This window comes from Corynebacterium sp. CCUG 69979, assembly GCF_024454095.1.
GTDB lineage: Bacteria > Actinomycetota > Actinomycetes > Mycobacteriales > Mycobacteriaceae > Corynebacterium > Corynebacterium genitalium.
On sequence record NZ_JAGPZA010000019.1, the window covers coordinates 1 to 41,420 of the forward strand.

Consider the following 41,420-nt stretch of genomic DNA (forward strand, 5'->3'; position numbering starts at 1 on the left):
AAAAGGGCCCCTCAAATAACAGAAAGTGTGCCCAACCCGCGACACGCCGACCAGACACACATTTTGCTACTTAACCCCTTTTGTACCCTGGGGCCCGTGAATATCTCCGCAGTGACTGTGTTCGCGGGGGCGCGCGAGGGTGTGGACCCAACAATGACGTCCCTCGCGCACGCCTTCGGTACCGCGTTGACGCGCCACGGAATGACCCTGGTGTACGGCGGCGGCCGGTTGGGCATGATGGGCGCCGTCGCCCAGGGGGTCATTGATGCCGGCGGCGCCAGCGTGGGGGTCATGCCAGAGCACCTCGCCGCCCAAGAGGTTGCGCACACAGGGTTGGGGGAACTGGTCATCGTGGATACGCTCGCGCAGCGCAAACGCATCATGAGTCAGCGGTGCGACGCGTTCGTCGCGCTCCCCGGCGGTGCGGGCACGCTCGACGAGCTTTTCGACGAATGGACCAACCAGCAACTCGGCCTGCACACCAAACCTATTGGCCTGCTCGGGGCTGATTTCTGGCGGCCGTTGACGGACATGATCGATCACATGGTGGCCCACGGGTTTGTGCGCCAGGAAGACCGCGACAGTCTCGTCGTGGCTGACGATCCGGACGAGCTCCTCGCCGCACTGACACAGTGGACACCCCAACCGCCCCGGTGGTGAGCACGGCGGTGAAAGCATCCGCGCGCCGGCCGCGCGGGCTAGGCTGGCACGCATGAACCGCGCACTCGTTGTCGTTGACGTACAGAATGACTTTTGCCCCGGCGGCACCCTCGGCACCGCACGCGGTGATGAGGTGGCTGCCACCATCGCCGAACACATCGCCGCCGCCGATAACTACTCCCACATCGTCGCTACCCAGGACTGGCACATTGATCCGGGCAGCCACTTCTCCGAAGATCCGGACTTCGTCGACACATGGCCGGTCCACTGCGTCGCGGACTCCGAGGGTGCTGCACTGCGCGCACCTATCGCAGACGTCCGCTTCGACGAGTACTTCCGCAAAGGCGAGTACGAGGCGGCGTACAGCGGCTTCGAGGGGGCGTCGGCAAGCGAGGGCGCGCTGCTCGCTGACTGGTTGAAAGCGCATGATGTCGCTGGCATCGATGTCGTTGGCATCGCCACCGACCACTGTGTGCGCGCCACCGTGCTCGACGGGCTGAAGGAAGGCTTCAACGTGCGCGTACTGCGCGAGATGTGCTCGCCTGTCGACGACGCACGCGGCGCCGCCGCCCTCGAGGAGATGCGCAGCGCCGGCGCCGAGCTGGCCTAAACCAGTCTAGAAACACGACCAGCGCACCCCGCAACGGATATTGCGCAGGGTGCGCTTGGGCGCGACGAAGGACTACTTGCGGTCTGCCAGCAGGCGCTGCAGGTCCTTGAGATCCTTCTTCTTCTTGCGCTTGTTGGACACGTTGATCACCACAATGGCGGCAATAGCGACACCGATGCCGGCGAGAACCTTCTGCACCTTGTCGTCTTTCATCTTGTTCTGCACCTGAGCCTTCGCGTTGTTGGCCAGGTTCTCCGGGCGGGTGCGGTCAGCGATCTCGTCGATCGTCTGGGCCAGGTTGCCGCGGGTGCGCTCGATGTCGCGCTGGATGTCGTTAATGTCGCGTGCCACGTCATACTCCTTTGTGGATAAATTTCTCTCGCCACCACAGTACTGCATCCCCGCTACAGTGGGGGGCATGACTGAAAACACACGCTTGACCCCCGGCGATAAGGCTCCCGACTTCACCCTCACCAACGACAAGGGCGACACCGTGTCCTTAAGCGACTATGCGGGTCAGCGCGTCATCGTCTACTTCTACCCGAAGGCGAACACGCCGGGCTGCACCACCGAGGCGTGCGATTTCTCCGAGAACTTGAGCCAGTTCAACGACGCTTCTGTCGCCGTTGTGGGCATCAGCCCTGACACCCCGGAGAAGCTGGCGAAGTTCCGCGCCGACCACGACCTGGGCTTCGAGCTGCTGTCCGACCCGGACAAGGAGGCAATGACCGCATACGGCGCCTTTGGGGAGAAGAAGAACTACGGCAAGATCGTCCAAGGCGTCATCCGCTCCACCTTCCTGGTCGATGCCGACGGCACCATCGAATCCGCCCAGTACAACGTCAAAGCAACCGGCCACGTTGGCCGTTTGCTGCGCGATCTGGACCTCTAGCTTTCGCCGTGAACTACGCGCCCTGTACACTGTGAACCGCTCCGCGCACCGGGCATCGGCTCATGCGCGAATAGGCGCCCGTGGCGGAATTGGCAGACGCGCTGGATTTAGGTTCCAGTGCCGTAAGGCGTGAGAGTTCAAGTCTCTCCGGGCGCACTACTCATTCCCGGCGCTTTTGGCGCACTTAGGCCGGTTGATAGACTTTCACTGTGACCGAACCAGCGCCGGGCTCCTCTTCCAGCCCCGAAGAACAGCCGCAACGCGACCATGTGCGCGTGAAGGCGTGGCACGTGCTGCTGCTCATCGCCGCTGTGATCGTCTCGCTGATGCTGGCTAACTGGCAGTGGTCGCGCTACACTTCCGGCACCGGTTCGCTACAAAACCTCGGGTACGCGCTGCAGTGGCCCATGTTCGGCCTTTTCCTCATTTTCATTTACCGCGCAGGCATGCGGATGGAAAACGAGAAGATTGACGCGGAGAACTCCGGCGACCGCATGCAGGCGCTTTACGACGCTGATGCCGCCACCTTCGGCGACCCCTCCCCCAGCCCAAACCAAACCGACGGCGTGCCCGAGTCCCGCCGCGCTGCCGACGAGGACCTCCTCGAGGACTTCCTGCCCTCGCGCCCGGAGCTCAACGTCGAGGAGTTCAACGCCCTGAACACGCCGCGACGCCGCCAGCACGACGAGTGACGCCCAGTACTACAAGGAGAAACCACACCCCATGACAACGCCTGATAGCCAGCCCGCCCCGCAGCCGGGCCAGCCCCGTGTTCACCCTGAGCGCCAGCGCCGCGTGAAGACCGCACTGAATCTTTTCTCCGTCGCTGCGTGGGTCACCGGTGTCATGCTGCTACTCCTGTGCGCACGCATGATCATGGAATACGGGCTGAACATGGATGTCAGCGCACTGAACTGGGTGGCGGTCGGCCACGGCTGGATGTACGCACTGTTCCTTCTGGCCACACTCAACCTGGGTATGAAGGCACGGTGGTCGGTGCAGACATGGCTGGTGACCGCACTGGCCGGCGTGGTGCCGTTTCTCTCCTTCTTCGTAGAGTACTGGCGCCGCAGGGAAGTCAAGGCAGAGTTCGATCTGGCGTAGTGCCAACGCTGGGCGGGCGCGTCCAGCCCCCTAGAAAACATGAAAGGACCGGTGTGAAAACCGGTCCTTTGTTGTTGCGCTAGTAGTCGTCGGCGCTATTCGCCGACCTTGGTCAGCACGAGAATGTCCTTGGCGTCGCCACCGTCCGGGGTCAGGGTGAGCGAGTTCTCGGTCTGCTCGGTCTTGTACTTCAGATCCTTGCCGGTAATAACGTCGGCAAGCTTCAGGTCGTCGCCATCGACCTCGCAGCGGGCGGTGTCAGACTCGTTAGTGTCCGGGTTGGTGACCATCCACTCGCAGTCACCGCCGTTGATCTTCAGAGTGACCTTGCCCGCTGCGACGCCGGTCTCTGCGTCCTGGCCGGTGCCCTCCCAGGTGCCGTCCAAGGAGTTACCACAGGCAACGAGCAGACCTGCAGACATCACGGTTGCACCTGCGAGTGCGATTGCCTTCTTTGCTGACTGAACAGTCATTTTTGCGATTCCTCCAATGAGTTTGATTAGCATTTAATATTTCGACTCTACCAGCGCGGTGCTCCCTCACTCCGAGACGCAGCGGCCCGAGCCGATTGCTACCGTAGTGCCGCGATATGCGTGGCGAGCTCGCGCAGTGCTTTTCCGCGGTGGGAGCGGGCGTTCTTCTCCTCCGCACTGAGCTCAGCAGACGAGCGCCCGTCAGCATCAGCGGGCTGGAACAGCGGGTCGTAACCGAAGCCGTTGGAGCCGCGAGGCGCGCGCAACAGCGCACCTTCCCAGCGCCCCTCAGCGGTGACCTCGGAACCGCCGGGCACGACGAGCGCGCAGCAGGACACGAACGCTGCACCGCGATGCTCGTCAGGAATGTCGCTGAGCTGTGCTAACAGCAATTCGTTGTTGGCAAGGTCGTCACCGTGGCCGCCCGACCACCGCGCAGAGAGAACACCAGGCATGCCGTTCAAGGCGTCGACGGCGATGCCGGAGTCATCCGCCACGCACGGCAGACCGGTAGCCGCTGCCCCGGCGCGGGCTTTGATGAGCGCATTTTCGGCGAATGTCAGCCCCGTCTCCGCAGGTTCAGGGTAGGCCTGCACGTCGCGCAAGGAAACGAGCTCGATCCCGTCGATGCCGAGCTCAGAGAGAACAGTTTCCAGTTCTCCGAGCTTCTTCGCGTTTCCGGAGGCGACGAGGACACGCACAGGATTGGGGGTTACCACCCGAGGGCCGCCTTTTGTGCGTCGATAAGCTCACGGCATCCCTTTTCCGCGGCGTCGAGCATCAAGCCGAGCTGCTCGCGGCCGAAGAGGCCGTGCTCACCGGTGCCCTGCACCTCGACGAAGTCACCGGAGTCCGTCATGACCACGTTGAGGTCGACCTCGGCGCGGGAGTCCTCTTCGTACGGCAGGTCGAGGCAGACGCGGCCATCGACAATGCCCACAGAGACCGCAGCAACAGGGGCGAGCAGCGGCTCGCCGGGGACGACTCCTTGCTCCTTGAGGTAACCGATCGCGTCCGCAAGCGCGACGTACGCGCCCGTGATCGAGGCCGTGCGAGTGCCGCCGTCAGCCTGCAGGACATCGCAGTCGAGCTGAATCGTGTTCTCCCCCAGCGCCGTGAGATCCACAGCGGCGCGCAGCGAGCGGCCCACCAGACGCGAGATTTCATGCGTGCGGCCCTTGACCTTGCCCTTCATCGACTCGCGCGGCATGCGGTCGTGGGTCGCAGCCGGCAGCATCGCGTACTCGGCGGTCAGCCAGCCTTCGCCAGAGTCCTTCTTGAAGCGCGGCACGCCCTCTTCGGCGGAGGCGGTGCACATCACGCGGGTGTTGCCGAACTCGACGAGCACGCTGCCCGCCGGGTTTGAGGTGAATCCGCGGGTGATGCGCACGGGGCGCATTTCGTCCAGAGCGCGGCCGTCGGCACGCAAGAAAGCTTCAGTCATGCCCACGAGCCTACAACTCGTAGACTGCCTTAGCCTCGCCGAGCACGATCTCGCCTTCGAACTCCGTGCGCGCAGCTTCCAGCGTGGCTTCCTTGTCCGACCACGGTTGGATGTGCACGAGCACAAGCTTGTCGACGCCTGCCTCACGCGCAATCACACCCGCTTCCTGCCCCGACATGTGCATGCCCTCAGGGGTGCCGTCACCCTTGTACGGGCCCCACGCGGCTTCGCAGAGGAAGAGGTTGGCGTTACGCGCGGCGTCGATAAGCGTGGGCGTGTAGCAAGAATCGCCGGAGAAGCAGATGACGTTGCCTGAATCGCGGTGCTCCACGCGCAGTGCGTGCGACTCAGCAGCCGGGTGGACAACAGGGAACGGGGTGACCGTCACCGAGTCGATGTCGACGGGCTTGCCGGATACCCATGCCTGGAAGTCGAACGTGTCGGACAAATCCGCGATGTCATCCGGCCCGTCGCCGCACATCCGGCCAATGTGTTCTGGGGTGTAGCTGGGCCCGCACAGCTTGTGGCGCTGCCTGGCAGGAGCCGTCGGGTGAAAGCGGCGCCACACGCACAGCGACGCGGTATCGGAGCAGTGATCCGCGTGCAGGTGGCTAAACAGCAGGTGCGCATCAGACGGGTCCGCGACTTCCTGCATGGCAGCCAGCGCACCGGGACCAAAATCCATGAGGATACCCGGCTCGTTCGCCCCCGTCTCAATCAGGTAGGAAGAGCCTGGGTTGCCCGGCGCTGCCAAGGACCCCGTGCACCCGAGAACTGTCAGCTTCATAACTTTACTGTTACACAAACCTGAGGGAAAGGTTAAGCCAGAGAGCGGAAGATCACGCATGGTTTTCCTCTGAGACACCCGCCACAGACGCGCCTGCAGCTGGGCCGAGGAAGCGCGGGCCGAGGCGGTGGAAGGGTTCCGGATCACCGGTCGATTCGAAAGTGCGGACTGGCTCATGGTCAACATCGGCGAACATATCGCGCTCCGTGAGAATGCGCAGAACGTCCTTGGCGGTCTCTTCCGCAGAGGAGACGAGGGTGACATCATCGCCGATAGCCAACTGAATCACGCCAGATAGCAGCGGGTAATGGGTGCACCCAAGCACAAGCGTATCCACGCCCGCCGCCTGCAGCGGCTCCACATAGCCTTGGGCTACGCCGAGCACTTGACGGCCGTGAGTGATGCCGGCCTCCACAAACTCGACAAAAGCGGGACATGCCGCCGCCGTCGCTTCAATCCCGGGAGCAAGGGAAAACAGATCTTGGTACACACCAGAACGAATGGTGGCTTGGGTACCAATGACGCCGACTTTGCCGTTCCGTGTCGTCGCAACAGCGCGGCGGACGGCGGGTTTGATCACCTCGATGACGGGGACGCTATAGCGCTCGCGCGCGTCATGCAGGAAGGCGGCGGAAGCCGTGTTGCACGCAATGACGATCATCTTGCAGCCACGCTCCACGAGATCGTCCGCAATTGCCATAGCGTGGCCGCGCACCTCAGCGAGCGGCTTCGGGCCATAGGGCCCGTTCGCGCCGTCGCCGATGTAGATAACTGATTCCCCCGGCAGCTGGTCCATGACAGAACGTGCGACTGTCAGACCGCCGAAACCGGAATCAAAAATGCCGATGGGGGCGTTATTGCCCCCACCGACGTTGTCATCGCTGAAGCTGTCACCACTGTCCATCATGATTGGCCAGTCTAGTGACAGCCGCAGCCGAACTGCATTAAGCGGCGTCCAGGCCGGAGGATTCGCCGACCAGCGGGGAGTCCGCGACGACCGGGCGAGCCGGCTCCGCCAGAGCAGCAGCCATCTTGGCCAGAGCGGAGGAGACGACCTCCATCTCGTAGTCCGACAGGTTGTCGAACATGATGCGGCGCATCTCGCCCACGTGGCCCGGGAGCCCTGCATCGACGGTCTTGGTGCCGGCCGGCGTCAGCGTAGCGAAGGTGGAGCGGCCGTCGTTCGGGTCCGGGGTACGGGAGACGAGGCCCTTCTTCTCCAGACGCGTGACAACGCGGGAGAGGTGAGACAGAGACATCATCGTTGCGTCAGCCAGTTCGGTCATGCGCAGAGACTTCTTCGGAGCCTTTGCCACGTTCAGGAGAGCCTGAAATTCGAAGTAGGTGACACCTGCATCACGCTTGAGCTGTGCGTCCAGAGTCGACGGCAGCTTCATGTGGCAGGCCCAAACGCGCGTCCAGGTCTCAGCCTCGTGCGCAGAAAGTCGTGTGTTCAAGTTCGCGTCCATGTTTCCCATAACGCTTAGTATAATCTAAGACCTTAGAAGTTCATGTGCTGACACAGAAAATATTTCTTTTGCATGTACCGAAAACGCAGTGAACAGGTCTTTTGCTCAGAAAATTTTCTGAAAATCTGAATTTAATCTGATTTCCTTGTCCATAACCGAACAATGAATGCGCGACAAAGAAGCCTTTGCCCATGTAGTTCACAGGTTCAGCGCGCTTGCCTCCGCGCCTGTTTCTCAGCCTTCCGGGATTGCTTCCTGGCCTGCAGTTCCGGCGGATCGTCCGAGGTGATCAGCACACCAGCGGCGACACCGCCAAGGCCGCCGAACAGGTGAGCCTGCCAGCTAATGCCGTCCTGCATAGGCAAGACACCCCAAATAAATCCTGAGTACATCAGGCCCAGAACACCCGCCAGCGCAATCTGGCTGCCGGAACGGTTGAAGAATCCGCGTACAAGCAAGTAGCCCAGCCAGCCGTACACGAGCATGGAGGCGCCGATGTGGTTTGTCCCCAACCCGCCAAGAATCCACGTGCCGATCCCGCCCACCAGCACCACGAAGGCCGTGACCTCCCAGAACACCCGATGCCCGGAGTAGCCGATCAAAAACGCGAAAATCGCGCCGGGGATCGTGTTGGACATCAGGTGCTCGAAGTTCGCGTGCAGGATCGGCGATGAGAGGATGTGCGGCAGCGAAGAAGGGTCCAGCGGGTGAATGCCGAAGTACGTCAACCGGCCGCCGAAGATGACCACATTGACTATGTGCACCGCCCAGATGAGCACCACATATCCGATGGCGTAGGTGAAGCCCGTTCGCGTTTGCTGGCCGCGGGAGCGGTACGGACTCCTTTGCTGAGAGGGCACAACGGGACCGCCGCCAACGCCGGGAGCACCGTGCTGACCGGGTTGACCACCGTAGGGGTTGAAACCGTATGTAGGTCCCTGGCCAGGATGCGGGGAGGAATATGGATAGCTCATGGTGCGGCCAAGCTTAGGTGATCTCGTTCCACGCGGCGACACCATAACCAGGTTCAGCGGCCGCGACGCCACGGACGATTGCAGCTTCGACGCACCGAGCGGACGCGTCGCACAAGGCGTAGTAGAGGTCCGGGTCCGCGGCGGCTGCGGACCCCGTGTATGCCTCCGGCTCGGCGGTGGAGACGGCGAACAGGGTATCGCCGTCGAGAGGCGAATGTGCGGGGCGCACGGCGCGAGCAATCCCGTCATGGCCGGTCATCGCGAGGCGCTCAAGCTTTTCGATGCCCACCGGGCAGTCCGTCGCCACCACCCCGATCGTGGTATTCAGTTTCGGTTGGGGTCGCACCAACGCGGCAAAGGCATCCAGGTCCACAGCGGGGCGGGCGGGGTCACCGAAGAAGCGGCCAGTATCCGGGTCAATGACACTGCCGATCGGATTGGCCACGACAGCGGCGGCAACGGTGAAATCGCCGACACGTGCTTGCGCGACGCCGAACCCGCCGCGGAGAACGCCGGCGGTCGCGCCACAGCCGGCACCGACTGAACCAACAGGCACGGCAGAGACCGCATCACCGCTGTGGCCGTCGAGAGCCGCACGCACTGCGGCGGCACCGTCCTCGGGGCTGGGCCGGTGGTTCGGGTCGCCGATGATGAGGTCGAAGATGACGGCAGCGGGGACAATCGGCACCCGGGGGCCCGGGTTGCTTTCACCGAATACTGCGAACCCGAGGCCGCGGGATTCCAGCTCGCGCATCGCGCCATCGGCTGCGGCCAAACCGAAGGCAGAACCCCCGGCCAGCACGATCGCGTTCACGCGCTCCACTGTGTTGTGGGGTTTGAGTAGGTCAGTTTCCCGGGTGCCGGGGCCGCCACCGCGCTGGTCGACGGCTGCCACCATGCCGGCGGCAGACGTGGAGACAAGCGCCGTCACTCCTGTGTCGCCTAGCGATTGGTGGCCGAGGGCTAAACCGGGGAGGGAGAAACCGCAGCTAAGATCCATCCGCTCATTCCCCCATGAGGGCCTGCAGCAGCGATTCCTGGCAGTACGCGAGCCACTCGACAAGGTTGTCGCGGTCCTGCTCAGCGGCCTCTGTCGGGGCGTCAGCAGAAGCGACATAGAGGCGCATGTCGTTCAACGCGGCGATGACCTGCTGCGCCTCGTGCTCCTCGACACTCACCGCGACCCCGCCAGTCGGACCAAGCGCAGTGTTGATCACCTGCAAGTTCGCCAGCTTCGCCTTGATGATGTCTGTTTCGTGCAGGCTGCGCAGCAGAGCGTTGTCGCCGTCGAATTCTTCGTCCCCGGCGCGCTCAAAATCCGGCAGGAGGCGGGCGAGCGACGGGTCCGCCGGCGCCTCGGTGTGGCCGGAGGGCATATCCATCATCTCCGCGAGCTCATCCTTCGGCGCGGACTGCGCGCGTTGGATCAACGCCTCCGACACCGTGGCCGTGAGATCCCCAATGACCTCGCGCTCCATCGGCTCGAACACAGTGCTAAAGCGTGTGGCCCGCATCAGGCCTTTCTTCCGCCGCCACGGCTGCATGCCTTATCTCCTTTCCAACCCCGGCCACATCACGCGGCCGGGCGGGAACTTTAACCAGCTTGCTGCATCGTGGCCCACAGACCCGCGGTGTGCAGCTTCTTCACGTCGCCCTCGACCTTGTCTTTCTCGCCGGAGGACACCACGGCTTTGCCTTCGGTGTGCACCTGCATCATCAGCTCCTGGGCGCGCTTACGGCCGTAACCCAGCACTGTCTGGAACACGTAGGTGACGTAGCTTTGCAGGTTCACCGGGTCATCCCACACAATGCACATCCACGGCAGGTTCTCCGCCGTGTCGACGTTGACCTCAATCTGCTCGTCGAGGTCAGGCGTGGCCATGGGGGATCCCATCCGGACACCGGGCCGAATCTCAGGGTTGACACCAGTCATGGCTTCAAGCGTACTAAAGAGTGCTCTGCGCGTACGCCCCACGCCGCCACGGCCACTGCCACTGCTACTGGCACGGCACTGACACAACACCGACACAGCTCTGTCCTTGTCGTACGGAGACGAGGACAGACTAGGCTTGACTGCATGAACCAACAGCCGTCAACCGCCTTTCTTACCGACATGTACGAGCTCACCATGCTCGATGCATCCATGAAGGACGGCACCCACTCGCGCCAATGCGTTTTCGAAGTCTTCGCCCGCAAGCTGCCCAATGAACGCCGTTACGGCGTTGTCGCTGGCACCGGTCGCCTGATTGAAGCCGTGGAGAAATTCCGCTTCACCGAAGACCAGTTGTCCACGGCCGACTTCCTTAGCGAGGAAACCCGTGAGTACCTGCGCAACTACCGCTTCACCGGGCACATTGACGGCTACAGGGAAGGTGAGCTGTACTTCCCCTACTCCCCCATCCTCACCGTGCGCGGCACATTCGCAGAATGCTGCATCCTGGAGACGGTCATCCTGTCGATCCTCAACTCCGACTCCGCGATCGCCTCCGCCGCCTCGCGCATGGTCACGGCTGCCGACGGCCGCCCGATCATGGAGATGGGCTCGCGCCGCACCAACGAGCAGGCCGCGGTGACAGGGGCGCGTGCCGCCTACATCGCCGGGTTCGGCTCCACCTCCAACATGGAAGCCTCCCTGCGCTACGGCATCCCGGCCTCCGGCACCGCCGCCCACGCCTGGACGCTGCTGCACACCAACCCTGACGGCACCCCGAACGAGAAGGCCGCTTTCAAGGCGCAGATCGACTCCCTCGGTGTGGACACGACCCTGCTGGTGGACACCTATGACATCACCCAGGGCGTGGCCAACGCGGTGGAGGTCGCGGGCCCGGAACTCGGGGGCGTACGCCTCGACTCCGGCGACCTGGGCATCATGTCGCGGCGCGTGCGGGCGCAGCTCGACGAGCTCGGTGCGTACAACACGAAGATCATCGTTTCCTCCGACCTGGACGAATTCGCTATCGCCGGCCTGCGGTCGGACCCGGTCGACGGCTACGGTGTGGGCACGTCGGTAGCCACGGGTTCCGGAGCTCCCACGGCAGGAATGGTGTACAAGCTTGTGGAGGTAGACGGTGTGCCCGTCGCTAAGCGCAGCTCCGGCAAGCAAATGAAAGGCGGCGCGAAGGGAGCACTGCGCACGTACCGCGGCTCCGGTGTCGCGGTCGACGAGATCGTTTACCCGCTCGATAAGCACCCCGGAACCCCGACGACGCTGGATTACCGCGAGCTTGTCGTCCCGCTCATCCGCAACGGTGAAATCGTCGAGGGGCTAGATGACCTTGAAGCGACCCGCACCCACCTTGCGAAACAACGCGAAACGCTGCCCTGGGAAGGTCTGTCGTTGTCCCGCGATGAACCGGCGATCCGCACACGCTTCGTCGGATTCCCGGAAGAGTGATGGAACGGTTGTCGCTGTCTGCGCGCGAGCTTCTCGACGCTGCCGTCGAATCCCTCGGCGGCACGCAACGCCCGGGGCAAATCGCCATGGCTGAGGCGGTTTCTCAAGCGCTTGCCGACGAACGTCACCTCGCCGTCCAAGCGGGCACCGGCACCGGCAAATCTTTGGCCTACTTGGTACCTGCCATCCGGCACGCGCAGGCGAACGACACGACCGTGATCGTCTCCACGGCAACGCTCGCTCTGCAGCGCCAGCTGGTCGAGCGCGACCTGCCGCGCCTGGTGGAAGCCCTTGACCCGCTGTTGCCGCGCACCCCGACCTTCGCCATTTTGAAGGGCCGCTCCAACTACGTGTGCCTGAACAAGATCGGTGTTTTGGACGGAACCGTGGACGGCCAGGAAGCGCTGGTCGACGAAGAAGACGTCTCCTGGCTCGGCCGCCACGTCAAACGCGTCCACGAATGGGCCGAAGAAACCGAGACCGGTGACCGCGATGACCTTGAACCCGGTGTGCCCGACAAAGCGTGGCGGCATGTCTCCGTCACCGCCAACGAGTGCTTAGGTGCCACACGGTGCCCGCACGGTGCCGAATGCTTCGCCGAAGCCGCTCGCGTGCGCGCCGGTGAGGCCGACATCGTGGTGACCAACCATGCGCTTTTGGCTATCGACGCGCTTTCTGGCGCCTCCATCCTGCCCGAGCACTCTGCTGTCATCATCGACGAGGCCCACGAGCTCGACGACCGCGTCACCTCCGTGGCCACCAATGAGATCTCCCCGCACGCGCTGCGGCTCGCGGCCCGCCGCGCCGGGAAGCTGGGAGAAAACAGGCGCAAAGACACGCTCGAGGAGCTTATCGACGACTTCGCCGCCGTCCTCGACACCGAATCCCCTGGCCGCTGGGAAACGATCTCGGATCCCGCCCGCGCCGCCTTCGTCGCAGTGCAGGATGAACTGCGCCGCACCGGAGAGGCCATCGCCCGCGCCCCAGAAGGCGAAGCGACCAAAGACCCGGAGACCGCAGCCGAGCGAGAGAACCTGCGCAATCACCTTGGTGAGCTGTACACCTCCTTCGATCGCATTTTGAGCGTCTTTGACGAAGACGATCCCGCCAAGCATTTCGACGTTGTCTGGCTCGCCCGCAGCGCCTCCTCCAGCCCGGAGTCCGCCTCCGTTTCAGTAGCGCCGCTGTCCGTGTCGGCTTTGCTGCGCGACAACTTGTTTGGCGAGAAGACGGTCGTGCTCACCTCCGCCACCCTTGCTGTAGGCGGCAACTTCCGCGCGATGGCCGCGGCCTGGGGGCTTCCCGACGGCACCTGGGACAGCCTCGACGCCGGCACCCCCTTTGACCCGCGTCGCTCTGGAATTCTCTACACCGCCAAGCACTTGCCGCCGCCGGGCCGCGACGGCATCAGCGATGGCACCCTCGACGAGATGGCTGAGCTCATCACCGCGGCCGGCGGACGGACGCTGGGATTGTTCTCCTCTCGCCGTGCCGCACAAGAAGCCGCCGACGCGCTGCGCACCCGGTTGCCCTTCGACATTCTGGTCCAAGGCGACGACACCATCGGCGCACTGGTGAACAAGTTCGCCGCCGGGGAGAACGTGTGTCTGTTCGGCACCTTGAGCCTGTGGCAGGGTGTCGATGTCCCCGGCCGCTCCCTCTCCCACGTCATGATCGACCGGATCCCCTTCCCCCGCCCCGATGACCCGCTGCTCCAGGCCCGCTCACGCGCCGCCGACGCCGCCGGCCGCTCCGGGTTCATGGACGTCTCCGCCACCCACGCCGCACTCCTGCTCGCCCAGGGTGCTGGCCGGTTGCTGCGCAGCACCACCGACCGCGGCGTCGTCTCCGTCCTGGACAGCCGTTTGGTGACGAAGCGCTACGGATCCTTCCTCCGCGCCTCCCTCCCCGACTTTTGGGAGACGACAGACCCCGGGGTGGTGCGCGGCGCGCTGCGCCGACTCGTGGCTCAGCCTGCTGAGAAGTCCTCGGCCGAGTCCTCCGCCGAATAGGCACCAGGATGCGCCACCACCGTCACTGACCCTGGAGCGACCTCCGTGAACCCGCTATCGCGGACGGGGACAGACGCGGGAAGCGCCGCGGTGGCGCGGATAAGCTCCCGTGGCACCTCGCGGACCGCAAGGGGAAAGCCGTCGAGGGCCCAGCGCACCGCCCACGCTTCACTCATCTGCGCGGCGAGCAGCATCGACCCGTGACCGACCTGGGCGGCGGCCTTACCCGCGGTCATTGCGAGCGAGTCGTCGACAAGAATCACTGGCACCGATGACATCTCGATGTCACCGACATTGGGCGCCGGAAGGTCATCGTGCGGGAGGTCGGTGCCTTTGATCTGCAGTTTGCTGATCGCGTGCGGAACCTCCCCAACGGCGGACGGAATGAACGCGCGGGCTTCGGCGACCGGACCCGTTGCGCTGGATCGGAACGTGCAGCCGGGCAGCGTCTGCACGTTCTCCCACGCGGCGCCGCGGGCACGCCGGGCGATCTTGCGGATCCGGTGGCCGTACCACTGTGCCAGCGCGTCGCGCCAGGCGGACTCCTGCCCCGCGCGCGGGTCGAGACACACAGCGGCGACGGCTCGGGCAGCGGCCACAAGAGCGTCGTTACGCTGCGGCGGGTCCGCTTTCGGAATATGCAGCGCGATCTGCATCGCCTGAACGGTGGCGGGATCGTCTGGGTCTTCCCCGCCACGGCGGTTGTCGGCAAGGCTCGCGGCTAAGAACCGGTGCGCTGTCGTGATGAGCGCGGCTGTGTCAGCTGTTTCCGGCATTAATCGAGTGCGACTTTGCCGTCGATACCCTGCTCCTCGTTGAGCGTATCGATCTCATGGCGCGGCACACCCATGATGTACAGCACCGAATCCAGGAACGGGTGGGTGACTGAGGTGTCCGCGACCTCGCGCAGCGCTGGCTTCGCGTTGAAGGCAATACCCAGGCCGGCGGCAGTGAGCATGTCGATGTCATTCGCACCGTCGCCAACCGCCACCGTCTGGGACAAACGCAGACCCGAATCTTCAGCAAACTCGGCGAGAAACTCCGCCTTCGCCTTGCGGTCCACGACCTTGCCGATCACCTTTCCAGTGAGTTTCCCGTCCACGATCTCGAGCGTGTTCGCGCGCACGTAATCGAGGTCCAGGTCGGCCGCCATCGGCTCGAGCACCTGGATGAACCCACCCGAGACGACTGCGGTGCGGTAGCCCATCTGCTTCAACGTGCGGATCGTCGTGCGCGCGCCAGGCGTGAGTTCGATGTCGCGTGCGACGCTGTCAAGCACCGACGCGTCCAGCCCCGCCAGCGTTGCGACGCGCTCGCGCAACGACTCCTCAAAATCCAGCTCCCCGCGCATCGCGCGCTCGGTGACCTCGGCGACCTCCGCTTCACGACCCGCGTGAGCAGCGAGCATCTCGATGACCTCGCCCGTGATGAGGGTCGAATCGCAGTCGAAACACACCAGGCGTTTCGAGCGGCGGGCCAGACCAGCGCGCTCAATCGCGATATCGACGCCGAGAGCTGTGGTGAGCTCCGCTAACGCTTGGCGCACCGTGTGGCTGACCTCGTCGCCGGAACCAGGAATGGTGATCGACAACTCCAATCCCGTCACCGGATAATCAGAAATGCCGCGGATACGGTCGATGTTCGCACCGAAGTCCGCGAGGGTGCGGCCGATTTCAGAGACCGCCTCCGCCGTCACCGGATCGCCCAGCACGACCACAGCATGGGTGGAACGGCGACGCTGCGGAGCCAAAGATGCCTCGTCCGTCTCGATGGTCACCGATTGGTCCGCCAGCTCCGGTGCCGCTTCAAGGTCGTGGCGTAGCGCCTCGACACCGCTCGTGGTGACGCCCGCGAACGCCGCGAGAGCAAGACGGCCACGGAACTGCGCCTGCTCAACGTCCAGCAGCTGCACCCCGTGCTGGGACAACACCGCGAAGAATGCCGCACTCACACCGGGGTGATCAGCCCCCGACAACGTGATCACTGCGTGCTGGAGGCCGGGTTGAAGTGTCACCGAATAGGTCATGAATTCGAACCTACAGCAACAGGCCCCGCTCCACGATGTGGGGAGCGGGGCCTGCCGGTTAGTTCAGGAGTGGCCTATTAGTCGGTCGCCTTGGTGGAGCCGGAGTCGCGGCCGTCTGCCGGACGCACCTTGGTCACGGTCTCCGTGGCAGTGCGCTGCGAAGCAGAGGTCACGGTCTCGGACTCACGGGAGTCAGAGCCAGTGTGCTCGTTCTCTTCCGGGGTGGTTGCCTCAGAGCGCGGGTCGTGGTGGCCGGTGTGGGCCTCACGGCGCAGGGTTTCCACCATGTGCGGGTAGTGCAGCTCGAACGCGGGGCGCTCAGAGCGGATACGCGGCAGGGAGGTGAAGTTGTGGCCAGGAGGCGGGCAGGAGGTTGCCCACTCCAGGGAGTTGCCGTAGCCCCACGGGTCGTCGACGGTGACGACCTCGCCGTAGCGCCAGGACTTGTACACGTTCCAGATGAACGGCAGGAAGGCGATACCCAGGATGAAGGAGCCGATCGTAGAGATCTGGTTCAGCAGGGTGAAGCCGTCGGAGTCCAGGTAGTCGGCGTACCGGCGCGGCATGCCCATGTTGCCCAGCCAGTGCTGGACCAGGAAGGTCATGTTGAAGCCGATCATGACGAGCCAGAAGTGGATCTTCGCCAGGCGCTCGTCGAGCATGCGGCCCGTCATCTTCGGGAACCAGAAGTAGATGCCTGCGCACGACGCGAACACGACCGTACCGAAGAGGGTGTAGTGGAAGTGCGCGACAACGAAGTAGGTGTCAGACAGCTGGAAGTCCAGCGGCGGGGCAGCCAGCATAATGCCGGTCAGACCACCGAAGAGGAAGACGAACAGGAAGCCGACGGACCACAGCATTGGGCTTTCAAAGGTGAGGTGGCCGTTCCACATCGTGCCCACCCAGTTGAAGAACTTCACGCCGGTCGGAACAGCGATCAGGAAGGTCATGAAGGAGAAGAACGGCAGCAGAACCGCACCGGTGACGTACATGTGGTGCGCCCACACAGCCATGGACAGGCCACCGATGGCCAGGGTTGCAAAGACCAGGCCGATGTAGCCGAAGACCGGCTTGCGGGAGAAGACCGGGATGACCTCGGAGATGATACCGAAGAACGGCAGTGCGAGGACGTAGACCTCGGGGTGGCCGAAGAACCAGAACAGGTGCTGCCACAGAATGGCGCCACCGTTGGCCGGGTCAAAGATGTGGCCGCCGAGTTTGCGGTCGTAGAGCACACCGAGGGCTGCAGCGGTCAGCAGCGGGAAGATCATCAGGGCCAGGATGGAGGCCACGAAGATGGTCCAGGTGAACACCGGCAGACGGAACATGGTCATGCCCGGCGCACGCAGGGTGAGCACGGTGGTCACCATGTTGATGGCGGAGGCCAGGGTACCGATACCGGTTGCACCGACACCGAGGATCCACAGGTCAGCGCCCACACCCGGGGTGTGGATCGAGTCAGCCAGCGGCATGTACATGGTCCAGCCGAAGTCGGCAGCGCCACCCGGGGTGAGGAAGCCGGCGAGCATGGCGATGACACCAGCGGTAGTGATCCAGAAGCCGAACGCGTTCAGACGCGGGAAAGCGACATCCGGGGCACCGATCTGCAACGGCAGAACGAAGTTGGCGAAGCCCCACACGATCGGGGTACCGAATGCCAGCAGCATCACGGTGCCGTGCAGGGTGAACAGCTGGTTGAACTGCTCATTGGAAAGGAACTGGAGACCCGGGGAGAAAAGCTCCGCGCGGATCAACAGGGCCATCAGGCCACCGACGAAGAACCAGATAAACGCCGAAATAATGTAGAAAATGCCCAGCTGTTTGTGGTCCGTGGTGGTCATCAGGTCCCAAAGGCGGGTGCCTTTGCGGGCCTTGCCGGTCGGCTCCGGCCGTGCCGGTGCAGCCTCGACGACATCAGCGTCGAGCCGTGGTGCCACAGCAGTCATACGTATCCTCCTGAATTAACCTCAGCCGCTCCACCCCCAGTGGGATTTCCCGGGGGCGCCCCGGCCAAGCCTTCCCGGAGCTGACGAGAATCAGCTCGCAGAGAGCATAGATAGGGCGCGGCTAATACCGCTTCATCTTAACCAGCGGTCCAGCGAAAATCCAGATGACGTGCAGCCTCTTCGCGCTGCTCATTCCGGGGGCAACCACTCCCCCAGCTCACAGCCCTGGACTGGACGGAAACCACCAGGCACCCGACTACCGCATACCCGGCGATGCCCGGATTTCAACCCAGAACGGGGGCGGTATAACCCCGGAATAGGTTAAGCCAAAGAATGCCCCGGCCGGCCCAAAAATGGACCAGTCGGGGCATGGGACCCGCGGGTCAGGGACGGGTTAGAAGTCCCAGTCGTCGTCCTGCGTGTCCTCGGCCTTACCGATGACGTAGGAGGAGCCGGAGCCGGAGAAGAAGTCGTGGTTCTCGTCGGCGTTCGGGGCAAGCGATGCCAGGATGGCGGGCGACACGCGCGTCTCGTCGACCGGGAAAAGTCCCTCGTAACCGAGGTTGTTCAGCGCCTTGTTGGCGTTGTAGCGCAGGAAGCGCTTGACGTCCTCGGTCCAGCCGAGCGGATCGTAGATGTCCTCGGTGTACTGGATCTCGTTGTCGTAAAGGTCGTAGAGCAGGTCGAAGGCGTGCTCCTTGAGCTCGTCCTGGCGTTGCTGGGACTCGTCGCGCAGGCCGACCTGGTACTTGTAGCCGATGTAGTAGCCGTGCACTGCTTCATCGCGGATGATCAGGCGGATGATGTCGGCGGTGTTGGTCAGCTTAGAGTGCACCGACCAGTTCAGCGGCAGGTAGAAGCCGGAGTAGAACAGGAAGGACTCCAGCATCACCGAGGCGATCTTGCGCTTGAGCGGATCATCGCCGCAGTAGTAGCTCTGGATGATTTTGGCTTTGCGCTGCACCTCGGCGTTTTCTTCGGTCCAGCGGAAGGCGTCGTTAATCTGCGGCGTCGACGCGAGCGTCATGTAGATGTTCGAGTAGCTCTTCGCGTGGACGGACTCCATGAACGCGATGTTGGTGTACACAGCCTCCTCGTGCAGTGTCTTCGCGTCCGGGATGAGGGAGACCGCACCGACGGTGCCCTGGATCGTGTCCAGCAGCGTCAGGTTGGCAAACACGCGCATCGTGGACAGCTGTTCTGCGTCGTTAAGCGTGTTCCAGCTCGGGATGTCGTTGGACACCGGGATTTTCTCCGGCAGCCAGAAGTTGCCGGTGAGGCGGTCCCATACCTCCTGGTCTTTGTCGTCAGGGATGCTGTTCCAGTTCACGGCCTTCAAAGGCGCGGGGTGGGATTCGACGTACGCCTCGTAATCGTGGGTCTCCTCGTGGGTCATGCCACCCATCCTAGAGGGTTACGGACATTTGCTTGACGACGCACCCAAACCCCTCCCCCAAAAATGTCGCACCCCGAGGGGGGAACGCGATGGTTCCGACCCTCGGGGTGCGACAGGGCACAGAAAAACTAGAGCATGCAGGACACGCAGCCCTCAACCTCAGTGCCCTCGAGCGCCATCTGGCGCAGGCGGATGTAGTAGAGCGTCTTGATGCCCTTGCGCCACGCGTAGATCTGGGCGCGGTTGATGTCGCGGGTAGTCACGGTGTCCTTGAAGAACAGCGTCAGCGACAAGCCCTGGTCCACGTACTTCGTGGCTTCAGCGTAGGTGTCGATGATCTTCTCGAAACCGATCTCGTACGCGTCCTTGAAGTAGTCGGCGTTCTCGTTGTCCATGTGCGGCGCCGGGTAGTAGACGCGGCCGATCTTGCCTTCCTTGCGGATCTCGATCTTGGAGGCAATCGGGTGGATCGACGACGTCGAATTGTTGATGTAGGAGATCGAGCCGGTCGGCGGAACCGCCTGCAGGTAACGGTTGTAGATGCCGTCGCGGGCGACATCGGCCTTGAGCTGCTCCCATTCCTCAGCGCTCGGGGGCTGGGCGGAGGAGCCGTCGAAAAGCTCCTTCACGCGCTGCGTCTTCGGCTGGAAGTCAGCTGGGTTGTAGCGGTCGAAGAACTCGCCGCTGGCGTACTCGGAGTCCTCGAAGCCCGCGAAGCGCTGGCCCTTCTCCACGGCGATCTTGTGGGAGGCCTTGAGGCACTCGTACATGATCGTGGCGAAGTAGGCGTTGGTGAAGTCCAGGCCTTCTTCGGAGCCGTACTCGATGTGCTCGCGGCCGAGGTAGCCGTGCAGGTTCATCTGGCCCAAGCCGATGGCGTGCGAGGCATCGTTGCCCTCGCGCACGCTCGGCACCGAATCGATCGAGGTCTTGTCCGCGACAGCCGTCAGGCCGCGAATGGCGGTCTCGACGGTGCGGGAGAAGTTGTCCGAATCCATTGCCATCGCAATGTTGAGAGAGCCCAAGTTGCAGGAAATGTCGTGGCCGATCGTGTCGTACGTCAGGTCCTCGTTCAGCACGGATGCAGAGTTGACCTGGAGAATCTCCGAACACAGGTTGGACATGTTGATCCGGCCGGTCTTCACCGGGTTCGCGCGGTTCGCGTGGTCCTCGAAGAGGATGTACGGGTAGCCGGACTCGAACTGGATCTCGGCGATCGTCTGGAAGAACTGGCGCGCCTTGATCTTCGTCTTGCGGATGCGCGGGTCCTCCACCATCTCGTCGTACTTCTCCGTGACAGAGATGTCGGCGAACGGCACACCGTAAACGCGCTCGACGTCGTACGGGGAGAACAGGTACATGTCGTCGTTGCGCTTGGCCAGCTCAAAGGTGATGTCCGGGATGACCACACCGAGCGAGAGCGTCTTGATGCGGATCTTCTCGTCCGCGTTCTCACGCTTGGTGTCCAAGAAGCGCATGATGTCCGGGTGGTGCGCGTTCAAGTACACCGCACCAGCACCCTGGCGGGCGCCGAGCTGGTTGGCGTAGGAGAAGGAGTCTTCCAGCAGCTTCATCACGGGGATGACACCGGAGGACTGGTTCTCAATGTGCTTAATCGGTGCGCCGGACTCGCGGATGTTGCTCAGCAGCAGCGCCACACCACCGCCGCGCTTCGATAGCTGCAGGGAGGAGTTGATGGCGCGGCCGATGGACTCCATGTTGTCCTCGATGCGCAGCAGGAAGCAGGACACCAGCTCGCCGCGCTGTGCCTTACCCGCGTTGAGGAAGGTGGGGGTGGCGGGCTGGAACCGGCCGGTCATAATTTCGTCGACAAGCGCGGAGGCGATCTCCTCGTTGCCGTCGGCGAGGAACAGTGCGGTCATGGCCACGCGGTCCTCGAAACGCTCCAGGTAGCGGCGGCCGTCGAAGGTCTTCAGCGTGTAGGAAGTGTAGTACTTGTACGCGCCGAGGAAGGACTGGAAGCGGAACTTGAAGGCGTACGCCCGCTTGAACGTGGACTTCACAAAGTCCCAGTCGTAGGCCTTGATGACGTCCGGCTCGTAGTACTTGTTTTCCACCAGGTAGTTCATCTTTTCTTCCAGGTCGTGGAAGTAGACGGTGTTCTGGTTGACGTGCTGGAGGAAGAACTGGTTCGCGGCCTCACGGTCTTTGTCGAACTGGATGTGGCCGTTCTCGTCATAAAGGTTCAGCAGCGCGTTGAGCGCGTGGTAGTCGAGCTGATCTGCCGTGTCGACGGGCTCAGCGACGGTCTTTCCCGTTGTGGCGGTCACTGTAGTCGGGCCTTTCTTGTGCGGGAGTTCATGGAGCGTTTATAGGAGAGGTACAGCTATGAAGTTGTGAAGTCTGTTTTCACACCGTTTGGTAGCGCTCGCGCAACTGTGCCAGCCGCCGCGCGCTGTCGTCGACGCGGGTCTGCACGTGCTCGTCGAGCCGATCTTTTTCCGTGGATGTCATCGGGCCCAACCCGAGCCGCTCGCGGTGGGCGATAAGAGAATCACGCACGTGCGTGACGTCGTATTCGGTGCCCATCATTTCGAAGCGGTAGAGGTAGGGCACGCCCGTCTTAGCGGAGATCACCTCGCCTGCCCGGCCGAAATCAGGGCCGAAGTTGGAGTTGCCTCCCGCGATCACACCACGCAACAAAGCACGATTGTGCGGGTCATCGAGAAAGTGGATAACTTGCGGTGGCACGGGGCGCGAGTTCCCTTCGCTTATCGACGCCCCTCCCCCATACGTCGGCACAACCAAGACATAGGGCTTCTCCACTGTCAGCGGTTGCTGCGTGCGGCGCAGCGGAATGCGTGCCGCCGGCAAACCCAGCTTGCCGACAAACCGGTGCGTGTTCTCCGTCGTAGAGGAGAAATAAACCACCAGCATGCGCTACTCACCTATCTTTGGGCATACGATAAGCCGCCAGCTGGTGACGGCTTAACGGGCAGTGGGAATCGAGCTTAGGCAGCAGCCTCAGCGAGGGTGCGGATGCGGTCCGGACGGAAACCGGACCAGTGGTCACCGTCAACTTCCACGACCGGGGCCTGCAGGTAACCCAGCGCCATCACGTAGTCGCGGGCGGAATCATCCAGGGAGATGTCCACAGTGGTGTAGTTCAGACCTGCGCGGTCGAGGGCCTTCTTGGTCGCGTTGCACTGCACGCATGCGGGCTTGGTGTAGAGGGTGATGGACATGGCGGGGACGACTCTTTTCTGCTCGGGAAAACTGCTCTGATTACACGGCTTTGAACGTGGCACTTGGGCCTGTTGGCTTCCGGGGAACAACCAGCTGTTCACATCCCGGGGGCGAACACTTTGAAACACTATACGTTGTAGGAAAAACAAGCAACCACTACTACATATAGTAGTTACAAACATGGTATTTGCAGGATACGGCCACTAAATCACCTACATGTAGTTACCCCGGAATGTTTTACGCGTCCAGAATGGCTTACACGGGTGAAATTTTCCCGGAGAAGTGACTTATTTCACATTCTTTGGAAAATGGAGAGCGCCCCCGCCGCGAGCTTTCGCACGCAAGACGGGGGCGCTGGCGCTAAGAACCGCTTAACCCTGACGGGCCTTGAAACGCGGATCCTTCTTGTTGATCACGTACACCTTGCCGTGGCGGCGCACAACCTGGGCGCCCGGTTTGTTCTTCAGCGACCGAAGCGACTTGCGGACCTTCATCGGGCGCTCCTTTCTTTGTTGACTCTGCTGACACAATAGGCTCTGCGTGAGTGCCTTTATTTATCACGGCGCGCCAAGACAGGCGCTGCCGCACAACGGGGGACCATGTTACCCGAGCAGCCCCTTAATCACCAAAACGCTGCTTCATCTCACCAGCCACACTGTCGAGGGTGCGGCCCACCGTCTCCGGAACCATGACCTTGACAAATCCGGCGGCCGCGACACCGCACATCGCGAACATCACGAACGTCGCCGTCGCCCCCACGGTATCCACGAGCGGCAGGAAGAACTGCGCCACCGCCCAGTTCGCCATCCACAGCGCCAGACCCGCCACACCCATTCCCACGCCGCGGATCTGCGGAGGCACCAGCTCGGAGATGAGCAGCCACGTCGTCGGCGACACCGCGGCTTGCTGGGAAGCAATGAACAACGCCATGAACGCCAGCGCGAGCATTGCTAACGACGTATTCGCCTCCGCCGCCCGGTACACCACCGCCAGCAGCACCAGGAAGATCACGTTCAGCGTCAGACCGCCGAGCAGCAGCCGCTTCCTGCCGATCCTGTCCACTAGCTGCAGGCCGATGTAACAGGCCACCACCGACACCAGACCAATCACCATCGAGGTGTACACCGAGTTCTGAGTGGACACCCCGACGTTGTTCATCATCGTCGGAGCGAAGTAGACGATGGCATTGACACCGGAGATCTGCTGCGTCACACCCAGCAGAGCGGCCACGAGCACCGTCATGCGCATCCACCTCGACCCCGCCAAGGTGCGCCACTGGCCCTGCTGAGCTGCACGCACCTCCGCGTCCTCGCGCGTTGCCTGCGCGAGTTCGTCGGTGTCAATGCCGGTGCGGGAGGCGACGGCGCGGGCGTCGCTGATACGCCCATGCCGCGACAGCCAGACAGGCGTGTCCGGCAAGAACACCATGCCTACAGCCAACACAGCGCCCGGCACCGCCGCCGCACCCAGCATGAGCTGCCAGCTGCCCGACGGTGCGAGAAGCGAATTGACCACGTACGCGAGCAACTGTCCCACCACAATCATCAGCGTGTTGAGCGACACGAGCCGACCACGCACCGCTGCCGGCACCATTTCCGAGATGTACATCGGCGTGACAATCGATACCGCACCCACTGCAACACCCAGGAATGCCCTTGCCGAACCGAGCATCTCCGGAGATGTCGCCAGCGCGCACCACACCGACCCGGCGACGAAGAGCACTCCGCCCAGAATGAGCGTCACACGACGGCCCAACTTGTCCGCCACTGCCCCGCCGCTGACAGCGCCGAGTGCCGCGCCGACGAGCAGCATCGCTGTGACCATGCCTTCCTGTGCAGGCGACATGCCGAACTCGGGCGTGATGAACAGCAAGGCGCCGCTCATCACGCCGGTGTCATAACCGAAAAGAAGCCCGCCGAACGCCGCGATCGCGGCGACCGTACGGACGTACCTGCGCTGCTGCGCCGATGCTGTAGAACTCGTGGTGGACACAGCCTCAGTTGAAGTCATGCCCCACATAGTGCACCCGGCTACCATGGCTGTCATGTCAGACTCCGACCGGAACACGCAGCGAGAGATAGTGAACGCGCTGGCTGTGAAGCCCTTTATCGATCCAGCGGAGGAAGTCGCCGCCCGCGTCGATTTCCTCGCCGATTACCTCGCCGTGACTGGTGCCCGCGGCTACGTGCTGGGGATCTCCGGCGGGCAGGACTCCACCCTCGCCGGACGGCTCGCACAGCTCGCCGTGGAAAAGGTCCGTGCCAACGATCCCTCCCGTGAGTGTCAGTTCGTCGCCGTCCGTCTCCCCCACGGTGTGCAGTCCGACGAGGATGACGCGCAGCTCGCGTTGGACTTCATCCAGCCTGACCGCCGTGTTACCGTCGACATCGAACCGGCTACGACAGCGATGGGAGGCGCAGTAGCCGCCGCACTCGACGGGGCCGAGCTCACTGACTTCAACAAGGGCAACGTCAAAGCCCGCATGCGCATGATCACCCAGTACGCGATCGCCGGCGAGCTCGGCCTCCTCGTCGTGGGCACCGACCACGCGGCGGAGAACGTTACCGGCTTCTTCACCAAATTCGGCGACGGTGCAGCCGACCTCGTGCCCCTTGCCGGGTTGAACAAGCGCCAAGGTGCCCAGCTTCTCCAGCATCTCGGCGCCGACAAGCGCCTCTACGAGAAGGTTCCCACCGCCGACCTCGAGGACGATCGTCCTGCGCTTCCCGACGAAGAAGCACTCGGCATCACCTACCCCCACATCGACGACTATCTCGAGGGGAAGCGAATTCCCGACGATGCGGCGCAGCGTCTCGAGCACCTCTGGGCCGTCGGCCAGCACAAGCGCCACCTTCCGCCTGGTCCCGCCGACACGTGGTGGCGTTGACGCCCCCGCCCCGAGAACCTAGAGTTCGCTTCCAAACGGATGGATGACCGTTGCACCGACAGTCGTGGCTGCACGCGCTAACTGTCGATCTGCCGTGACGAAATCACAGTGGAACTCACGAGAACGCAATAGAAGCCAGGTCCCCAGATGAATAGCGTCGAGCGCCTTCAGGAAACCAGGTATCGCCCCTGCAAATTCCACGACCTCGCTATTCAAACCGACGAGATTCAGTTTCGCCGCAAGGCCGAGGATCTGTGCGCCAAACTCTTCCGTTCTCTTGGGAACACGGGCGAGTTCGACTTTTCCGATCACAGAACTGACGAGATCTTTATCGTCGAGCACTTGCTTCGCCCACGCACTATGCACTTCGGAGACGGCGAGCGGAATGAGCGCTGACGTGTCTACGTAAACCGCACCACTAGAATTCACTACTCAGCGCCGCGTCAATGCGGTTGTCCTTGCGGTCTTCGAGGAATTGCTCAAGCGAATAACCGGTTCCCTCAATGGGCTCCCAGTTGATCTCCATGGGTACGCCCCTCTGCATGATCAGTCCGAGGTCCTCTAACCGGTCAATTCCGGTTCGCTGGCTCAGTGGCCGGATTTCCGCAACCGGCTTGCTGCGGTCTGTGATGGTCAAAGCAACCCCCTCCGATTGCACACGATCGATCACCCTGCGTGTTTGCTGGTTCAACTCACGCATAGACACCGTGTGGGAACGGTGGTGTTCTGCGAGAAGCTCTTGGAGCTTGCGTTCAACCTCGCCCATGGTGCAGACCCTCGTTTGTAGTACGTGTATTACATTGCGATTTTAGCAGCTACAACCAGTAGTTCAATCCCCTAACGGGTGAGGTCGAGGGTGCGCTCGGCGGCGTCGATAAGCGGGCGGGCGTAGCTCGCGCCGTGCGTGTAGCAGTGCACCGCGAGCGGGTGAAGCTGGTGGATCGGGATGCGGGCCTCCCAGTCGCGGCCGAGGTCGCCGCCGGCGACGAGGTAGCCCGATGCGATCTCGCTAACGTACGGAGCGCTAAAGAGCTCGAGCATCGCAATGTCTGTCAGTGGGTGTCCGCCGTGCGCCGCCGGGTCGATGAACCGCGGGCCGTCCGGCGAGAACAACAGGTTGCCCGCCCACAGATCGCCGTGGATGCGGGCGAGCGGGGCGTCTTCATCCTCCGCGACGAGTGCCTCGCACGCGCGTTTCACTGTCTCCAGCCCATCGGCGCTCAGCGTTCCGCCTTTGTGGGCTTTTTCCGCGAACGGCAGCACGCGCTGCTCCGTGAAGAACTCCGCCCAGCGCGGCACCGGGATGCAATTCTGCTGCGCGCGGCCAATATAGTTCGGCCCATCCCAACCCTCTGCAGGCGCGCCAAAGGCGTCTGCACCCATGGCGTGGATCGCGGCGAGCTCCTCCCCGGCGCGGCGCGCAGCCTCACGCGTTGGCCGTGCGGACGCGACCTCCTCGATAGTCAGGGTGTTCGCCTCCACATCGACGCTGTAAACCTCGACGACAGCGTTCGACCCTTCCCGCAGCCAGCGCAAATAGGCCGCTTCAGCTTCAGCGGCGCGGGGTCCAGTTCCGGTTTTAGTGAAAGTCTGGGGAGCAGTCATGCCTCCACGCTAGCTGCGCGCGGCGTTTCTCGTTCGAAGTGCTTTAAGTGCTACTTCAATCCCACTTCGATCGCATCAGTGTCCGCAACCCCCAGGAGAGACGGAAGGAGTCCTGGAAAGCGATCCTCCAGATCCTCGTTGCGAAGTCGGACAAAACAGCGCGTGCCTTCATCCCGGGTACGTGTTATACCCGCACTTCGCAGGGTCTTCATATGGTGGCTGAGAGTGGATTTCGAGACTGGGGCATCGATCTCACCCCATTGCCGTTCCTCACCATCAGCAAGCAGTTGAACGATCCCCAGCCGCAACGGGTCAGACAGGGCAGCCAAGACACGCGTTAGAGAAAGGTCCTCCACATTCGGAGATTGATCATCAGAACGCCCGCGCATAGTTCAATAATTCTATCCGGCTAGCGAGCATGGGAAAACCTTGCTAACTTGTTCGATGTTTGTCAAACATCGAACTTTTCACCTTCGGTAGAACTAAGGAGCACCTGTGCCCTCTTCCCTTCCCTGGCTAACTGCCCTTTTCATCGCGACTCTCGCACTTGGAACTGATGAATTCGTGATTGCAGGCGTACTCAATCTAGTAGCCGCCGATCTGAACACCACGCCTGGTGCTGCTGGGCAACTGGTGACAGTCTTCGCAGCATCATTCGCCATCGGCGCTCCGGTTCTAGCCGTATGGCTCAACCGATTCGGCCACAAGAAGGCCCTTCTCGCTGGCCTATTGATCTTTGCTGCCGCGAATCTCGGATGCGCAGCCGCCACTACCCTGGCCACACTGCTCGCACTGCGCGTGCTTGCTGGTTTGTCAGCCGCAGCGGTATCTACGGCTGCATTCTCCGCTGCCGCCAAAGGCGCGCCTGACGGCAAGCAAGGCAAGTACCTGTCAATTGTGACCGCCGGACTTACCGTCGCACTTTTCACCGGCGTGCCATTGGGTACGTGGTTTGGCGCGGTTTTCTCATGGCGCACTACTTTCATTTTGATTGGTGCTGTCTCTCTGATGTCCGCGATAGTTATCCACCTGAGCATGCCCGAGTTACCTCACGATGAAACTAGAAGCGTGACCGATCAATTGGCTCCGTTGAAGAACCCGCAAGTAGCTCGAATGGTCGCTGCAATTTTCCTCTGTGGCGCGGGCGGTCTCATGTTCTACAGCTACCTCGCCCCCATAACTGTGGGGATTTTGGGCAGCGAAGAACTGCTCCCATTCATTCTCTTGGTGGTTGGGCTCGTAGGAGTGGGGTCAGCCTTGCTTGGCGGGAACCTTACCGACCAGATTGGCTCACGTAGAGCCCGCATAACCGTCCTGGGAGGCCATGCCGCAACGCTCGGCATCCTCGCATTGTTAGGCTGCTTTACCCCTCCGACGTGGCTTTTCATTGCCGCAGTGGGCTTTTGGGCTCTTTTCGCTTGGGCTCTCAATCCGCCGATGCAAGCAAGCACGATCGCTGCAGCACCGGAAGCTCCCATGACTGCAGTCGCGCTAAGCATTTCGGGTCTTTACCTAGGCACCGCAGCAGCCGGAGCTATAGGCGGCGTACTACTTGACCACTTTGGACCGCTCTCCATACCAGTGGTCGGGACCGCATTTCTAGCGTGCGCTCTTTTGGCTGCCACCCCACCTATCCCGACCGCCGAACGCTAACCTAACTTTAGGAATCGTTCTTGCCTACAACTAGCCGCCCCCGGTGTGTTTCCGTTCAAGCTCGATCAATTCTCGCTTCATCTCGAGTCCGCCGGCGTAGCCGCCGAGTGATCCGTCGCTGCGCAGTACGCGGTGGCACGGCACGACGATCGGCAGTGGGTTCGTCGCGCATGCCGAACCGACTGCCCGCACCGCCCGCGGATTGCCGATACGCGCCGCAAGCTCGCTGTATGTTTCTGTGCTGCCATATGCAATGTCGCTCAGTGCGGCCTGTGCCTGTTCGCGAAACCCATCGCCGGAGCGGTCGAGCGGTACGGTGAAGTCTCGACGTTCACCGGCGAAGTACTGTTCAATCTCGGCTGCCGCCTGGCGCGTGACGGCATTGCTCTCGCCGTGCACAGCTCCAAAGACAACGTGCACGAGCCCGCTTTCCGACGCTTCTAACCCCAGCTCCCCCACCGGTGTCTTCACTGTTTGGGCTGCGACGATCGGCTGTGTCATGGCGTCGATGCTACCCGCTCTCACCACCCCGCCATCTTGCGCTGACTGAGCTGGCCCTAACGGCGATCATCCAGCACAATCGATTTCAACCACCTGCGCTGCCACGGCGTCTCAACAGCGCGGGGATGGTAGTTCTCCCACACCCACCGGATTCCTTCTTCCGCAGAAAGTCCATCGAAAACAGTGAGTAATGCGAGCGCAGTGCCAGTGCGCCCGACCCCACTGCCGCACATGATGGCAACCTTTTCGTTCCGAGACCGTTCTCGTGCGAGCTGAAGAGCAGCGACCGCTTGATCAGTTGATGTGGGGACACCGAAATCTGGCCATCGCACCCAAATATGTGGACACGGAACCTCGACAGGTTCACGTCCGAGTAGAAGAACTAGAAAATCCGGATAGTTGCGCCGCGTGCGTCGAAGTCTTTTCCAACTACCACCCTTGAGGCGCGACCCGTCCGGAAGATCAACAACACCGTGTTCTCCGTCCGGCCACGCGCTCATGACCGTATGTTAGGCATCCGCCGGGCTGTCTACGTAGACCAGCGGTTGACGGATCTCCACCTGCACTTGATCATCCACCTCGGGCGCAGAGCTGGTGGATGTCCACGCACGGAACTCTGTCCCGTCCAGGTCGACGGTCACGGAGAACCCGCTGACCTCGAACAAAGCGGACGTGACGGTAGCAGTTACTTCAGTGCCCGAGGATGACGAGTCAATGGAAACAGCTTCCGGCAGCACCGCCACAGTGACCTGCTGACCGTCCTCGAGGAGACGCTGGTTCTCAGACGCATCACCGTCTTCCGACACAACCGTGACATTGTCGACGGGCCACGATAACGCCGGCTTATCGACGGTGACGCGTCCGCCTGCAACCACACCTTCCAACAGTGTCGCATCGGCGATGAACGACGCCACCCAGGCAGTAGCCGGGCGGGACACGATCGACATCGGGGTGCCGAACTGTTCCAGCTTGCCGTCCCGCAAGACCGCGATCCGGTCGGCGATGGCCAGCGCTTCCTTCCGGTCGTGCGTGACATGCACCGATGTCAGATCGGACCCCTTCGTCAGCGACACCAACTCGCGGCGCAATGAGTCACGGAGGGGTTCGTCGAGTGCTGAGAGGGCTTCGTCGAGAAGCAGCACCTTCGGCGTGGAGACAATCGCGCGGGCCAACGCCACGCGCTGTTGCTGGCCACCAGACAGGGTCGCAGGTTTGCGTTTGCCGTAACCGCCGAGCCCGACAGTCTCGAGAGTTTCTTCAACCTTGCTGGTGATCTCTGATCCCGCCCCACCTGAACGGCGCAGAGGGTACGCGACGTTGTCGGCGACACTCATATGCGGCCAGACCGCATGCTGCTGGAAGACCATGCCCATGTTGCGCTGCGCGGGAGGCGTTGCGGATTGGTCTTTCCCATCGATCAGGATCTCGCCTGATGACGGCGCGATGAAGCCGGCGATGGTCCGAAGCAAGGTGGTTTTACCCGATCCCGACGGCCCCACGAGCGCAACGAATTCACCACTGGAAATATCGAGCGTGATGTCTTTCAACCCCTCGGTCCCGTCAGGGAATTTGACGGACAGATCCCTTATCTCGATGTCGCTCATCTTTAAGTCTCCTTATCGGGGTTACGCACCGTGAGGGCCAAAGCGGCGATGCCAACGACCGCGAAAATGAGCGCGAGCGCCGATGCTTGGTTGTAGTTTCCGGATTGCTGCAGGTTGAAAAGTTGGACACCGATCGTTGTGGTGCCAGGGGCGACCAGAAGAACCGAGACGGTGAGTTCACGAACTGCCGTGACTGCAACGAGCACCGCTCCGGATGCCACCGCTGGCAGTGCCATCCGGCCGCTGGTGTCCCACAGGGCGCGGAGTCGGCCCGCACCCGAGATCTCTGCTGCCTCCTCCATCGCGCGTGGAGTCTTCGCCAACGGCGCACGCACCGCCTGCAGAACCATCGCCGTGAATGCGCACACATAGGCCAGCAGAATCACCCAGCGGGTGTTGTAAATCCCCGTGTATCGGCCCACAATGACCCAGCCGACGCCGATGATGAGCCCCGGCAAAGCCGACGGCAACAAAGTGAGCAGACTCAGTGCAGTGTTGGAACGCGCCCGCGTGCGCGTGACCAAGACGCCGATGCTCCACCCGAAGAGGGCGCACAGCAGGGCCGCGCCTGCGGCGAGCACGAGCGAGTTCTGGAAACCGTCCTGCACACGCGGGTTGGACAACGTGTTCGTGAAGTTGCTGAGCGTAATGGTGTCCAGCGTCATCGGGATACCGGGGGCGGGCAACAGCGCCCGGTAAGCCAGCCCCAGAAGCGGACCGAGTGTGATGGACAGTGCCAGAACCCAGGAAATGATCGTGATGGGCCATCGAGCTTTGCCTAGCGGAAGCTTCATCGACCCTTTACCTGTCGTGGTGGAAGCGTTCTTCGACACCAAGTAGTCGGCGATCACCGTAGCAATGCCGAGAAGCATGAGCACCGTTCCCACGGTGGACACCACCTGCAGGGGATTGCTCACCGTCCCCGATTCCATGAACCGGTAGACCATGGTGGCCAGCGTTTCAAACTGCACCGGAGAGCCGAGGATCGACGGGATCCCGAAGTCAGCTAGGTTCGATACAGCGGTGAGGGTGAAAGCACTGAGCAAGGCTGGTCCGAGAAGCGGGATAGTCACCGTGCGCAAGACAGTCGCGTTACCTGCTCCGCTCACCAATGCAGCTCGTTCAAGGTCCGCTGGAATCGAACGCAACGCGGCAGAAACAATGACGTACACCACCGGATAGGAGTGCAAGGTCATCAGGAAGATGATTCCGTCTGCACCGTAGATGTCCCACACTGGTCTGTCGAAAACCGCATTGAGCCCCTGATTGCGGCCGAACAGCTGAAGCCATGAAATCGCGCCCACGAAAGGCGGCACCAGCAGCGGTGACAGAAGGAAAAGACGCAGCACACCAGACCCGGCCACGTCGGTTCGCTCCAGCAAGATCGCAACGGCACCGCCGACGAGGACTGCACCCAGCGACGACAACAACGTGGTGTACGTCGAGTTCCAGGTAGCAGTCCACAGTCCTTGCTCAATAAGCGTCGGAAACTGGTTCCCGCCGAGCGCGAGCGACACCACCATCGCGAGCGGAGCAATGAAGATCGCAGCGGCTAGTAACCAAATCCCGATTCGGGCAACGTTGAGGCCCGGCCAACGCTGTGCCTGCACGTACGGCCCCTACTTCATGGCCTTCTCGAAGGACTCCACCGAGCGATCCCGGTCCCCGGTCAACGTCTCCAGGTCAGTGTCCATCAGCTCAATATCGTCCAGGCCAGGGGCATCGCCCGGGGTGTCGATTCCGTCGATAACCGGCAGGTAGTTCTGCTCGACTGCGAGCTTCTGACCGGCCTCCGAGAGCAAGAACGTGATGTACTTCTCCGCGGCCTCCTGCTGCTCCGAATCAGCGAACACGCCAATGGGTTCCGTGATGTACGGCGACCCCTCCGTCGCGTACACCTCCTTGATCGGCGAGCCTTGCTCTGCGAGGTCGCGCACCAGGTAGTCGACGACGATGCCGACCGGGTGGCCGCCACCTGCGATCTCCTGCGACGTCGGACCGTTGGACGCCGCAATCATCGGGCTGTTTTCCCCCAGGCCTTCAACCCAGGATTCCCCGAGCTCTTCATTATTCATCCACACGGTGGCGTTGAACGCGGCCGCACCGGACACACTCGGGTCCGGAAGGACAATCTTGTCGCGGAATTTCTCGTCCGTCAAGTCCATCCAGGACTCTGGCGCGTCCGACTCCTCAATCACGTCCGTGTTGTACGCGATGACAGTCGGAATGATGCGCGTGCCCACGTAGTATCCCTCGGGGTCAACTGCCTCCTCCATGACACTGCTGGTGTCGACGTCTTTGAGCTCGGCGAGCAAATCATCGGACTTGAGACCTTCGAAGGTCGGCGCGTCAGCCGCCCACATCAGATCCGCTTCGACCTGGCCGGACTCACGTTCAGATTCGATGCGTGCTTTCAAGTCACCAGTTCCCGCGCGGTAGACCTCGACCTGGATATCCGGATGCTCCTTCTCAAACGCCGCGTTGATCTCGTCGACCTTCTCCTCCGGTTCGGACGTGTAGATCGTCAGGACGGTGTCATCACCAGCTGCGCCGATGCCGGCGTTCGGATCCTCGCTCGGCTCCGAACAACCGGATAGTCCGACAGCGAGAGCACCCGTAAGGGCGGTGATGGTCAAGGACGTGCGGAGCAAGCGCATAACGACTCCTTCAAAGAGCGCGGTGAGATCGTGGATAGCCGAAAGAAATTCGGGGATGCTGACCAGTGCGAAACCGCCATCATCCGCGACAGAACTTACCAAACTCTCAGAATTCTGCAGTGCGAGACGAAAACCGGTGCATAGAGCCGCAAAATATGCGAAAACCCGCGACCACAACGGCCACGGGCTGAAAAGAAGTGGAGCTAACGGGATTCGAACCCGTGACCCCCACACTGCCAGTGTGGTGCGCTACCAGCTGCGCCATAGCCCCGTTGCTTCAGCGGATTTCCGCGAAGCGACTTCGATCAATATACACCGGGTGCGGACGAGACCAAAATCGCCCGCAGCCAGCGACTTTTAGCTAGCTAGCAGGTCGTCGAGCCAGTTCTCGAGGGGCTTGGAGTCGACATCCTTGCCGTCGACAAGCACGCGCGGGGAGGAAAGGTCGCCGGTCTTGTCCACGAGGTCCTTCTCGTTGGCTTCTCCGAGCTCCTTGGCCTTGTCGACGTACTCGCCGTTACGGATCGCGTCAACCGCATCCTTGGAGGCACCGACTCCCTTCGCAAGGTCGGCGAGCTTCTCCGGGTCAGCGCTGCCGTACAGGCTCTCTTGCTCTTCGAGGAGGGCCTTGCGCAGGTTCCAGTACGCCTCGGTCTCGCCCTTATCGGCGAGCGCGAGAACAGCGGCCAGAGTGTTCGTGGAGTGGCCGAGCTGGTACTGCTCGCCGGTGCCGTCCAGGAAGACCATCGGCTGGATGTGGACCTTGACCTCGCCGGCTTTGATCTTCTCCAACATTTCGGCATCAGTCTTCTTCGCCAGGTCGGCGCAGTAGCTGCACGCGAAGTCCTCGTAGAGAGAGGCTTCCTTCGCGCCGTCGCTATTCTCGCCGGACAGAGTGATTATGTTGTCGGTCAGCTCCATGTTCACGCCGTCGACGGGCTCAACGTTCTCGGCGATGCGTTCAGCCTGCGCGCCGCGTCCGTTGTAGACGATCAGGCCGATCACCAACGCGCCGACGAGGAGAAGAGCGAGGATCGCCCAGAGGAAGCCTTTGCCGCCGGTCGAGTTGGGGTTGGACACCTTGGTGGAACCCTTGGTGTTCGACTTAGAAGAGGAAGTCACAGTGCATCACCTTATGCATTCGGGGTCAAGCTGTTCCAGCAGGTAAGTCTACGGGTACAGCGCGAATTTCTTAAACGGTCGGTAGATCATGAACAGCGTCACGGCAATCAGCCCGACGTCGCGGATGATGGCCCACCTCAGATCGCCGTCAGTGTGGTCCGGGTCGGGCCCGAAGCAGCCGCAGTCGATCTGCAGTCCGCGGGCATAGGCGGATGCCAGGCCGATGATGAAGAGGACGAGCACACCGAACGACACCCAGCCAGCGGGGCGAATCTTGATGCCCAGCAGCAGAATAAGGCCGCCAGCGATCTCCAGTGGGCCGATAAGGTTCGCCAGCAGGCCGGACCAGTGCGGAGTGAAGATCTCGTACGCTTCGATGCTCTGCGTCACGGTCATATGTTTGCCGAGCTTCGACGCGCCCGACGTAATCCACATCGCGGCAAGTCCGAAACGTGCGAGCGCGGAGAGCACGTCGAGCGCACGTTCGCTTGTCGACGTCTCCTCTGTCCACTGGTCCCCGCCGTCTACGGCGCCAGCCTCTGCTACCTGCGCACCTTGCTTAATTGCCACCTCAATGACCTTAGTCGATGGGTGGGGTGCCGGGAAGTTTCCCGTGATGAGGTTTCCATCACCCTCACTAGCGGATTTTCACTCCCCGAGCACTGCGGAGACGACGTCCTGCGCTTCCTTCTGGACCTGCTCGAGGTGCTCTGCACCCTTGAAGGACTCGGCGTAGATCTTGTATTTGTCCTCAGTGCCGGACGGGCGGGCGGCGAACCAGGCGCTGTCGGTGGTGACCTTCAGGCCGCCGATGGCAGCGCCGTTGCCAGGGGCTTCGGTCAGCTTGGCCGTGATGTCTTCACCAGCGAGAGTGTCGGCAGTGACCTGGTCCGGGGACAGCTTCTTCAAGGTGGCCTTCTGCTCGCGGTTCGCCTCGGCGTCGGTGCGGGCGTAGACGGGGTCCCCAAACTTCTCCGTCAGTTCGCGGTAGCGGACTGACGGGGTCTTGCCGGTCACCGCGGTGATTTCCGCCGCGAGCAGGTCCATGATGAGGCCGTCTTTGTCGGTCGACCACACCGTGCCGTCCTTGCGCAGGAAGGATGCGCCGGCGGATTCTTCCCCGCCGAAGCCGACGGAGCCGTCGATAAGCCCCGGCACGAACCACTTGAAGCCGACAGGAACCTCGACGAGTTCGCGGCCGAGCGAGGCGACGACGCGGTCGATCATCGACGACGACACCAGCGTCTTGCCCACTGCCGTGTCCGCACCCCAGCCGTCGCGGTGGGAGAAGAGGTACTCGATGGCCACGGCGAGGTAGTGGTTCGGGTTCATCAGGCCCGCGTCGGGTGTGACGATGCCATGCCGGTCCGCATCCGCGTCATTACCGGTCGCAATGTCGTACTTGTCGCGGTTGGCCACCAAGCTCGCCATCGAGTTCGGCGACGAGCAGTCCATCCGGATCTTGCCGTCAGTGTCAAGAGTCATGAACCGCCACGTGGCATCCACATGCGGGTTGACCACGTCGAGGTTGATCCCGTGCGCCTCCGCGATCGCGCCCCAGTAATCGACGCTGGCGCCGCCCATCGGATCCGCGCCAATATGCAGTCCGGAGCTGCGAATCGCCTCAATGTCCACGACGTTCGGCAGGTCAGCAACGTAGTTCGCCATGAACGGGTGCTTGCCCGCGCGCTCATCGAGCACACCGCTTGTCGACGTCTTGCGCACCCCCTCCAGATCATTCGCCAGATACTCGTTGGCGCGCGCGGCGATCCAGTCCGTCGCGTCAGTGTCCGCCGGGCCGCCGGATGGCGGGTTGTACTTGAACCCTCCGTCACGCGGCGGGTTGTGCGACGGAGTGATCACGATGCCGTCCGCGCGCTGCGGGTCCGAGCCGGTCACACCGCCGGACAGCGTGGCGTTGTGCGCGAGAATCGCGTGGGAGACAGCGGGAGTCGGGGTGTAGCGGCCTGCGTCGTCGACAAGCACTGCGACATCGTTGGCGAAGAGCACCTCGAGCGCGGAGATCATCGCGGGCTCCGACAGCGCGTGCGTGTCCCGGCCGATGTAGACCGGGCCACCGATGTTGTTGGCGCGACGGTAGTCGACGATCGCCTGCGTGGTCGCCCAAATGTGCTGCTGGTTGAACGCGTTGTCCAAGCTGGAGCCGCGGTGGCCGGATGTGCCGAACGCCACCTGTTGGTCCGGGTTCTGCGGGTCGATGTCGCGGGTGTAGTAGGCGGTGACTACCTCCGCAATATCGATGAGATCGTCGGGGCGTGCTGGTTGACCTGCTCGTTCATGCGCCATGGGTGCTCCTTGAAGTCCTGGTGTGTCTCCGTCGGGTACACACCCCATCTTTCCTTCACCGCTGACAAATTTCCACGAAAATCCGCTACCGTGAACCGCGTGGTAAGAGAAGGACTCGTTGTCGGCTTCGGAGCGTCATTCGGCGCGCTGGTGCGTTTCGCCCTCACGCCGCTCATGGCGTCGCACCCGCCGGCAGAACTGCTGGTGACGTTGGGGATCAACATTGTCGGGTGCTTCCTGATGGGCCTGTTCGATCCACCTGAGTTCTGGGGCAAAGGCTTCCTGGGAGGCTTGACGACGTTTTCCGCCGTATCCCTCGCATCCATGCAATCCAGCGCGCTCTTCGCGGCTGTGTACATGTTCGGCACGCTGGCAGTCGCCATCGTCGCATGGCTGCTGGGCGACGCTTTGCGTAACCGCGCCGGAGCCCCCGCGTGATCCCCGGGAATGTCGGTCCCGACGGCCTCGTCGGCGTGGGCCTCCGGGAAGCGCTGGGCACCGAGGCAGCCCTGGAGGTCGTGTTCATCCTCTTCATGGCGGTCGGCGCCGGCGCGTTCCTCGGCGGCATTGCGCGATGGGCACTGTCGCTGGTGCCCGGCACCCATGTGGGTACGTGGGCGGCGAACATTGTCGGATCGGCCGTTTTCGGGTTTTCCACCCTCATGCCGGGAATGTGGCCCGCGTTCTTGGGCGCCGGGTTCGGCGGCGCATTGTCGACGCTCTCAACGCTCGCCAAAGAGGGCGGCACCATGATTAAGCACAAAGAATGGGGCCAGTTGACCAGCTACGTTTTAGCCACCGCAGCCGGCGGAATCATTGCGGCGTGGTTCGGCACACTGTGGGCATCGCGGGCGTTTATGTGACTGTGTAGCCGTGTATATGTGACTGTGTAGCCGTGTAACTGTGTGACCGTGCCCGGCTACTCGGCGATGGCGTCGAGCGGCGGTGTTTTCGCCGCCCGCTGCGCCGGCCACAACGCCGCCACCACACCGACAACGACGGAGCCGGCCAGCATGATCGCCAGCATCGTCCACGGGTAGGCGATGTTCTCCAGACCTTGGTCTGCGAGCACGGTGAGGAATGCCCAGCCCAGCGCGAGGCCCGTGATGATGCCCACGATGGCGCCGAAGACCGCGATCTGCACCGATTCGAGAATGATCATGATGCGCACTTGACGCCTTTGCGTGCCGACGGCCCGGAGCATGCCGATCTCTTGCCGTCGTTCGATCACCGACAACGTGAGGGTGTTGATGATGCCCAAGATCGCAATCACCACCGCGAGCGACAGCAGCGCGTAGAGGATGTAGAGCATCTGGTTGATCATCTGCTTGGCCTCACCGCCGACTTCCTCGGGCGAGCGGACCTGGACAACGATGTCTTCCTTCGCGGCCTTCTCAAGGTTCGCACGCAAGGTGTCCTCGTCGACACTGCCGTCGCCGTTGGCGCCGACCATGAGGACGTTGAGTGTCTCTTCCGGCAACAGCTCGGCTGCAGTTTCTTCAGCGACCACCCAGGCCTCAAGGATGTTGGACTCGCCGAATAGCCCCTTCACTTCAACCGTTGCCGGTGGAACAGGCACGCCTGGTGCTGCGACCTCGACGGTGTCGCCGACGCTGATCCCCTTCTCCCGCGCGAGAGCCTCCGGCAAGATGACACCGCCGCCGGTGAGGTCGGATGTACCCTCGACCATGTCCACGGCGATCAGCTTGCCCGGGTCGCCGCTGATCACGTCGGTCACCCCGGCGTCACCAAATTGGTAGCCGAACTCTTCGTTCACCGTGAGCTGGGTTTGGGAGTAGGTGACTACTTCACCCACACCGTCGACACCCTCGACCTTTTCGGGCAGGTCCTGCGGGACGGGGAAGGCGCCCATTTGGGGGCCGTACATGACCATGTCTGCACTGACTTCGTTTTCGAGGATGTCATCGACCGAGCGCTGCATTGTCGCCCCGAGCATGCCGATCACGGTCACCAACGCCACGCCAAGCAGAAGCGCGAACGCCGTCGCTGAGGCGCGGCGGGGATTGCGTTGCGAGTTCGTTGCGGCCAGCGAACCCACTGCGCCGAATGGGGCGCCAATGGCGCGGCCGAAGACGGGAACGACCGGCAGGGACAACGCTGGCCCCGCCAAGAACAGCCCGATGATCACGCAGACCGCGGCGACTCCCACGAGACCCGCACGCTGCCCTGTCGAGCCGTCCTCCCACAGCACTCCCCAGGCGGCAAAGGCTGCACCGGCGATAAGTAGCACCGCACCGATGATGGTGCGCACCTTGAGCGGCTGCGGCGCGGCCGATTCCGACGACCGCATCGCCTCGACCGGTTCGACTTGGCCCGCACGCTGCGCCGGCGCCCAGGCCGACAGGACAGTCACGATGGTGCCAATGACGATCGGCACCGCCACAGCATCCACCGACAAACCCCAGCCAGCTCCGGGCAATTCCATCCCCTGGGTTTCCATCAAGGCGCGAATCGCGGCGACCATGCCCATACCGGCGACCAGACCGAGCGCAGATCCGATGAACCCGACGATGAGCGCCTCCGCCACGACCGAACGGGTGATCTGGCCCTTCGAAGCGCCAAGCGCGCGCAGCAGCGCGAACTCCTTCGTGCGCTGCGCGACGATCATCGAGAAGGTGTTGGCAATGAGGAACGTGCCCACCAGCAAACCGACCAGACCGAACGCGATCAGAAAGTATGAAATGAAGGACAGGGCGTTGCGGATCTCTTCGGAGGTCTCGTCGGCAAGCACTTGCCCTTCTTTGACCTCGTAGTCCGGGTACTGCTCCCGCAGGTGCGCGACGAGCTCCGGTGCGTCCACACCGTCCGCGGCTGCGACGGAAAGACCTGGGAGAGTGTCTTGTGAGGCCGACATGTCGCGGTAGGCCAGCTCATTCGCCAGCAAGCTTAACGACGCCCCCTGATCCAGCTCATCCGTGTACATGCCCGTCACCGTCATCGTGTGGCGGGCTTGCGGATCGACAACGATGATCTCATCCCCGGCGTTGATGTTGTAGCGCTCCGCCCCCTTCGCGTTCACGACAGCCTCACCGACGTCAGCCGGCGCGGCCCCCTCGGGGATGTCGTAGGCCTCCCCTACCGCTTCTTCCGGCGGGTAGTACACCGAGACGGTAGATATGCCCGCTCCGGTCTGATATGCCGTGCCGTCGGCATCAGCAATGACAACGGCTTTATTCGCGCTGATGTTGACCCGGGAGGTCTTTGGGTCAGCGGCAATGTCGTCGTAAAGCTGCGCAGGGAGCGACGGTGCGTTCTCTCCCGGCTGGACCACTGCGTCGCTATCGGCGTAGGCGCTTGCCACAGCCGAATCGAACGTCTTCTCCAGCATGTTGGTGAACATTAGGGAGCCGGAAATGAACGCCGTGCCCAGCACGACTGCAAGCACAGTCAGCGCGAGCCGGAGCTTGTGCGCCGCGATGTTACGCAGCGACACTTTCGTCATAGCGGAAGACATCGTGGCTAGTTCTCGATTCCGGACATCGTGGAAAGGATGTCCTCCATCGTGGGATTGCGCAGCTCATCGACAATCCGGCCGTCGGCAAGGAAAACAACGCGGTCGGCGTAAGAAGCCGCGCGGGCGTCGTGCGTGACGATGACCACCGTCTGCTCATCATTGTCAACAGCCGTGCGCAGGATCTCCAGCACCTCCCGCGAGGAGTTCGAGTCGAGGTTGCCAGTCGGCTCATCGCCGAAAATGATCTCCGGCCGGCTCACTAGCGCGCGGGCGCAGGCGACGCGCTGCTGCTGACCACCGGACAGCTCGCTCGGACGGTGACTCAGGCGCTTACTCAGACCGAGGCGCCGCGTGATCTCGTCGAACCAGGCCTGATCGACGTTGGCACCGGCAATATTGGTCGGCAGCGTGATGTTTTCCTCCGCCGTCAGAGTCGGCACAAGGTTGAAGGACTGGAAGATGAAGCCGAGTCGATCACGTCGCAGCGCCGTGATCTGCTTGTCGTTGAGAGTAGACAGGTCCGTGTAGCCGATGAAGGCGGAGCCGCTGGTGAAAGAATCCAGGCCAGCCATCGTGTGCATCAGCGTGGACTTGCCGCTTCCCGACGGCCCCATGATCGCCGTGAACTCATTACGACCAAAATCGACATCAATGCCGTCCAGGGCGACGACCTGCGTGTCGCCGGAGCCGTACGTTTTGCGGAGCGCTACAGCGCGGGCCGCTGCTGCAGGAGCTTGACGCGTATCGACGGCATCACGCACACTCTCCCCCTCATTCAACGCGTGCTTACTCATGGCTAGAGCCTCCTCACTCGTTCCGGCACCCGACACTGCGAGTTGAATCGGTCACATCCTACAGTTTCCTTTGGATGGGCGAAAGACTCATAAGGGCGCAGCATCGCTCGCTGTGATGCTGCGCCCTCCGTCGAATTAACCGGTACTAGCGCCCGATTCCGGCAGCCAGTTCGTTGTTCCGCTTGTTCCAGTAGCGAAGATATTCAATTAACAGGAAGACGAGCGGAACCGAAGCTGCGGCAGAGATCCACCTGACAATGCTGAACGGAAAATCCGAGGACAGGTCGTTGGTGATCCAGCGTGTGCCTTCGGCCCATGCGGAGGACTCTTCTGCCCGTGTGCGCGTGTTATTTGCGGTAGTGTCTGCTTGCGCTGCTACTACGGTGTCGGGTTGTGCCGGGGTGGTGTGTGCGTGTGCTGG

Annotated in this window: 46 protein-coding genes and 2 tRNA genes; 12 read left to right on the plus strand and 36 right to left on the minus strand. The window is 62.5% G+C overall.

The features are described 5' to 3' along the window. Positions 1-96: 96 nt before the first annotated feature. Both KBX18_RS09820 and KBX18_RS09825 read left to right on the plus strand, forming a co-directional pair. Entirely contained in the window at positions 97-660 is a 564-nt protein-coding gene (locus tag KBX18_RS09820; protein WP_255995862.1) for a TIGR00730 family Rossman fold protein, read from the plus strand. Positions 661-712: 52 nt separating this feature from the next. Further along, positions 713-1,270 carry an isochorismatase family protein gene (locus tag KBX18_RS09825; protein WP_255995863.1) on the plus strand — a complete coding sequence of 186 codons (558 nt, stop codon included), beginning with the start codon at positions 713-715 and terminating at the stop codon, positions 1,268-1,270. A 72-nt stretch (positions 1,271-1,342) separates the two neighbouring features. Here KBX18_RS09825 and KBX18_RS09830 read toward each other — a convergent pair whose 3' ends face one another. Beyond that, positions 1,343-1,621 (minus strand): DUF3618 domain-containing protein, encoded by a 279-nt coding sequence (locus tag KBX18_RS09830; RefSeq protein ID WP_040423535.1) that lies wholly within the window; start codon positions 1,619-1,621, stop codon positions 1,343-1,345. Between the two features lie 67 nt (positions 1,622-1,688). Between KBX18_RS09830 and bcp the strand changes: the two genes are divergently transcribed. The 4 genes from bcp (at position 1,689) to KBX18_RS09850 (ending at position 3,266) form a co-directional block, all read left to right on the plus strand. Next, a complete protein-coding gene (gene bcp, locus KBX18_RS09835) occupies positions 1,689-2,162 on the plus strand; it encodes a thioredoxin-dependent thiol peroxidase (protein ID WP_040423533.1) in 474 nt (157 codons plus the stop codon). 74 nt (positions 2,163-2,236) lie between these two features. Continuing rightward, positions 2,237-2,318 (plus strand) — tRNA-Leu (locus tag KBX18_RS09840). Positions 2,319-2,371: 53 nt separating this feature from the next. Beyond that, on the plus strand, positions 2,372-2,854 hold the full coding sequence (locus KBX18_RS09845; protein WP_255995864.1) for a hypothetical protein: 483 nt from the start codon (positions 2,372-2,374) through the stop codon (positions 2,852-2,854). A gap of 31 nt (positions 2,855-2,885) precedes the next feature. Next, the gene (locus tag KBX18_RS09850; protein WP_005288958.1) at positions 2,886-3,266 is read left to right on the plus strand and encodes a DUF3817 domain-containing protein; all 381 of its coding nucleotides are present in this window, start codon (positions 2,886-2,888) and stop codon (positions 3,264-3,266) included. 95 nt (positions 3,267-3,361) lie between these two features. On the opposite strand, the gene KBX18_RS09855 is transcribed toward KBX18_RS09850, so the two are convergent. The 10 genes from KBX18_RS09855 to clpS form a co-directional block, all read right to left on the minus strand. Continuing rightward, positions 3,362-3,739: a hypothetical protein gene (locus KBX18_RS09855; protein ID WP_050748790.1), complete on the minus strand. Its 378-nt coding sequence runs from the start codon at positions 3,737-3,739 to the stop codon at positions 3,362-3,364. A gap of 98 nt (positions 3,740-3,837) precedes the next feature. Next, positions 3,838-4,440 (minus strand): RdgB/HAM1 family non-canonical purine NTP pyrophosphatase, encoded by a 603-nt coding sequence (gene rdgB, locus KBX18_RS09860; RefSeq protein ID WP_005288953.1) that lies wholly within the window; start codon positions 4,438-4,440, stop codon positions 3,838-3,840. A gap of 11 nt (positions 4,441-4,451) precedes the next feature. Next, positions 4,452-5,183 (minus strand): ribonuclease PH, encoded by a 732-nt coding sequence (rph, locus tag KBX18_RS09865; RefSeq protein WP_040424232.1) that lies wholly within the window; start codon positions 5,181-5,183, stop codon positions 4,452-4,454. 10 nt (positions 5,184-5,193) lie between these two features. Then, a complete protein-coding gene (locus tag KBX18_RS09870) occupies positions 5,194-5,970 on the minus strand; it encodes an MBL fold metallo-hydrolase (protein WP_255995865.1) in 777 nt (258 codons plus the stop codon). 52 nt (positions 5,971-6,022) lie between these two features. Further along, a complete protein-coding gene (gene murI, locus KBX18_RS09875; RefSeq protein WP_255995866.1) occupies positions 6,023-6,877 on the minus strand; it encodes a glutamate racemase in 855 nt (284 codons plus the stop codon). 37 nt (positions 6,878-6,914) lie between these two features. Then, positions 6,915-7,448, minus strand: a complete 534-nt coding sequence (locus tag KBX18_RS09880; RefSeq protein WP_255995867.1) for a MarR family winged helix-turn-helix transcriptional regulator — start codon at positions 7,446-7,448, stop codon at positions 6,915-6,917. A gap of 197 nt (positions 7,449-7,645) precedes the next feature. Next, on the minus strand, positions 7,646-8,413 hold the full coding sequence (locus KBX18_RS09885; protein WP_083770259.1) for a rhomboid family intramembrane serine protease: 768 nt from the start codon (positions 8,411-8,413) through the stop codon (positions 7,646-7,648). A gap of 13 nt (positions 8,414-8,426) precedes the next feature. Beyond that, positions 8,427-9,413 (minus strand): P1 family peptidase, encoded by a 987-nt coding sequence (locus KBX18_RS09890; protein WP_255995868.1) that lies wholly within the window; start codon positions 9,411-9,413, stop codon positions 8,427-8,429. 4 nt (positions 9,414-9,417) lie between these two features. Further along, a complete protein-coding gene (locus tag KBX18_RS09895) occupies positions 9,418-9,957 on the minus strand; it encodes a DUF2017 domain-containing protein (protein ID WP_255995869.1) in 540 nt (179 codons plus the stop codon). Positions 9,958-10,007: 50 nt separating this feature from the next. Beyond that, positions 10,008-10,295 (minus strand): ATP-dependent Clp protease adapter ClpS, encoded by a 288-nt coding sequence (gene clpS / locus KBX18_RS09900; protein WP_040423530.1) that lies wholly within the window; start codon positions 10,293-10,295, stop codon positions 10,008-10,010. Positions 10,296-10,490: 195 nt separating this feature from the next. Here clpS and KBX18_RS09905 point away from each other — a divergent pair, with 195 nt between their 5' ends. Both KBX18_RS09905 and KBX18_RS09910 read left to right on the plus strand, forming a co-directional pair. Further along, positions 10,491-11,807: a nicotinate phosphoribosyltransferase gene (locus KBX18_RS09905; RefSeq protein ID WP_255995870.1), complete on the plus strand. Its 1,317-nt coding sequence runs from the start codon at positions 10,491-10,493 to the stop codon at positions 11,805-11,807. Further along, entirely contained in the window at positions 11,807-13,819 is a 2,013-nt protein-coding gene (locus tag KBX18_RS09910) for an ATP-dependent DNA helicase (RefSeq protein WP_305083065.1), read from the plus strand. The genes KBX18_RS09905 and KBX18_RS09910 overlap by 1 nt, the downstream gene beginning before the upstream one ends. On the opposite strand, the gene KBX18_RS09915 is transcribed toward KBX18_RS09910, so the two are convergent. The 9 genes from KBX18_RS09915 to KBX18_RS09955 form a co-directional block, all read right to left on the minus strand. Beyond that, positions 13,777-14,595 carry an aminoacyl-tRNA hydrolase gene (locus KBX18_RS09915; RefSeq protein WP_255995872.1) on the minus strand — a complete coding sequence of 273 codons (819 nt, stop codon included), beginning with the start codon at positions 14,593-14,595 and terminating at the stop codon, positions 13,777-13,779. The two genes, KBX18_RS09910 and KBX18_RS09915, sit on opposite strands and share 43 nt — an antisense overlap. Beyond that, positions 14,595-15,845 (minus strand): phosphoserine phosphatase SerB, encoded by a 1,251-nt coding sequence (gene serB / locus KBX18_RS09920; protein ID WP_255995873.1) that lies wholly within the window; start codon positions 15,843-15,845, stop codon positions 14,595-14,597. Before serB ends, KBX18_RS09915 begins: the two co-directional genes overlap by 1 nt. A 77-nt stretch (positions 15,846-15,922) precedes the next feature. Beyond that, positions 15,923-17,791, minus strand: coding sequence for a cytochrome c oxidase subunit I (gene ctaD / locus KBX18_RS09925; RefSeq protein ID WP_255995874.1), 1,869 nt, complete (start codon positions 17,789-17,791; stop codon positions 15,923-15,925). Positions 17,792-18,185: 394 nt separating this feature from the next. After that, a complete protein-coding gene (gene nrdF / locus KBX18_RS09930; protein ID WP_255995875.1) occupies positions 18,186-19,187 on the minus strand; it encodes a class 1b ribonucleoside-diphosphate reductase subunit beta in 1,002 nt (333 codons plus the stop codon). A 128-nt stretch (positions 19,188-19,315) separates the two neighbouring features. After that, positions 19,316-21,478 carry a class 1b ribonucleoside-diphosphate reductase subunit alpha gene (gene nrdE, locus KBX18_RS09935; protein ID WP_255995876.1) on the minus strand — a complete coding sequence of 721 codons (2,163 nt, stop codon included), beginning with the start codon at positions 21,476-21,478 and terminating at the stop codon, positions 19,316-19,318. A gap of 79 nt (positions 21,479-21,557) precedes the next feature. Continuing rightward, positions 21,558-22,085, minus strand: coding sequence for a class Ib ribonucleoside-diphosphate reductase assembly flavoprotein NrdI (gene nrdI, locus KBX18_RS09940; RefSeq protein ID WP_255995877.1), 528 nt, complete (start codon positions 22,083-22,085; stop codon positions 21,558-21,560). A gap of 74 nt (positions 22,086-22,159) precedes the next feature. Further along, positions 22,160-22,393 carry a glutaredoxin-like protein NrdH gene (gene nrdH / locus KBX18_RS09945; protein ID WP_005288829.1) on the minus strand — a complete coding sequence of 78 codons (234 nt, stop codon included), beginning with the start codon at positions 22,391-22,393 and terminating at the stop codon, positions 22,160-22,162. A 372-nt stretch (positions 22,394-22,765) separates the two neighbouring features. After that, positions 22,766-22,888, minus strand: coding sequence for a type B 50S ribosomal protein L36 (ykgO, locus tag KBX18_RS09950; protein WP_005288826.1), 123 nt, complete (start codon positions 22,886-22,888; stop codon positions 22,766-22,768). 124 nt (positions 22,889-23,012) lie between these two features. Then, positions 23,013-24,404 carry a sugar porter family MFS transporter gene (locus tag KBX18_RS09955; RefSeq protein WP_255995878.1) on the minus strand — a complete coding sequence of 464 codons (1,392 nt, stop codon included), beginning with the start codon at positions 24,402-24,404 and terminating at the stop codon, positions 23,013-23,015. Positions 24,405-24,429: 25 nt separating this feature from the next. On the opposite strand from KBX18_RS09955, the gene nadE reads away from it, so the two are divergent. Then, positions 24,430-25,281 (plus strand): ammonia-dependent NAD(+) synthetase, encoded by an 852-nt coding sequence (nadE, locus tag KBX18_RS09960; RefSeq protein WP_255995879.1) that lies wholly within the window; start codon positions 24,430-24,432, stop codon positions 25,279-25,281. Between the two features lie 18 nt (positions 25,282-25,299). Here nadE and KBX18_RS09965 read toward each other — a convergent pair whose 3' ends face one another. The 4 genes from KBX18_RS09965 to KBX18_RS09980 form a co-directional block, all read right to left on the minus strand. Further along, positions 25,300-25,710 carry a type II toxin-antitoxin system VapC family toxin gene (locus KBX18_RS09965; RefSeq protein WP_083770252.1) on the minus strand — a complete coding sequence of 137 codons (411 nt, stop codon included), beginning with the start codon at positions 25,708-25,710 and terminating at the stop codon, positions 25,300-25,302. Then, positions 25,700-26,047, minus strand: coding sequence for a type II toxin-antitoxin system Phd/YefM family antitoxin (locus KBX18_RS09970; RefSeq protein WP_005288803.1), 348 nt, complete (start codon positions 26,045-26,047; stop codon positions 25,700-25,702). Before KBX18_RS09970 ends, KBX18_RS09965 begins: the two co-directional genes overlap by 11 nt. Before the next feature lie 71 nt (positions 26,048-26,118). After that, positions 26,119-26,886 carry a fructosamine kinase family protein gene (locus KBX18_RS09975; protein WP_255995880.1) on the minus strand — a complete coding sequence of 256 codons (768 nt, stop codon included), beginning with the start codon at positions 26,884-26,886 and terminating at the stop codon, positions 26,119-26,121. 50 nt (positions 26,887-26,936) lie between these two features. After that, positions 26,937-27,275: a helix-turn-helix transcriptional regulator gene (locus tag KBX18_RS09980; protein ID WP_083770250.1), complete on the minus strand. Its 339-nt coding sequence runs from the start codon at positions 27,273-27,275 to the stop codon at positions 26,937-26,939. A 106-nt stretch (positions 27,276-27,381) separates the two neighbouring features. Between KBX18_RS09980 and KBX18_RS09985 the strand changes: the two genes are divergently transcribed. Further along, on the plus strand, positions 27,382-28,539 hold the full coding sequence (locus tag KBX18_RS09985; RefSeq protein ID WP_255995881.1) for an MFS transporter: 1,158 nt from the start codon (positions 27,382-27,384) through the stop codon (positions 28,537-28,539). A gap of 30 nt (positions 28,540-28,569) precedes the next feature. Here the strand turns inward: KBX18_RS09985 and KBX18_RS09990 are convergent, their stop codons facing one another. The 9 genes from KBX18_RS09990 to pgm all read right to left on the minus strand — a co-directional run bounded on the left by KBX18_RS09990 (position 28,570) and on the right by pgm (position 36,730). After that, positions 28,570-29,040, minus strand: a complete 471-nt coding sequence (locus tag KBX18_RS09990; protein ID WP_005288796.1) for a methylated-DNA--[protein]-cysteine S-methyltransferase — start codon at positions 29,038-29,040, stop codon at positions 28,570-28,572. A 56-nt stretch (positions 29,041-29,096) separates the two neighbouring features. After that, entirely contained in the window at positions 29,097-29,540 is a 444-nt protein-coding gene (locus KBX18_RS11910; protein WP_370687246.1) for a protein-tyrosine phosphatase family protein, read from the minus strand. A 9-nt stretch (positions 29,541-29,549) separates the two neighbouring features. Further along, on the minus strand, positions 29,550-30,644 hold the full coding sequence (locus KBX18_RS09995; RefSeq protein WP_255995882.1) for an ABC transporter ATP-binding protein: 1,095 nt from the start codon (positions 30,642-30,644) through the stop codon (positions 29,550-29,552). A 2-nt stretch (positions 30,645-30,646) separates the two neighbouring features. Next, positions 30,647-32,254, minus strand: a complete 1,608-nt coding sequence (locus KBX18_RS10000) for an iron ABC transporter permease (protein ID WP_255995883.1) — start codon at positions 32,252-32,254, stop codon at positions 30,647-30,649. 9 nt (positions 32,255-32,263) lie between these two features. Continuing rightward, the gene (locus KBX18_RS10005; RefSeq protein WP_255995884.1) at positions 32,264-33,301 is read right to left on the minus strand and encodes an ABC transporter substrate-binding protein; all 1,038 of its coding nucleotides are present in this window, start codon (positions 33,299-33,301) and stop codon (positions 32,264-32,266) included. A 198-nt stretch (positions 33,302-33,499) separates the two neighbouring features. Continuing rightward, positions 33,500-33,572: transfer RNA gene (locus tag KBX18_RS10010), tRNA-Ala, on the minus strand. A gap of 86 nt (positions 33,573-33,658) precedes the next feature. Further along, complete coding sequence (locus tag KBX18_RS10015) at positions 33,659-34,423, minus strand: thioredoxin domain-containing protein (RefSeq protein ID WP_255995885.1); 765 nt, start codon at positions 34,421-34,423, stop codon at positions 33,659-33,661. A 48-nt stretch (positions 34,424-34,471) separates the two neighbouring features. Then, complete coding sequence (locus tag KBX18_RS10020; RefSeq protein WP_255995891.1) at positions 34,472-34,894, minus strand: DoxX family protein; 423 nt, start codon at positions 34,892-34,894, stop codon at positions 34,472-34,474. Between the two features lie 177 nt (positions 34,895-35,071). Next, positions 35,072-36,730, minus strand: coding sequence for a phosphoglucomutase (alpha-D-glucose-1,6-bisphosphate-dependent) (gene pgm / locus KBX18_RS10025; protein WP_255995886.1), 1,659 nt, complete (start codon positions 36,728-36,730; stop codon positions 35,072-35,074). 99 nt (positions 36,731-36,829) lie between these two features. On the opposite strand from pgm, the gene KBX18_RS10030 reads away from it, so the two are divergent. Both KBX18_RS10030 and KBX18_RS10035 read left to right on the plus strand, forming a co-directional pair. Next, on the plus strand, positions 36,830-37,168 hold the full coding sequence (locus tag KBX18_RS10030; RefSeq protein WP_040424218.1) for a CrcB family protein: 339 nt from the start codon (positions 36,830-36,832) through the stop codon (positions 37,166-37,168). Next, on the plus strand, positions 37,165-37,593 hold the full coding sequence (locus KBX18_RS10035) for a CrcB family protein (protein WP_255995887.1): 429 nt from the start codon (positions 37,165-37,167) through the stop codon (positions 37,591-37,593). Before KBX18_RS10030 ends, KBX18_RS10035 begins: the two co-directional genes overlap by 4 nt. A gap of 56 nt (positions 37,594-37,649) precedes the next feature. On the opposite strand, the gene KBX18_RS10040 is transcribed toward KBX18_RS10035, so the two are convergent. The 3 genes from KBX18_RS10040 to KBX18_RS10050 form a co-directional block, all read right to left on the minus strand. Beyond that, positions 37,650-40,205: an ABC transporter permease gene (locus KBX18_RS10040; protein WP_370687247.1), complete on the minus strand. Its 2,556-nt coding sequence runs from the start codon at positions 40,203-40,205 to the stop codon at positions 37,650-37,652. A 5-nt stretch (positions 40,206-40,210) separates the two neighbouring features. Beyond that, complete coding sequence (locus KBX18_RS10045) at positions 40,211-40,999, minus strand: ABC transporter ATP-binding protein (protein ID WP_255995889.1); 789 nt, start codon at positions 40,997-40,999, stop codon at positions 40,211-40,213. Between the two features lie 145 nt (positions 41,000-41,144). Continuing rightward, on the minus strand, positions 41,145-41,420 hold a 276-nt coding region (locus tag KBX18_RS10050; protein ID WP_255995890.1), incomplete at its 5' end, for a hypothetical protein.

Coding starts and splice junctions, on each gene's coding strand:
- KBX18_RS09825 (WP_255995863.1), top strand. CDS start 713: ATGAACCGCGCACTCGTTGTCGTTGACGTACAGAATGACTTTTGCCCC.
- bcp (WP_040423533.1), top strand. CDS start 1,689: ATGACTGAAAACACACGCTTGACCCCCGGCGATAAGGCTCCCGACTTC.
- KBX18_RS09850 (WP_005288958.1), top strand. CDS start 2,886: ATGACAACGCCTGATAGCCAGCCCGCCCCGCAGCCGGGCCAGCCCCGT.
- KBX18_RS09855 (WP_050748790.1), bottom strand. CDS start 3,739: ATGACTGTTCAGTCAGCAAAGAAGGCAATCGCACTCGCAGGTGCAACC.
- rph (WP_040424232.1), bottom strand. CDS start 5,183: ATGACTGAAGCTTTCTTGCGTGCCGACGGCCGCGCTCTGGACGAAATG.
- KBX18_RS09870 (WP_255995865.1), bottom strand. CDS start 5,970: ATGAAGCTGACAGTTCTCGGGTGCACGGGGTCCTTGGCAGCGCCGGGC.
- murI (WP_255995866.1), bottom strand. CDS start 6,877: ATGATGGACAGTGGTGACAGCTTCAGCGATGACAACGTCGGTGGGGGC.
- KBX18_RS09880 (WP_255995867.1), bottom strand. CDS start 7,448: ATGGGAAACATGGACGCGAACTTGAACACACGACTTTCTGCGCACGAG.
- KBX18_RS09885 (WP_083770259.1), bottom strand. CDS start 8,413: ATGAGCTATCCATATTCCTCCCCGCATCCTGGCCAGGGACCTACATAC.
- KBX18_RS09890 (WP_255995868.1), bottom strand. CDS start 9,413: ATGGATCTTAGCTGCGGTTTCTCCCTCCCCGGTTTAGCCCTCGGCCAC.
- KBX18_RS09895 (WP_255995869.1), bottom strand. CDS start 9,957: ATGCAGCCGTGGCGGCGGAAGAAAGGCCTGATGCGGGCCACACGCTTT.
- clpS (WP_040423530.1), bottom strand. CDS start 10,295: ATGGCCACGCCTGACCTCGACGAGCAGATTGAGGTCAACGTCGACACG.
- KBX18_RS09905 (WP_255995870.1), top strand. CDS start 10,491: ATGAACCAACAGCCGTCAACCGCCTTTCTTACCGACATGTACGAGCTC.
- KBX18_RS09910 (WP_305083065.1), top strand. CDS start 11,807: ATGGAACGGTTGTCGCTGTCTGCGCGCGAGCTTCTCGACGCTGCCGTC.
- KBX18_RS09915 (WP_255995872.1), bottom strand. CDS start 14,595: ATGCCGGAAACAGCTGACACAGCCGCGCTCATCACGACAGCGCACCGG.
- serB (WP_255995873.1), bottom strand. CDS start 15,845: ATGACCTATTCGGTGACACTTCAACCCGGCCTCCAGCACGCAGTGATC.
- ctaD (WP_255995874.1), bottom strand. CDS start 17,791: ATGACTGCTGTGGCACCACGGCTCGACGCTGATGTCGTCGAGGCTGCA.
- nrdF (WP_255995875.1), bottom strand. CDS start 19,187: ATGACCCACGAGGAGACCCACGATTACGAGGCGTACGTCGAATCCCAC.
- nrdI (WP_255995877.1), bottom strand. CDS start 22,085: ATGCTGGTGGTTTATTTCTCCTCTACGACGGAGAACACGCACCGGTTT.
- nrdH (WP_005288829.1), bottom strand. CDS start 22,393: ATGTCCATCACCCTCTACACCAAGCCCGCATGCGTGCAGTGCAACGCG.
- ykgO (WP_005288826.1), bottom strand. CDS start 22,888: ATGAAGGTCCGCAAGTCGCTTCGGTCGCTGAAGAACAAACCGGGCGCC.
- KBX18_RS09955 (WP_255995878.1), bottom strand. CDS start 24,404: ATGACTTCAACTGAGGCTGTGTCCACCACGAGTTCTACAGCATCGGCG.
- nadE (WP_255995879.1), top strand. CDS start 24,430: ATGGCTGTCATGTCAGACTCCGACCGGAACACGCAGCGAGAGATAGTG.
- KBX18_RS09970 (WP_005288803.1), bottom strand. CDS start 26,047: ATGGGCGAGGTTGAACGCAAGCTCCAAGAGCTTCTCGCAGAACACCAC.
- KBX18_RS09975 (WP_255995880.1), bottom strand. CDS start 26,886: ATGACTGCTCCCCAGACTTTCACTAAAACCGGAACTGGACCCCGCGCC.
- KBX18_RS09980 (WP_083770250.1), bottom strand. CDS start 27,275: ATGCGCGGGCGTTCTGATGATCAATCTCCGAATGTGGAGGACCTTTCT.
- KBX18_RS09990 (WP_005288796.1), bottom strand. CDS start 29,040: ATGACACAGCCGATCGTCGCAGCCCAAACAGTGAAGACACCGGTGGGG.
- KBX18_RS11910 (WP_370687246.1), bottom strand. CDS start 29,540: ATGAGCGCGTGGCCGGACGGAGAACACGGTGTTGTTGATCTTCCGGAC.
- KBX18_RS09995 (WP_255995882.1), bottom strand. CDS start 30,644: ATGAGCGACATCGAGATAAGGGATCTGTCCGTCAAATTCCCTGACGGG.
- KBX18_RS10005 (WP_255995884.1), bottom strand. CDS start 33,301: ATGCGCTTGCTCCGCACGTCCTTGACCATCACCGCCCTTACGGGTGCT.
- pgm (WP_255995886.1), bottom strand. CDS start 36,730: ATGGCGCATGAACGAGCAGGTCAACCAGCACGCCCCGACGATCTCATC.
- KBX18_RS10040 (WP_370687247.1), bottom strand. CDS start 40,205: ATGTCTTCCGCTATGACGAAAGTGTCGCTGCGTAACATCGCGGCGCAC.
- KBX18_RS10045 (WP_255995889.1), bottom strand. CDS start 40,999: ATGAGTAAGCACGCGTTGAATGAGGGGGAGAGTGTGCGTGATGCCGTC.